Annotated in this window: 51 protein-coding genes, 1 tRNA gene and 1 pseudogene (2 of these 53 running past the window's edge); 30 read left to right on the top strand and 23 right to left on the bottom strand. The window is 67.6% G+C overall.

What is annotated here, in order from left to right:
• On the top strand, positions 1–15 hold the 3' portion of the coding sequence (locus ACTICP_RS01335; protein ID WP_441888744.1) for an MFS transporter. Its footprint begins 1170 nt before the window's first position; the window shows 15 of its 1185 coding nt (coding positions 1171–1185); the start codon falls outside the window, past its left edge; its stop codon occupies positions 13–15.
• A 146-nt stretch (positions 16–161) separates the two neighbouring features.
• Here ACTICP_RS01335 and ACTICP_RS01330 read toward each other — a convergent pair whose 3' ends face one another.
• The 5 genes from ACTICP_RS01330 to ACTICP_RS01310 form a co-directional block, all read right to left on the bottom strand.
• Positions 162–965, bottom strand: a complete 804-nt coding sequence (locus tag ACTICP_RS01330) for an SDR family oxidoreductase (protein ID WP_441888742.1) — start codon at positions 963–965, stop codon at positions 162–164.
• Positions 962–1813: a xanthine dehydrogenase accessory protein XdhC gene (gene xdhC, locus ACTICP_RS01325; protein ID WP_441888740.1), complete on the bottom strand. Its 852-nt coding sequence runs from the start codon at positions 1811–1813 to the stop codon at positions 962–964. The genes ACTICP_RS01330 and xdhC overlap by 4 nt, the downstream gene beginning before the upstream one ends.
• Positions 1814–1815: 2 nt before the next feature.
• Positions 1816–4197: a xanthine dehydrogenase molybdopterin binding subunit gene (gene xdhB, locus ACTICP_RS01320; RefSeq protein WP_441888738.1), complete on the bottom strand. Its 2382-nt coding sequence runs from the start codon at positions 4195–4197 to the stop codon at positions 1816–1818.
• Positions 4194–5720 carry a xanthine dehydrogenase small subunit gene (locus ACTICP_RS01315; RefSeq protein ID WP_441888737.1) on the bottom strand — a complete coding sequence of 509 codons (1527 nt, stop codon included), beginning with the start codon at positions 5718–5720 and terminating at the stop codon, positions 4194–4196. The genes xdhB and ACTICP_RS01315 overlap by 4 nt, the downstream gene beginning before the upstream one ends.
• 193 nt (positions 5721–5913) lie before the next feature.
• Positions 5914–6666, bottom strand: coding sequence for an IclR family transcriptional regulator (locus tag ACTICP_RS01310; protein ID WP_441888735.1), 753 nt, complete (start codon positions 6664–6666; stop codon positions 5914–5916).
• 165 nt (positions 6667–6831) lie between these two features.
• Between ACTICP_RS01310 and ACTICP_RS01305 the strand changes: the two genes are divergently transcribed.
• From ACTICP_RS01305 to ACTICP_RS01290, 4 genes are all read left to right on the top strand, one after another.
• A complete protein-coding gene (locus ACTICP_RS01305; protein ID WP_441888733.1) occupies positions 6832–8073 on the top strand; it encodes an amidohydrolase family protein in 1242 nt (413 codons plus the stop codon).
• Between the two features lie 120 nt (positions 8074–8193).
• Positions 8194–9837, top strand: a complete 1644-nt coding sequence (aceB, locus tag ACTICP_RS01300) for a malate synthase A (protein WP_441888731.1) — start codon at positions 8194–8196, stop codon at positions 9835–9837.
• The gene (locus ACTICP_RS01295; protein ID WP_441888729.1) at positions 9834–11084 is read left to right on the top strand and encodes a DUF6986 family protein; all 1251 of its coding nucleotides are present in this window, start codon (positions 9834–9836) and stop codon (positions 11082–11084) included. The genes aceB and ACTICP_RS01295 overlap by 4 nt, the downstream gene beginning before the upstream one ends.
• A 19-nt stretch (positions 11085–11103) precedes the next feature.
• Complete coding sequence (locus tag ACTICP_RS01290; protein ID WP_441888724.1) at positions 11104–11916, top strand: bifunctional allantoicase/(S)-ureidoglycine aminohydrolase; 813 nt, start codon at positions 11104–11106, stop codon at positions 11914–11916.
• A gap of 178 nt (positions 11917–12094) precedes the next feature.
• On the opposite strand, the gene ACTICP_RS01285 is transcribed toward ACTICP_RS01290, so the two are convergent.
• Positions 12095–13012, bottom strand: a complete 918-nt coding sequence (locus ACTICP_RS01285; protein ID WP_441888722.1) for an endonuclease domain-containing protein — start codon at positions 13010–13012, stop codon at positions 12095–12097.
• A 345-nt stretch (positions 13013–13357) separates the two neighbouring features.
• Between ACTICP_RS01285 and ACTICP_RS01280 the strand changes: the two genes are divergently transcribed.
• The 9 genes and pseudogenes from ACTICP_RS01280 to pucL all read left to right on the top strand — a co-directional run bounded on the left by ACTICP_RS01280 (position 13358) and on the right by pucL (position 21695).
• Entirely contained in the window at positions 13358–14155 is a 798-nt protein-coding gene (locus tag ACTICP_RS01280; protein ID WP_441888720.1) for a hydroxypyruvate isomerase family protein, read from the top strand.
• A gap of 36 nt (positions 14156–14191) precedes the next feature.
• Positions 14192–15070, top strand: coding sequence for a 2-hydroxy-3-oxopropionate reductase (locus ACTICP_RS01275; protein WP_441888718.1), 879 nt, complete (start codon positions 14192–14194; stop codon positions 15068–15070).
• Between the two features lie 25 nt (positions 15071–15095).
• Positions 15096–16877, top strand: a complete 1782-nt coding sequence (gcl, locus tag ACTICP_RS01270; protein ID WP_441888716.1) for a glyoxylate carboligase — start codon at positions 15096–15098, stop codon at positions 16875–16877.
• 1 nt (position 16878) lies between these two features.
• Positions 16879–17988 (top strand): annotated as a pseudogene (locus ACTICP_RS01265) (glycerate kinase); the annotation flags it as partial.
• A 36-nt stretch (positions 17989–18024) separates the two neighbouring features.
• The gene (gene allB, locus ACTICP_RS01260; RefSeq protein ID WP_441888854.1) at positions 18025–19395 is read left to right on the top strand and encodes an allantoinase AllB; all 1371 of its coding nucleotides are present in this window, start codon (positions 18025–18027) and stop codon (positions 19393–19395) included.
• Complete coding sequence (bcp, locus tag ACTICP_RS01255; RefSeq protein WP_441888714.1) at positions 19392–19868, top strand: thioredoxin-dependent thiol peroxidase; 477 nt, start codon at positions 19392–19394, stop codon at positions 19866–19868. The genes allB and bcp overlap by 4 nt, the downstream gene beginning before the upstream one ends.
• Before the next feature lie 31 nt (positions 19869–19899).
• The gene (uraD, locus tag ACTICP_RS01250; RefSeq protein WP_441888712.1) at positions 19900–20397 is read left to right on the top strand and encodes a 2-oxo-4-hydroxy-4-carboxy-5-ureidoimidazoline decarboxylase; all 498 of its coding nucleotides are present in this window, start codon (positions 19900–19902) and stop codon (positions 20395–20397) included.
• Positions 20394–20735 (top strand): hydroxyisourate hydrolase, encoded by a 342-nt coding sequence (uraH, locus tag ACTICP_RS01245; protein WP_441888710.1) that lies wholly within the window; start codon positions 20394–20396, stop codon positions 20733–20735. Before uraD ends, uraH begins: the two co-directional genes overlap by 4 nt.
• A gap of 9 nt (positions 20736–20744) precedes the next feature.
• Positions 20745–21695, top strand: a complete 951-nt coding sequence (gene pucL, locus ACTICP_RS01240; RefSeq protein ID WP_441888708.1) for a factor-independent urate hydroxylase — start codon at positions 20745–20747, stop codon at positions 21693–21695.
• A gap of 81 nt (positions 21696–21776) precedes the next feature.
• Here the strand turns inward: pucL and pknB are convergent, their stop codons facing one another.
• From pknB to ACTICP_RS01205, 7 genes are read right to left on the bottom strand one after another with little or no spacing between them, the layout of a single operon-like run.
• Complete coding sequence (gene pknB / locus ACTICP_RS01235) at positions 21777–23483, bottom strand: Stk1 family PASTA domain-containing Ser/Thr kinase (protein WP_441888706.1); 1707 nt, start codon at positions 23481–23483, stop codon at positions 21777–21779.
• A gap of 49 nt (positions 23484–23532) precedes the next feature.
• Positions 23533–25284 carry a protein kinase domain-containing protein gene (locus ACTICP_RS01230; protein ID WP_441888704.1) on the bottom strand — a complete coding sequence of 584 codons (1752 nt, stop codon included), beginning with the start codon at positions 25282–25284 and terminating at the stop codon, positions 23533–23535.
• Complete coding sequence (locus ACTICP_RS01225; RefSeq protein ID WP_441888702.1) at positions 25281–26735, bottom strand: peptidoglycan D,D-transpeptidase FtsI family protein; 1455 nt, start codon at positions 26733–26735, stop codon at positions 25281–25283. The genes ACTICP_RS01230 and ACTICP_RS01225 overlap by 4 nt, the downstream gene beginning before the upstream one ends.
• Positions 26732–28117 carry an FtsW/RodA/SpoVE family cell cycle protein gene (locus ACTICP_RS01220; RefSeq protein ID WP_441888700.1) on the bottom strand — a complete coding sequence of 462 codons (1386 nt, stop codon included), beginning with the start codon at positions 28115–28117 and terminating at the stop codon, positions 26732–26734. The genes ACTICP_RS01225 and ACTICP_RS01220 overlap by 4 nt, the downstream gene beginning before the upstream one ends.
• Positions 28114–29475, bottom strand: a complete 1362-nt coding sequence (locus tag ACTICP_RS01215) for a PP2C family protein-serine/threonine phosphatase (protein ID WP_441888698.1) — start codon at positions 29473–29475, stop codon at positions 28114–28116. Before ACTICP_RS01215 ends, ACTICP_RS01220 begins: the two co-directional genes overlap by 4 nt.
• A 7-nt stretch (positions 29476–29482) precedes the next feature.
• Positions 29483–30001: an FHA domain-containing protein FhaB/FipA gene (locus tag ACTICP_RS01210; RefSeq protein ID WP_441888696.1), complete on the bottom strand. Its 519-nt coding sequence runs from the start codon at positions 29999–30001 to the stop codon at positions 29483–29485.
• Positions 29998–30681, bottom strand: a complete 684-nt coding sequence (locus ACTICP_RS01205) for an FhaA domain-containing protein (protein ID WP_441888694.1) — start codon at positions 30679–30681, stop codon at positions 29998–30000. The genes ACTICP_RS01210 and ACTICP_RS01205 overlap by 4 nt, the downstream gene beginning before the upstream one ends.
• A gap of 280 nt (positions 30682–30961) precedes the next feature.
• Here ACTICP_RS01205 and ACTICP_RS01200 point away from each other — a divergent pair.
• Positions 30962–31044, top strand: a tRNA-Leu gene (locus ACTICP_RS01200).
• A 79-nt stretch (positions 31045–31123) separates the two neighbouring features.
• Here the strand turns inward: ACTICP_RS01200 and ACTICP_RS01195 are convergent.
• Both ACTICP_RS01195 and ACTICP_RS01190 read right to left on the bottom strand, forming a co-directional pair.
• Positions 31124–32407: a tyrosine-type recombinase/integrase gene (locus ACTICP_RS01195; RefSeq protein WP_441888692.1), complete on the bottom strand. Its 1284-nt coding sequence runs from the start codon at positions 32405–32407 to the stop codon at positions 31124–31126.
• Between the two features lie 67 nt (positions 32408–32474).
• Positions 32475–33035 carry a helix-turn-helix domain-containing protein gene (locus ACTICP_RS01190; RefSeq protein ID WP_346057766.1) on the bottom strand — a complete coding sequence of 187 codons (561 nt, stop codon included), beginning with the start codon at positions 33033–33035 and terminating at the stop codon, positions 32475–32477.
• Positions 33036–33138: 103 nt separating this feature from the next.
• On the opposite strand from ACTICP_RS01190, the gene ACTICP_RS01185 reads away from it, so the two are divergent.
• The 4 genes from ACTICP_RS01185 to ACTICP_RS01170 all read left to right on the top strand — a co-directional run bounded on the left by ACTICP_RS01185 (position 33139) and on the right by ACTICP_RS01170 (position 34398).
• On the top strand, positions 33139–33348 hold the full coding sequence (locus tag ACTICP_RS01185) for a helix-turn-helix domain-containing protein (protein WP_346057765.1): 210 nt from the start codon (positions 33139–33141) through the stop codon (positions 33346–33348).
• Between the two features lie 94 nt (positions 33349–33442).
• Positions 33443–33676, top strand: a complete 234-nt coding sequence (locus tag ACTICP_RS01180) for a hypothetical protein (protein ID WP_208098290.1) — start codon at positions 33443–33445, stop codon at positions 33674–33676.
• Between the two features lie 5 nt (positions 33677–33681).
• The gene (locus ACTICP_RS01175; protein ID WP_208098291.1) at positions 33682–33951 is read left to right on the top strand and encodes a hypothetical protein; all 270 of its coding nucleotides are present in this window, start codon (positions 33682–33684) and stop codon (positions 33949–33951) included.
• Between the two features lie 9 nt (positions 33952–33960).
• Entirely contained in the window at positions 33961–34398 is a 438-nt protein-coding gene (locus tag ACTICP_RS01170; protein ID WP_341783080.1) for a protein-tyrosine phosphatase family protein, read from the top strand.
• Positions 34399–34414: 16 nt separating this feature from the next.
• Here the strand turns inward: ACTICP_RS01170 and mobF are convergent, their stop codons facing one another.
• A complete protein-coding gene (mobF, locus tag ACTICP_RS01165; RefSeq protein ID WP_441888852.1) occupies positions 34415–37864 on the bottom strand; it encodes a MobF family relaxase in 3450 nt (1149 codons plus the stop codon).
• 218 nt (positions 37865–38082) lie between these two features.
• Here mobF and chrA point away from each other — a divergent pair, with 218 nt between their 5' ends.
• From chrA to ACTICP_RS01150, 3 genes are all read left to right on the top strand, one after another.
• Positions 38083–39297, top strand: a complete 1215-nt coding sequence (gene chrA, locus ACTICP_RS01160) for a chromate efflux transporter (protein WP_441888688.1) — start codon at positions 38083–38085, stop codon at positions 39295–39297.
• A gap of 72 nt (positions 39298–39369) precedes the next feature.
• A complete protein-coding gene (locus tag ACTICP_RS01155; RefSeq protein WP_441888686.1) occupies positions 39370–41328 on the top strand; it encodes a heavy metal translocating P-type ATPase in 1959 nt (652 codons plus the stop codon).
• A gap of 5 nt (positions 41329–41333) precedes the next feature.
• Positions 41334–42062, top strand: a complete 729-nt coding sequence (locus tag ACTICP_RS01150) for a VIT1/CCC1 transporter family protein (RefSeq protein WP_054682433.1) — start codon at positions 41334–41336, stop codon at positions 42060–42062.
• Positions 42063–42379: 317 nt separating this feature from the next.
• On the opposite strand, the gene ACTICP_RS01145 is transcribed toward ACTICP_RS01150, so the two are convergent.
• Positions 42380–42934, bottom strand: coding sequence for a DJ-1/PfpI family protein (locus ACTICP_RS01145; protein ID WP_441888684.1), 555 nt, complete (start codon positions 42932–42934; stop codon positions 42380–42382).
• Positions 42935–43060: 126 nt separating this feature from the next.
• Here ACTICP_RS01145 and ACTICP_RS01140 point away from each other — a divergent pair, with 126 nt between their 5' ends.
• On the top strand, positions 43061–43834 hold the full coding sequence (locus ACTICP_RS01140) for an IclR family transcriptional regulator (RefSeq protein WP_441888682.1): 774 nt from the start codon (positions 43061–43063) through the stop codon (positions 43832–43834).
• Positions 43835–43878: 44 nt separating this feature from the next.
• Entirely contained in the window at positions 43879–44793 is a 915-nt protein-coding gene (gene rarD / locus ACTICP_RS01135; RefSeq protein ID WP_441888850.1) for an EamA family transporter RarD, read from the top strand.
• Positions 44794–44804: 11 nt separating this feature from the next.
• Here rarD and ACTICP_RS01130 read toward each other — a convergent pair whose 3' ends face one another.
• Entirely contained in the window at positions 44805–45407 is a 603-nt protein-coding gene (locus tag ACTICP_RS01130; RefSeq protein ID WP_441888680.1) for a response regulator, read from the bottom strand.
• Entirely contained in the window at positions 45404–46612 is a 1209-nt protein-coding gene (locus ACTICP_RS01125; RefSeq protein ID WP_441888678.1) for a sensor histidine kinase, read from the bottom strand. Before ACTICP_RS01125 ends, ACTICP_RS01130 begins: the two co-directional genes overlap by 4 nt.
• A 111-nt stretch (positions 46613–46723) precedes the next feature.
• Here ACTICP_RS01125 and ACTICP_RS01120 point away from each other — a divergent pair, with 111 nt between their 5' ends.
• Positions 46724–47278, top strand: coding sequence for a small multidrug efflux protein (locus ACTICP_RS01120; protein WP_441888676.1), 555 nt, complete (start codon positions 46724–46726; stop codon positions 47276–47278).
• Positions 47279–47417: 139 nt separating this feature from the next.
• Here the strand turns inward: ACTICP_RS01120 and ACTICP_RS01115 are convergent, their stop codons facing one another.
• Positions 47418–47591 (bottom strand): CsbD family protein, encoded by a 174-nt coding sequence (locus tag ACTICP_RS01115; RefSeq protein ID WP_441888674.1) that lies wholly within the window; start codon positions 47589–47591, stop codon positions 47418–47420.
• A 176-nt stretch (positions 47592–47767) separates the two neighbouring features.
• Here ACTICP_RS01115 and ACTICP_RS01110 point away from each other — a divergent pair, with 176 nt between their 5' ends.
• Entirely contained in the window at positions 47768–49837 is a 2070-nt protein-coding gene (locus ACTICP_RS01110; RefSeq protein WP_441888672.1) for an MMPL family transporter, read from the top strand.
• A gap of 234 nt (positions 49838–50071) precedes the next feature.
• On the top strand, positions 50072–50278 hold the full coding sequence (locus ACTICP_RS01105) for a cold-shock protein (protein WP_441888670.1): 207 nt from the start codon (positions 50072–50074) through the stop codon (positions 50276–50278).
• A gap of 37 nt (positions 50279–50315) precedes the next feature.
• Here the strand turns inward: ACTICP_RS01105 and ACTICP_RS01100 are convergent, their stop codons facing one another.
• Positions 50316–51038, bottom strand: coding sequence for an HAD hydrolase-like protein (locus tag ACTICP_RS01100; protein WP_441888668.1), 723 nt, complete (start codon positions 51036–51038; stop codon positions 50316–50318).
• A gap of 142 nt (positions 51039–51180) precedes the next feature.
• On the opposite strand from ACTICP_RS01100, the gene ACTICP_RS01095 reads away from it, so the two are divergent.
• Complete coding sequence (locus ACTICP_RS01095) at positions 51181–51558, top strand: response regulator (RefSeq protein ID WP_441888848.1); 378 nt, start codon at positions 51181–51183, stop codon at positions 51556–51558.
• Between the two features lie 22 nt (positions 51559–51580).
• Here the strand turns inward: ACTICP_RS01095 and nucS are convergent, their stop codons facing one another.
• Both nucS and ACTICP_RS01085 read right to left on the bottom strand, forming a co-directional pair.
• Positions 51581–52276, bottom strand: a complete 696-nt coding sequence (gene nucS, locus ACTICP_RS01090; RefSeq protein ID WP_441888666.1) for an endonuclease NucS — start codon at positions 52274–52276, stop codon at positions 51581–51583.
• Positions 52277–52285: 9 nt separating this feature from the next.
• Entirely contained in the window at positions 52286–53512 is a 1227-nt protein-coding gene (locus ACTICP_RS01085) for an MFS transporter (RefSeq protein ID WP_441888664.1), read from the bottom strand.
• A 58-nt stretch (positions 53513–53570) separates the two neighbouring features.
• Here ACTICP_RS01085 and ACTICP_RS01080 point away from each other — a divergent pair, with 58 nt between their 5' ends.
• Complete coding sequence (locus tag ACTICP_RS01080; protein ID WP_441888661.1) at positions 53571–54635, top strand: LacI family DNA-binding transcriptional regulator; 1065 nt, start codon at positions 53571–53573, stop codon at positions 54633–54635.
• A 96-nt stretch (positions 54636–54731) separates the two neighbouring features.
• Positions 54732–57119 carry the 5' portion of a Na+/H+ antiporter subunit A gene (locus tag ACTICP_RS01075; protein ID WP_441888659.1) on the top strand. The gene runs 558 nt beyond the window's last position, so the window shows 2388 of its 2946 coding nt (coding positions 1–2388); its start codon is at positions 54732–54734; its stop codon lies off the right edge, out of view.

Raw genomic sequence — 57119 nt, 5'->3', positions numbered from 1 at the left:
CCCATCGGGGCGTGACGCTTCGACTCGTCGCCTTCGACTCCTCGCTCAACGCGTTCCGTCTGCGCGGCCCGTGGCCGCTTCGCTCAACGACCCGCGGGGTGCGCTGGTCGTTGAGCGAAGGCGGCGGAGCCGTCGGAGACGAAATCTGGCAGGTGAATGCCTCAGCCGCGGCCGATGTACGGCATCCCGGCAGCCGTGACGGTGAGTTGGGGCACGCTCACCTCGACCGGGAGCTGCGCGAGACCGACGACGAGACCGGCGACGTGCGCGACGTCGAAGGCGGGCTCCGGTCGTCGCGTCCCGTCGGCCTGCAGCGCACCGTCGCCGACGAGCTTGTCGATGAGGTCGGTGCGGGCGTTGCCGATGTCGAGCTGCGTGGCCGTGATGCCGTGCGGGCGACCGTCGAGCTCGATCGACTTCGTGAGTCCCGCGATCGCGTGCTTCGTCGTCGTGTACGCGACCGACAGCGGCCGCGGCGTCTGCGCCGAGATCGATCCGTTGTTGATGATCCGCCCACCCTCCGGATGCTGCGCCCGCATCTGCCGGAACGCCGCACCCGCGCACAACACAGCGCCGGTGACGTTGACGGCCCAGGTGCCCTGCCAATCGTCCCGGCTGAGGTCGCCGACATTCGCCGACGGGCCGAACACTCCGGCGTTGTTGATCAGCACGTCGAGACGGCCGAACCGCTCGGCGTGCCGGGTGAACAGAGCCTCCACTTGCGCAGGGTCGGTCACGTCCGCAGGAACGATTAGTGCGCGGTCTGTGGTGGGTGTCAGTGACGCCGTCTCGTCGAGAGCAGACGCCCGCCGACCGGCGAGCGTCACGCCGAAACCTGCATCGAGCAGCGCCAGGGCGATCGCGCGGCCGATGCCGGAGCCCGCGCCGGTGACAAGGGCGTTGCGCGAGCGCCTCGAAATGGCGGGGGTCGTGCTCTGGTTTCGACTCGCCTGCGGCTCGCTCAACGCGTTTCGTCTCGCTTCGCTCGCTCAACGACCCGCCGCCGGTCCCCAGCGGCCGCCTCATCGATGAGCTGCAGGATGCGGGCCGCCACGCTGACGGCGATCACGGCGGGCTGCTTACCGCCGACCTCGGGGACGCCGATGGGCGTGATGACCCTGGCGAGAGCATCCTCGTCCTGACCGAGGTCCGCGAGCTTCTTCCGGAAACGGGACCACTTCGCCGCAGACCCGATGAGACCGATCGATCCGATGCCGTCGGCGCGCAGCGCCTGGTCGACGATCGCGAGGTCCTCGACGTGGTCATGGGTCATCACCAGCACGTGCGCGCCTTCGGGCAGGTCGGCCAGCGCCGCCTCGGGCACGGGCGCATGCACAGTGTGCACTCGGGCGACGGCATCGTCGAGAGCGGCGGTGCGCGAAGAATCGAGCATCTCGGCACGCGAATCGACGAGGTACAGATCGATCTCATGGCGGGCGAGGATGCGCGCCAGTTCGATGCCGACGTGACCGATGCCGAACACCGCCACCGACGGCACGACCCTGACCGGTTCCAACAACATGGTGACCTCTCCTCCGCAGCACTGCACGCCGTACTCGACGGTTGCCTTGTCACTCAGCGTGAGGGTGAGCACCTCGGGCTCCTCGGCGCCCGAGGCGATGAGCTCGCGCGCCTTCTGCGTCGCCGTCGCTTCGAGATTCCCGCCGCCGACCGTGCCGAACGCGCTGTCGGCTGCGACGACCATCTTGGCTCCGCCGTTGCGCGGTGCGTGCCCGCGTACCGTGACCATCGTCACGAGCACGGCGGCCGTGCGCTCAGCACGAAGCCGCTGCAGGGCATCGAGCCAGTCCATGGCTACGGCGTCCTGGCGAGCTCGCGCTCCGGGGTGTCGACGGCCTCGATGGCGGATGCTGCGTCCTGCGCCGCCTGAACCGCCCAGAACACCGCCTCCGGCGTCGCGGGAGAGCCGAGTTCGACCATGTGACCGGCCGGGCCGAACTCGGCCACGGCCTCACGGATGGCTTCGCGCGCACTGAACGCCAGCATGAACGGCGGCTCGCCGACGGCCTTCGAACCGTAGACCGCGCCGTCCTCACGGGCGTTCTCGTACAGGCGCACGGTGAATTCCTCGGGCATCTCCGAGAAGCTCGGCAGCTTGTAGGTCGAGGCCGACTGGGTCTGCAGGCGTCCGCGGTTCGGGCCGTCAGAGGTGTCCCAGCGCAGCTCTTCGAGCGTCAGCCAGCCGACCCCCTGCACATATGCGCCCTCGATCTGGCCGATGTCGAGCATGGGCGAGAGCGAGTCGCCGACATCGTGGATGATGTCGACGCGACGAACGCGGTACGCGCCGGTGAACTCGTCGACCTCGACCTCGCTGGCCGCGCACCCGTAGGCGAAGTACTTGAAGGGCGAGCCCTGCATGATCTCGGGGTTCCAGTGCAGGCCCTCGGTGCGATAGTAGCCGGCGGCGAACAGCTGCACGCGCTGCAGGTAGGCGGCCTCGGCCACCTCGGCGAAGGTCAGTGTCTTCGTCGTGTTTCCCAGAGCCGTGATGAGGCCCCCCGAGAAGCGCACGTCGCGCTCATCGGCGTTCAGCAGGCGCCCGGCGACGGCGGCCATCCGTTCGCGGATCTGCTCGCAGGCGTTCTTGACCGCACCGCCGTTGAGGTCGGCGCCGGACGATGCCGCGGTGGCAGACGTATTCGGCACCTTGTCGGTGCGGGTGGGAGCCAGACGCACCTGGTGCAGCTCGAGCCCGAGCGCGGTCGCAGCCACCTGCAGCATCTTCGTGTGCAGGCCCTGCCCCATCTCGGTGCCGCCGTGGTTGATGAGCACCGAGCCGTCCTTGTAGACGTGCACGAGGGCACCGGCCTGGTTGAAGGCGGCGAAATTGAACGAGATGCCGAACTTGACCGGCGTCATCGCGAGTGCGCGCTTGACGTGCGGGCTGGTCTGGTTGAACGCCGCGATCTCGGCGCGACGGGCGTCGAAGTCCGACTCGTCGCGCAGCTGATTCCAGATGGCGCTCACGCGATCGGCATCCTTGACCGGCTGACCGTACGGCGTCGACTGACCCGGCTGGTAGAAGTTCTTCTCCCGCAGCTCCATCGGGTCGATCCCGAGCGCCGGGGCGACCCGGCCGAGGATGTCCTCGATGAGGAAGACGCCCTGCGGGCCTCCGAATCCGCGGAATGCGGTGTTCGATGCCTTGTTCGTCTTCGCGATCCGGCCGTGCGCGTGCACGTTGGGGATCCAGTACGCGTTGTCGAGGTGGCAGAGCGCGCGACCGAGCACCGGCTCGGAGAGGTCGAGGCTCCAGCCGCCATCGCAGGTGAGCACGGCATCCAGCGCCTGCAGGCGGCCGTCGTCGTCGAGGCCGACCTTCCAAGAGATATGGAACGGATGCCGCTTACCGGTCATCGTGATGTCCTGCGTGCGGTTCAGGCGCAGCCGCACGGGGCGACCGGTGAGCTTGGCGCCGAGCGCCGCGATGGCCGCGAACCCGTGCGACTGCATCTCCTTGCCGCCGAAGCCGCCGCCCATCCGCAGCGACTGCACGGTCACCTCGTTGGAGGGGATGTTCAGCACGTGCGCGACGATCTCCTGCGCCTCAGACGGATGCTGCGTCGAGCACTGCACGAAGTACTGGCCCTCCGAGTCGCGCAGGGCGAGCGATGCCTGCGTCTCGAGGTAGAAGTGCTCCTGCCCGCCGAACTCCGTCACGCCCTCGAAGACGTGCGCCGCCGACGAGAGGGCGGATGCCGCATCGCCGCGCTCAACGGTGCGGGCGATGCCCTGGAAGGAGCCCGCGTCGACAGCATCCTGCACCGTGATCAGCGAGGGGAGCGGGTCGTACTCGACCGTGACGGCGGCTGCTCCCAGGCGTGCGGCCTCTTGCGTCTCGCCGAGCACCCAGACGAGCGCGTGCCCGTAGAACATCGCCTCATCGGGGAACAGCGGCTCGTCGTGCTTGATGCCGGCGTCGTTGACTCCGGGCACGTCGTCGGCTGTGAGCACACGCACGACACCGGGCACGTCGTAGGCGGCACTCACATCGATCGTGACGCGCGCGTGGGCGTTGCTCGACTGCACGGGCCACGCCGTGAGGATGCCCATGGTGCTGCCTGCGAGGTCGTCGGTGTACATCGCGGCGCCGGTGACGTGGAGCGCTGCGCTCTCGTGCGCGGCGCGCGTGCCGACGACGGGGTTCTGCGGACGGTCGGCGAGTGCGCTCATGCCGACACCTCCTTGGACTCGACACTCTCGTTGTGAGGGCGTGGGGTGGAACTGTAGAGCTTCAGCAGCGAGGTGCCGAGCATGTGCGAGCGGTAATCCGAGCTCGCGCGGTGGTCCGACATCGGCGTGCCTTCGGCGCGCAGGATCTCGGATGCCCGCTTGATGGTCGGGATGCTCCAGGGCTCACCGACCAGTGCCCGCTCGGTGTCGTAGGCGCGCAGCGGTGTCGCTGCGACGCCGCCGAGGCCGATGCGGGCCGCGGTGACCGTCCCACCCTCGATGTCGAGGGCGAACCCGATCGCGACGCTGGAAATGTCGTCGAAGCGGCGCTTGGCGATCTTGTGGAACGCCGTCGTCTTCGCCAGCGGTAGAGGGATGCGGATGGCGCGGATCAGCTCGCCCGGCTCGCGGACGGTCTGCCGATAGCCGGTGAAGTACTCCGACAGCTCGACTTCGCGCTCGCCGCGGGTGGATGCCAGGACCAGCCGCGCTCCGAGCGCGAGGAGCGCTGGCGGGGCGTCGCCGATCGGCGATCCGGTACCGAGGTTGCCGCCGAGGGTGCCGCGGTTGCGGATCAGTCGAGAGGCGAACTGCGGGAAGAGCTGGGCCAGCAGCGGCACGCGTCCGTCCAGGCGGCGCTCGATCTCGGTGAGAGGAAGAGCGGCGCCGATCTCGATAACGTCGTCGCCGACGGTCAGGGTGCGCAGCTCGTCGAGCTGCTCGATCGCGACGACGAACGGTGCGCGCGAGCCGCGGATGTTGACCTCGACGCCCCAGTCTGTGGAGCCGGCGACGAGCAGCGCCTCGGGCTCGTCCTGCAGCAGCCGCAGAGTATCGGCGAGGTTCTGCGGGCGCACGAAGCGGGCGCCGTCGACGGTCGTGTCGGTGGATGCCGCGGTGGGGGCCGGTTGGTCCATGCGCTGGCGCATCGGGTCATCGGCGGCGGGGGAGCCGAGCGTGTAGGCGGCATCCCGAATCGGGCGATAGCCGGTGCAGCGGCAGAGGTTGCCGCTGAGCGCGTGCAGGTCGAAGCCGTTCGGCCCGTGTTCCGCGTCGTGGGCGGGGCATTCCGTCTCGTGCTTGGAGGTGGCGCCGTGCTCGGAGGTGGCGCCGTGCTCGGCGGCATCCTGCTCTGTCGTCCGCTCGGCACGGTAGTACTCGCCGGCCATGCTGCAGGCGAAGCCGGGCGTGCAGTATCCGCACTGCGAGCCGCCTGCTTCAGCCAGCTTCTCCTGCACGGGGTGCAGGTCGTCGGGGGAGCCCAGACCCTCAGCCGTGACGATCTCCTGACCGTCGAGGGCGTAGACGGGGACGAGGCACGCGTTCACGGGCGTCCAGGTCGTGCCGCCGTCGGTGTCGGGGGTGGCGATGAGCATCGCGCAGGCGCCGCACTCGCCTTCGGCGCAGCCTTCCTTGCTGCCGGGAAGGCCGGTCTGGCGCAGCCAGTCGAGGGCAGTGCTGTGCGTGGCGGTACCGGCGAGCGGGCGGCGCTCGCCGTTGACGGTGACGGCGATGTCATTCATTGGTAGATCTCCTCAGATCCGGCGGTGCTGCAGGGAGCGGGCGCCGATCCGGATCCAATGATGCGAGTCTAGGCGCCCGACGATGCCGGGTGGGGGCCAAACAGATTGTCCCATTTCCGATATACGGAAACACTATTCTGTTCCATGGAAATGGTAGGCCGGACTGGGCGCCGCGTCAAGGTGCCGCTCGATGTCACTGGTTCGTCGTCACCGCGATCTCTGCGACGATCTCCTCCAGCACGGGCAGCGCGCGCTCGGCGAAGTCGCCGGACACGCGGGCGACGGGTCCCGACACCGAGACAGCGGTGGGTACGGCCATGTCGGGCACGGCGACGGCGAAGCAGCGGACGCCGATCTCCTGCTCGTTGTCGTCGACCGCGTAACCGCGCTTGCGGGTCTTCGCGAGGTCGGCCAGCAGCGACTCGACGTCGGTGATGGTGTGCTCGGTGTTGGCTGGCATCCCGGTGCGGGCGACGATCTCGCGCACCTGCTCGTCGGTCATTCCGGCGAGGATCGCCTTGCCCACGCTCGTGGAGTGCAGGTAGGAGCGCCGACCTACCTCGGTGAACATGCGCATGGCGTGCGGCGAGGGCGCCTGCGAAACGTAGATGACCCGGTCGCCGTCGAGGGTCGCGAGGTTCGCGGTCTCGCCGAGCTGCTCGACGACCTGCTTGAGCTGCGGCATCGCCATCTGCCCGAACTTGCGGTTGGCCACTTCGCCGAGCCGCACGAGCCGCGGCCCGAGCGCGTAGCGCCGGTTCTGCAATTGACGCGCGTACCCGCGGGAGACGAGGGTGCGCAGCAGGCGGTGGATGGTCGGCAGCGGCAGCTCGGCGGCCGCGGATAGCTCGCTGAGGGTGACATCGCCGCCCGCATCCGCTATCAGTTCGAGCAGATCGAAGACGCGCGTGACGGACTTCACTCCGTCTGTGGAACCCGTAGCCATTGACTGTACCTCTCACCGCGGTTCGAACATCGTTATCCGCATCGCGGAAATCTTTCTCCGTCAGGCTAGCCCATCGGTGTCGTCCGCGGCTTCAGGGATGGGCGCGCAGGCGAAGTTGCCCTAGGTTGGGGGGCACATCACGACTCGGGGGGAATACAGCCAATCATGACGACGACAATCCTTCACAACGCTCAACTCATCGATGGCACCGGGGGCGACCCCGTCGCCGATGCTGTCGTCGTGATCGATGACGGCAAGATCACGTGGGCTGGGGCTGCGACCGACGCGCCGCCGGTCGATGACTCCCAGAATCCCGTCAAAGTCGACCTCGGCGGGAACACGATCACGCCCGGTTTCTTCGACGTGCACGTGCACCTCTCACTCCCCGGCCCCAGCGGTGGCTCGCCCATGCGGGAGGCGATGGTTCCGCCGTCGTTCCGGTACTTCGAGCTGATCGGTCGGCTGAAGAAGACTCTCGCCGCCGGTGTCACGACCGTCCGCGATCTCATGGGCGTCGACGTCGGGGTACGCAATGCCGTCGAGTACGGCATGATCGAGGGCCCGCGCCTGCTCGTGGCAGACCGGATGCTGAGCCAGACCGGTGGGCATGCCGACTGGCACCTGGCGTCGAACATCGACGGCACGGCGCTGGTAGGCGGCGACTTGGTCGACTCGGTCGACGAAGCACGCAGAGCCGCACGCGTGCTGTTGCGCGAGCATGTCGATGTCATCAAGATCGCATCCAGCGGTGGGGTCACCTCGATGAGCGATGAACCGGGCTGGCTGGGCTTCCGCACCGAAATGGTCGCGGCCGTCGTCGAAGAGGGCAAGAACTACGGCGGCGTTCCGGTCGCCGCGCACGCGATCGGCTACGCAGGCATCCGCGCCGCAGTCGAGGGTGGAGTGCACAGCGTCGAGCACGGTTACGAGATCGACGACGAGCTGCGAGCGCAGATGGTCAAGAACGGCCAGTTCCTGGTCCCCACTCTGCTCGAGACGATTCACCCCGACACGGCGACCCCGCAGGCGGCGGCAAAGAGCGCGAAGTGGCACGCGATGGCGCATGAGTCGATCGCCAAGTCGGTCGCGGCGGGCATCAAGATCGCGGTCGGCACCGACGCGGGCCTTGTTCCCGATCACGGCGCGAACCTCGGTGAGATCCCCCTTCTGGTGCAGTACGGCGGAATGACTCCGATGCAGGCGATCGTTGCCGGCACGAAGACATCGGCCGAGTGCTGCGGTGTGGACGACAAGCTCGGCACGATCGAAGCCGGCAAGATCGCCGACATCGTCGTCGTCGCCGGTGACCCGCTCACGGACATCTCCGCCGTCGCCGACAACGAGAAGATCCTGCTCGTGATGAAGCAGGGCCACGCGGCGGTCAACCGCGGCGCCTTCTCCATCTGAGCAATTTCACGAGGGTGCCTCTCTGCGGAGGGGCACCCTCGTGTTTTGCCGCGGATGCGCGATCCTCTGACTTTCCGTATAGTGGAGAATCAACTCCAGGATGCGAGAGGATCCAATTCAATGACGAACCAGGCTTCAGACGACTCGATCCGGATCACCCGTGCTCCCCGCATCGACGGCTCCGACGACATCCTCAGCACGGAGGCGCTCGCCTTCGTCGCAGGACTCCACCGCCGCTTCGATGAGCGCCGCCGCGAGCTGCTGACCGCTCGCGCCGAACGGCGGGACAAGATCGCCGCCGGTGGCGCCCTCGACTTCCTCCCCGAGACCGCTGAGATCCGCGCCGCCGACTGGCACGTCGCGCCGGCACCCGCCGCGCTGCAGGACCGCCGTGTCGAGATCACCGGCCCCGCTGCCCCGCCGAAGATGGCCATCAACGCCCTGAACTCGCAGGCGAAGGTGTGGCTCGCCGACCTCGAGGATGCCGCCGGCCCCACCTGGGAGAACGTCATCGCCGGCATCCAGAACCTGCGCGACGCCGCCCGCGGGATGCTGTCGTACACCTCGCCCGCCGGCAAGGCCTACGCCCTCCGCACCGACGTGCAGCGCCCGACCGTCGTCACCCGTCCCCGTGGGCTGCATCTGCCCGAGCGGCACGTCATCGTCGACGGCCGCGAGGCATCCGCTGCTCTCGTCGACTTCGGCCTGCACTTCTTCCACACCGCCCGCCAGCTCATCGCCAACGGACACGGGCCGTACTATTACCTGCCCAAGCTCGAGAGCCACCTCGAGGCGCGGCTCTGGAACGACATCTTCGTCCACGCGCAGGATGCCCTCGGCATCCCCCAGGGAACGATCCGTGCGACAGTCCTCATCGAGACGATCCCCGCCGCCTTCGAGATGGACGAGATCCTCTACGAGCTGCGCGATCACGCCTCGGGCCTGAACGCCGGCCGGTGGGACTACCTGTTCAGCCTGATCAAGGTGTTCCGCGACCGCGGCGCCGAGTTCGTGATTCCCGACCGCGCCGACGTCGCGATGACCGCACCGTTCATGCGTGCGTACACCGAGCTGCTCGTGCAGACCTGCCACCACCGCGGCGCCTTCGCGATCGGCGGCATGGCCGCGTTCGTCCCGAACCGCAACGACCCCGAGGCCACGGCCGCCGCCTTCGACAAGGTGCGCGCCGACAAGAGCCGCGAGGCATCCGATGGGTTCGACGGCTCGTGGGTAGCCCACCCTGATCTCGTACCGGTCTGCCGCGAGGTGTTCGACGCCGTGCTCTGCGACCGTCCGAACCAGCTCGACCGGCAGCGGCCCGAGGTGTCGGTTGCGGCCGCGGACCTGCTGGATGTCGCATCCGCTCCTGGCCGCGTCACCGAGACCGGCCTGCACAACAACCTCGCCGTTGCCGTGCAGTACACGGCGGTGTGGCTGTCGGGCAACGGCGCCGTCGCCATCAACAACCTCATGGAAGATGCTGCGACCGCCGAGATCTCGCGCTCGCAGGTGTGGCAGCAGCTGCGAAACGAGGTCGTCCTCGCCGACACCGGTAATACGGTCACCGCCGATTTGGTCGAGCGCCTGCTCGCCGACGAGGTCGCCGCGCTGCGCGCGAGCGTGGATGCCTCGATCTTCTCCTCTTACTACGAGCCGGCCGCTGAGCTCGTCGCACGTATCTGCCTCGATGAGGACTACGTCGACTTCCTGACGCTGCCCGCATACGATCTGATCGTGGAACCGGATGCCGAGGTCGCTGCATGAGCGCGGCAATCACCGACGCCGATCGCGCGCGGATCGCCGCCCGTCTCGCTGACACCGACGAGCTGCTCGAGCGGGCATATCCCGGCGATGATGGGTCGCGCCAGCCCGTGCACACCGTGTACGTGCCCGCCGATCGGTTCACGCCAGACCTTGCGGCCGAGTGGGGGCAAGCGGCGCTCGCCGCGGCATCCGATGCGGGAGGGCTCGAGGCACTCGCCGCCCGGGTCGGGATCCGCGCCGACGTCATCCCTTCGGTCGTGACGCGCGTCGTCGCGAAGCTGGAGACCGAGCCGATCGAAGATCTGCGCCTCGACTTCGAGGACGGGTACGGCGATCGGGGTTCGGCGGAGGATCAGGATGCCGTGACCGCAGCCACGCGTGTTCACGAGGCGGTCTCGGCGGGGAGCGCTCCGCCGTTCATCGGCATCCGATTCAAATGCTTCGAGAAGCCGACGCGCGAGCGCGGCCTGCGCACGCTGGATCTGTTCCTCGGCACGCTGATCGATCGCGACGGCCTGCCGGACGGACTCGTGCTCACCCTGCCGAAGGTGTCGACGGTGGCTCAGGTCGAGGCGATGGTCGAGGTCGCCGAGCTGCTCGAGCGCGCGCACGGGCTGGATGCTGGACGCATCCGCTTCGAGGTGCAGGTCGAGACGCCGCAGCTCGTGCTCGGCGCCGAGGGTTCTTCGCCACTCGCGCAGCTGCCGCTCGCCGGCGCTGGGCGCATCACGAGCCTGCACTACGGCACGTACGACTACAGCGCCTCGCTCGGCATCGCTGCCGCGTACCAATCGATGGAGCATCCGGCCGCCGATCTCGCCAAGCAGCTGATGCAGCTCGCCGTAGCGGGTACCGGCATTCGTCTGTCGGATGGTTCGACGAACATTCTGCCCATCGGCGACCGCGCCGAAGAGGCCTGGGCACTGCACGCACGGCTCGTGCGTCGGTCGCTCGAGCGGGGGTTCTTTCAGGGGTGGGACATGCACGCGCACCATCTGCCGACCCGGTTCCTGGCCACGTACGCGTTCTACCGCGAGGGGTTCGATCCCGCCGCCGCGCGCCTGCGCGCATATCTTTCGAAGGATGCGGGTGCCGTGCTCGACGAGCCGGCGACCGCTCGCGCGCTGGCGTGGTTCGTGCTGCGCGGAGTGCAGTGCGGCGCGATCGGCGTCGACGAGATCCGCGCGAGCATCGGCATCGACGTTCCGGAGCTGACCGCTCTCGCGCACCCGCGACTCGCCGCCTGACCTATTCATTGGAGAATCGATGACTTACTACACACCCACCGGTGGCCTACCCGGCCAGCGTGAACTGCTGACCGACCGCGCCATCGTCAAAGAGGCGTACACGGTGATCCCGAAGGGCGTGCTGCGCGACATCGTCACGAGCAACCTGCCGGGGTTCACCGGCACCCGCTCGTGGATCATCGCGCGCCCGATCGCCGGTTTCGCCACGACCTTCTCGCAGTTGATCGTCGAGATCGCGCCGGGCGGCGGATCGTCGCGCCCGGAACCGGAAGCCGGTGTCGAGGGCGTGATCTTCGTCACCGCCGGTGAGCTCACGCTGACCCTCGCCGGAACCCGGCACGTCCTCTCGGCGGGCGGATACGCGTTCCTCGCCCCCGGGGAATCCTGGTCATTGCGGAATGACGGTTCGGAGCCGGTCGGATTCCAGTGGGTGCGCAAGGCGTATGAGAAGGCCGAGGGGATCGATGTCCCTTCTTCGTTCGTCACCAGCGATCAGGAAGTCGCGCCGCGCCCGATGCCCGACACCGGCGACGCGTGGGCGACGACCCGGTTCGTCGACCCGGACGACCTCGCGCACGACATGCACGTGAACATCGTGACCTTCCAGCCCGGTGGGTCGATCCCGTTCGCGGAGACGCACGTCATGGAGCACGGCCTCTTCGTGCTCGAGGGCAAGGCCGTCTACCGTCTCAACGACGACTGGGTCGAGGTCGAGGCCGGTGACTTCATGTGGCTGCGCGCCTTCTGCCCGCAGGCCTGTTACGCCGGCGGCCCCGGCCCGTTCCGCTACCTGCTGTACAAGGATGTCAACCGGCAGATCCGCCTGACCTGAGCGCGCGGCCGGCGCTTGGCGGCTCGGTTCCGCTCGGCACCCCGGGGCCCCTGGGCCTCGCCGGCCCCGCCGGATGCGAGAAGGTTTTCCTCGCTTCGCCGGCCCGTGAACCCGCGAAAGTCTTCTCGCATCGCGGCCGCGCGGAGCCGCCGGGCGAGCAGCCGCGCGCGGTGGGTCATCAACGCGCGGCGATCGCTTCGTGGATGCTGGCGAGCAGCAGTTTCGGCTCTTTGAGATCGGCCTGAGTCAGGCGGATGACGATCCATCCCTCGCCTTCGAGCTGACGCTGACGCTGGATGTCTTTGCGCCACTGGTCCTTGTCGGTGCGGTGGCCGTCGCCCTCGTACTCGATCGCGATCTTCCACTCCGGATAGGCGAGGTCGGTGCGGCCGAGCAGCTCTCCGCCGGCCCATACCTCGTACTGAATGACCGGTTCGGGCAGCCCGTTGTCGAGGAGGAGCAGCCGCGTCTCAGTCTCCTTCGGTGACTCCACCCGTTCGCGGGCACGGGGCAGCGCCGCGCGGATCGTGCCGCTGCCGGGGAACCGTCCCCATTCCGCAAGCCGACGAGAGATCTCCTCGTGGGAGGCCAGTGGTCTGCCGGGCCCCAGGTCCGGATAGTTGGATGCTGTTGTCAGCAGCGCATCGATCATGACGATCGCCTGCGACGTCGTCAGTATGTCGGCGCACGTGAACAGCGCGGCCACCGGGTCAATGACGGGTCGCCCCCTCAGGGTGCGGGTCTCCGCGCGACCGTCGCGCAGGCGGCGTCCCCGCACTCCCGAGGTCTTCGGGGCGGCTCCCGACGGTGGAACGACGATGTCGAGCGGCTCGGACGCCTTCCATTCGAACGGGATCGGAAGCCCCCAGTCCCGAGCCGCCGTAACACCGCCGAATCGCTGCCCCGGCTTGAGGCGGGGCAGGTAGCACCGGACGAAATCGTCGAAGGTCGCAGGCGTTTCGAGTGATCGGACGCCGCGGAACGGCCGGTGCAGATCGGGGGTGCTGCACCGGCCGGGGCGGATGCCGGCGGCTTCCGCGCTGCGCACCGAGAACCTGTCGCCGAGCCGGCGAGGGAGCGGGACGCGGTGTCGCATCCCTCGATATTCGCGCAGCCGCGCCTCCCAGCATCCCCCCAGACCCACACCCCGTGCATAACTCGCCCCATCCCCACTCCGTGCAGTACAAGTCCCCCACTCCCGCCCCCCGCGCCCCCGCCCGCCCCGCCCCCGCCCCGCCCCCCCCAACCGCTCAGGCGGGAAGCATTTCGCGGCTTCCGCGCCGCGGGAACCCGCGAAATCCTTCCCGCATCCCCGCGGAGAAAGCGACCATGCCGCCGACCCGTTGACACTCCCGCAATCCTCTCCTACACTTTCATCTAGTAGAAACTTGCTTCCGCAATACGGAAGTTAGCAATGAAGCACCAGACGAAGGAGTCGTCGATGACCTACACCGTGAACTGCTCGATCCTCCTGACCGAGCTGCCGCTGCTCGAGCGGCCCGCCGCAGCCAAGGCGGCCGGATTCGACGCCGTCGAGTTCTGGTGGCCCTTCTCGACCTCCGTGCCGCTGGACTCCGAGGTCGACGCGTTCATCGCTGCGATCCGCAACGCGGGCGTGCAGCTGAGCGGCCTGAACTTCAACGCCGGCGACATGCCCGGCGGCGACCGTGGCCTGGTCTCCTGGCCCGCCCGCGGCAAGGAGTTCCGTGACAACCTCGCCGTCGTCGCCGCGATCGGCGAGGCGCTCGGCACCAAGGGGTTCAATGCCCTCTACGGCAACCGCATCGAGGGCATCGACCCGCAGGCGCAGGATGCCGTCGCCATCGAGAACCTCGCCGCCGCCGCCGCAGCGGTCTCACCGATCGGCGGCACCGTGCTCGTTGAGCCGGTCAGCGGCGCCGACCGCTACCCACTGCGCACCGCCGCGCAGGCTGTCGACGTGATCGAGCACGTGCGCAGCTGCACCGGCGACAGCAACCTCGCGCTGCTCGCAGACTTCTACCACCTCGCCGTCAACGGTGACGACGTCGCCGCGGTCATCGAGAAGCACGCCGGCGAATTCGGACACATCCAGATCGCCGACAACCCCGGCCGCGGCGCCCCCGGCAGCGGCGAACTGCCGCTGGACGCGTGGATCGCCCGCAGCCGCGAGCTCGGCTACACCGGCTACATCGGCCTGGAGTACAAGGCGCCGATCGAGACGGCATTCGACACGATCCTCGCCGCGCAAACGCGCTGAGCGCGAAGAACGACAACCCGAAACCCAAGGAGCATCATGACCAGCATCGCCGTCATCGGCCTCGGCATCATGGGCCTGCCCATGGCCAAGAACCTCATCACCGCCGGACACGACGTCACCGGCTACAACCTCACGCAGGACCGCATCGACGACCTCGTCGCCGCGGGCGGCCACGGCGCCACCAGCATCCCGGATGCTGTGAAGGAAGCCGACGTCATCATCACGATGGTTCCGGACTCCCCGGATGTCGCAGCCGCCCTGCGCGGCGACGACGGCATCCTCGCCGGCGCGAAGCAGGGGGCGCTGTGGATCGACGCCTCCAGCATCCGTCCCGATGTCGCGAAGGAACTCGCCGAAGAGGCGCAGGCCGCTGGCCTCCGCGCCGTCGACGCCCCCGTCTCGGGTGGTGAGCAGGGTGCAGTAGACGCTGTTCTCTCGATCATGGTCGGCGGCTCCGATGAAGACTTCGCCGCCGCGCTCCCGTTCCTCGAGAAGGTCGGCAAGACGATCGTGCACGTCGGCCCGTCCGGCGCCGGGCAGACCGTCAAGGCGGCCAACCAGCTCATCGTGGCCGTCAACATCCAGGCGCTCGCCGAGGCGATCATCTTCCTCGAGGCGTACGGCGTCGACACCGATGCGGCGCTCAAGGTGCTCGGCGGAGGCCTTGCCGGCTCCAAGGTCCTCGACCAGAAGGGCCAGAAGATGCTCGACCGCGACTTCGGCCCCGGCTTCCGCCTGGCCCTGCACAACAAGGACATGGGCATCATCACCGCCGCCGCCCGCCAGGCCGGGATCACCATCCCGCTCGGTGCGCACGTGGCGCAGCTCGTCGGCTCTGCTGTGCAGCAGGGCGACGCCGGCCTCGACCACTCGGGCCTGTTCAAGCTGACCGCATCCTTCGCCGGCCGTCAGTGACCGCCGGAAACCTCAGGAGACGACTATGACTCGCATGCGTGCGGTGGACGCCGCCGTGGCCATCCTGGAGAAGGAGGGCGCCACTGAGGCGTTCGGCCTGCCAGGAGCAGCCATCAACCCCTTCTATTCCGCGATGCGCGCCCACGGCGGCATCCGGCACACCCTCGCCCGCCACGTCGAGGGCGCATCCCACATGGCCGACGGGTTCACCCGTGCGGCCGACGGCAACATCGGCATCTGCATCGGCACCTCCGGCCCTGCCGGAACCGACATGATCACAGGGCTCTACGCCGCGTGGGCGGACTCGCTGCCGATCCTCTGCATCACCGGCCAGGCGCCGGTCGCGAAGCTGCACAAAGAGGACTTCCAGGCCGTCGACATCGAGACGATCGCGAAGCCGGTCACCAAGATGGCGACAACGGTGATGGAGGCGGGTCAGGTGCCCGGCGCCTTCCAGAAGGCATTCCAGGTGATGCGCGAAGGGCGTCCGGGCCCGGTGCTCATCGACCTTCCGATCGACGTGCAGATGACCGAGATCGAGTTCGACATTGACACCTACGAGCCGCTGCCGGTAGCGAAGCCTCGCGCGAGCAGAGTGCAGGCCGAGAAGGCGATCGACATGCTCACAGCACACGCGCACCCTGTGCTGATCGCGGGCGGCGGCATCATCAACGCCGGTGCCTCCGAGCGCCTCGTCGAACTGGCCGAGACTCTCGGCGTTCCGGTCATCCCGACCCTGATGGGTTGGGGCGCGATCAGCGACGACCACGAGCTGAACGCCGGCATGGTGGGGCTGCAGACCGCGCACCGCTACGGCAACCAGACACTGCTGGCGAGCGACTTCGTGCTCGGCATCGGCAATCGCTGGGCCAACCGGCACACCGGCAGCATCGATAAGTACACCGAGAACCGCACGTTCGTGCACGTCGACATCGAGCCGACGCAGATCGGTCGCGTGTTCGCGCCCGACCTGGGCATCGTCTCGGATGCGGGTGCCGCCATCGACGCGTTCCTCGAGGTCGCCCGTGAGCGCCGTGCCGCCGGCACGCTGCCGGACTACTCCGCGTGGACCGCGCAGTGTCAGGAGCGCAAGGGCACCCTGCTGCGCAAGACGCACTTCGACCAGGTGCCGATCAAGCCGCAGCGCGTGTACGAGGAGATGAATCGCGCCTTCGGCGAGGACGTCACCTACGTCACCACGATCGGCCTGTCGCAGATCGCCGGTGCTCAGCTGCTGCACGTGTTCGGTCCGCGCAAGTGGATCAACGCCGCCCAGGCCGGCCCGCTCGGCTGGACGGGACCGGCAGCGCTCGGCGTCGTCCGCGGCAAGCCCGGAGAGCTCGTCGTGGCTCTGTCGGGTGACTACGATTTCCAGTTCATGATCGAAGAGCTCGCCGTCGGCGCGCAGCACCGCCTGCCTTATGTGCACGTCGTCGTCAACAACAGCTACCTGGGGCTAATCCGTCAGTCGCAGCGCGGGTTCGAGATGGACTTCGAGGTCTCGCTGGCGTTCGAGAACATCAACTCGCCCGAGACCCAGGGATATGGTGTTGACCATGTCAAAGTTGCCGAGGGACTGGGCTGTAAGGCGATCCGCGTGGAGCGCCCTGAGGACATGGGCGCGGCGTTCGCCGAGGCGCAGTCGCTGATGGACGAGCACCAGGTTCCCGTCGTCGTCGAGGTGATTCTCGAGCGAGTCACGAACATCTCGATGGGCACGGAGCTCGACAACGTCAACGAGTTCGAAGACCTCGCGGTCACGCCCGATGACGCCCCCACCTCGATCCGATCGCTCGTAAAGGTCTGATATGCGCATCGTCGTCGCCTCTGACAAGTTCAAAGGGTCGCTGACCGCGCCCGAGGTCGCCTCACGGGTGGCCGCGGGTGCGCGTCAGGTCGACCCCGAGATCGAGATTCTCGAGATCCCCGTCGCCGATGGCGGCGAGGGGACCGTGGATGCTGCGATCGCGGCGGGCTTCGACGAGCGACGTGCGCAGGTCACCGGCCCGACCGGCGACGAGGTCACTGCTGGCTATGCGGTGCGCGGCGCCGAGGCGGTCATCGAGATGGCGCAGGCTTCCGGCCTGGATCTGCTGCCGGGCGGCCGCAAGGACGCCCGCGGCGCCACCAGTCTCGGCACGGGTGAGCTCATCCGCGCCGCGCTGGATGCTGGCAGTCGGCGCATCATCCTCGGCGTCGGCGGCAGCGCCTCGACTGACGGCGGCGCCGGGCTCCTGCAAGGCCTCGGTGCGCGGCTGCTCGACGTCGCCGGCGCGGAGCTGCCGCTGGGCGGCGCTGCTCTCGCCGACCTCGCCGAGGCTGACCTGTCGGGTCTTGATCCTCGCCTTGCCGAGGCGGAGCTCGTGCTCGCCAGCGACGTCGACAACCCGCTGCTCGGAGCGACGGGTGCTGCGGCGGTGTTCGGGCCGCAGAAGGGTGCGAGCCCCGAAGATGTCACCGCTCTGGATGCCGCGCTCGCGAACTTTGTCGAGGTGCTCAGCCGCGGGCGCGCTCTGCCGGTGCCGGCCGCCGAGGCGGCTCAGAGTCCCGGGGCCGGAGCCGCAGGCGGCGTCGGTTTCGCGGCGCTCGCCCTGGGCGCCGAGCGCCGCGCGGGCATCGATGTCGTGCTCGAGTTCACTCGCCTCGCCGAGCGGCTCGAGGGCATCGATCTCGTCATCACCGGCGAGGGCAGCCTCGACGAGCAGAGCCTGATGGGAAAGACCCCGATCGGTGTCGGGCGGGCCGCGCAGGCCGCCGGCATCCCGGTGCACGTCGTCTGCGGACGATCCCTGCTGGATGCTGCACAGATCGAAGCCGCCGGCTTCGCCGCCGTGCACGCCCTCGCCGACCTCGAACCAGACCCCGAGCGCAGCATGGCCCACGCCGGTGCCCTGCTCGAACAGATCGCCGCACGCCTGGTGGGCGGCGCAGCGATCTCCGGTGCGCTCGACGGCATGCGCGGCGATCTCGACCTCGTCATCCGCGGCCGTGCGCTGGTGGGCGGTGAGTTCTTCGATGCGCAGATCGGCGTGCGCGACGGGCGAATCGCTCGCATCACGCGGGCGAATGAAGAGCTGGATGCTGCGCAGATCGTCGAGCTCGCGCCCGACGAGGTGCTGCTGCCCGGCCTCGTCGACACGCACGTGCACGTCAACGAACCCGGTCGCACGGAGTGGGAGGGCTTCGAGTCCGCCACCCGGGCCGCAGCCGCCGGCGGCGTCACGACGATCGTGGACATGCCGCTCAACAGCATCCCGCCGACCGTGACGGTCGACGCCCTGAACATCAAGCGCGACGCCGCGCAGGACCGCGTCTTCGTCGACGTCGGCTTCTGGGGCGGGGTCATCCCCGGCAACCTCGATGACCTGCCGGCGCTCGATGCGGACGGCGTCTTCGGGTTCAAATGCTTCCTGCTGCCGTCGGGCGTTGACGAGTTCCCCGAGGTCTCGGTCTACGAGATGCGCCGTGCGATGGCAGTGCTCGCCGAGCTCGGCTCGCTGCTGGTCGTGCACGCCGAGGACGCGCACATCATCGAGGAATCGGTGCAGCCCGGCGGGCGCGAGTACAGCGACTTCCTCGCGTCGCGGCCGCGGTCGGCCGAGGATGCGGCGATCTCCGAGGTCATCCGCGGAGCGATCGACACCGGTGCCAGGGCCCACATCCTGCACCTGTCGAACGGCGACTCGATCGGGCGGCTTGCCGCGGCCAAGGGCGAGGGCGTCGACATCACCGTCGAGACCTGCCCGCACTACCTGACCCTCGCAGCCGAGGACATTCCGGCCGGCGCCACGGCGTTCAAGTGCTGCCCGCCGATTCGCGAGGACGACAACCGCGACGAACTGTGGCAGGGTCTCGCCGACGGCACGATCGACTACGTCGTCTCAGACCACTCGCCCGCAACGCCCGAGCTGAAGTACGCCGGCGACGGTGACTTCCAGGTCGCGTGGGGAGGCATCGCCTCACTGCAGCTCGGACTACCGCTGATGTGGACCGAGGGGAGCCGCCGCGGCATCCCGCTCGAACGAATCGTCGAGCTGATGTCGTCGGCACCCGCCGACCGGGTCGGCATCGCCGGCAAGGGGCGGATCGCCGTGGGTGCGGCGGCCGACTTCGCCGTCTTCGCCCCCGAGCAGACCTTCGTCGTGGATGCCAGGGCTCTCGCCCACCGGCATCCCGTCACCCCCTATGACGGTCGCGAGCTGACCGGGGTGGTGCGCGCCACGTACCTCGCCGGTCATCTCATCGACCAGGACAACCCCCGCGGCCAGCTGCTGCGCCGCCCGAGGATCGAGATCCCGCGAACCGAAATCGGAGTACCCGCATGATCAACACGTCAGAAGAACTCGAGGTCGGCCGGCTCGCCCCCGACTTCACCCTGTCGGATGCCGCCGGAGACGCCGTGCGTCTCTCGGAGCTGCGCGGCTCGCCCGTCATCGTCTACTTCTACCCCGCCGCGTTCACCCCCGGGTGCACCACTGAGGCATGCGACTTCCGCGACAACCTGGCATCCTTGCAGGGCGCCGGGTATGCCGTTCTCGGCATATCTCCGGATCCGGTCGAGAAGCTCGCGCAGTTCGCCGACGCCGAGCAGCTGGCGTTCCCGCTGCTGTCCGACGAGGACGCCGAGGTCGCCAAGGCCTGGGGCGCGTGGGGGCAGAAAACCGTCAACGGACGCACCTTCGATGGACTCATCCGCTCGACGGTCGTCGTCGATGCCGAGGGTCGCGTCAGCGCGGTCGAGTACAGCGTCGATCCGAACGGGCACGTCGCGCGGCTGCGTGGGGCCCTGGGCATCTGACGGCGCGAGGGAGCAGAGAGGGAGGCGAGCGATGGAGCTTGCAGAGTTCAACCACGCGGATCGCGCCGACGCCATCGCGGCGCTCCGTCCCTGCGTCGATGTGACGCGTTGGTGCGAGGCGGTCGCCGACGCGCGGCCGTACGCATCGGTCGAGGCGCTCGTGGCCACCGCGACCGCAGTGGCTGCGCCGTTCACCGGCGACGAGATCGAAGCGGCGCTGGTCCACCACCCCCGCATCGGCGAGCGGGCTGACGGCGATACCAGCGAGGCCACCATGTCGCGCTCGGAGCAGGCCGGCGTCGACCCAGCGGATGCTGACGTTCAGGACGCGCTCCGCGCAGGAAACCGTGCGTACGAGGAGCGGTTCGGCCGCGTCTTCCTCATTCGCGCCGCCGGGCGCCGCGTCGACGAGATCCTCGCCTCGCTGCAGACCCGCCTCACGCACACCGACGAAGAGGAAGCCCACGTCGTCGCCCGGCAGCTGCGCGAGATCGCACTGCTGCGACTGAAAGGAGTCATCACCGCATGACCGTCTCTCACATCACGACCCATGTGCTCGATACGGTGCAGGGCGTTCCTGCACCGGGCATCGCGGTGCAGCTGCTCGCCCAGGACGGCGACGGCTGGCAGCTCGTCGCCGAGGCGGTGACGGATGCCGACGGACGGGCGAAGCAGCTCGGCCCTGAGCGGCTCAGCTCTGGCGCCTACCGCCTCCGTTTCGACACCGGCGCGTACTTCGCCGCCAGTGAATCCGCGACCTTTTTCCCTGAGGCTCTGCTCACGTTCCTCGTCGACGAGGAACGGCCGCACTACCACGTGCCGCTCCTGCTGAGCCCGTTCGCCTATTCCACTTACCGAGGAAGCTGAGTAACCGATATGACTGACACACTGATCGCCCCAGAGGACACCCAGACCGGCACCACGGCATCGGGTCGCATCGTGCTGGGCCCGAACCAGTACGGCAAGGCCGAGGTCCGGCTCGTCAAGATCACCCGCGACAATCCACGGCACGAGATCGAGGATCTCAACGTCACCTCTCAGCTGCGCGGCGACTTCGCGGCTATGCACCTCGAGGGCGACAACGGTCACTGCGTCGCCACGGACACGCAGAAGAACACCGTGTATGCGTTCGCTCGTGAGGGAGTCGGGTCGCCGGAGGCATTCCTCCTGCGCCTGTCCGACCACTTCATCGGCTCGTTCGACTGGATCGGCGGTGGGCGGTGGTCGGCCGAGAGCTACGCGTGGAACCGCATAGAGGTCGACGGCGAAGGCCATGACCACTCCTTCGTGCGCAGCAACCAGGAGGTGCGCACCGCACTCGTCGTCGGCGACGGCGAGAAGCGCCACATCGTCTCGGGGCTGAAGGACCTCACCGTGCTCAAGAGCACCGAGTCCGGGTTCGAGGGCTACCCGAAGGACCGCTACACGACACTTCCCGAGACGACGGACCGCATCATGTCGACCGACATCGCGGCCCGGTGGCGCTTCGCCGAGGGCGCTCGCGACGTCGACTTCAACGCCGTGTACGACGACGTCAAGCGCATCCTGCTCGCTGAGTTCGCCTCGCGCTACTCCGCAGCGCTTCAGGCGACACTCTTCGACATGGGGCGCGCGGTGCTCGAGGCACACCCCGAGATCGCCGAGATCCGGATGTCGATGCCCAACAAGCACCACTTCGTCGTCGACCTCTCGGCCTTCGACCTCGACAACCCGAACGAGGTGTTCTTCGCCGCCGACCGCCCCTACGGGCTCATCGAGGCATCGGTCACCCGCGACGGTGAGGCACCCGCCGAGAACGTCTGGGAGGCCGTCTCCCCGCTCTGCTGACCTCCCGAGAGCGAAGGATGGGGGCGGTGCCATTGCGGCACCGCCCCCATCCTTTCTGTACGCGTCCGGTCTGTACGGCCGCTACTCGCCGCTGCAGTACCGAAGCTCGACCTCGGAGTGCACGTTGATGTCACCCGGTGCGGCCGACATCGACGTCACCGTCGGCGGCGTGGTGGCCGGGCAGTCTGCAGATTCGGTCTGAATCGGCGTCAGCCCGAGCTCCTCGAGACGTGAGGTTGCGGCATCCAGCGTCCAGCCGGTGACGTCGGGCAGCGTCACCCGACCGCTGGCGATGACAACGTTGACGACGGTGTTCGGTGCGACCTCGTCGCCCTCGCTGACGTTCGACACGTCCAGCACGGTGTCGGCGCTGCTGTTCGGATCATTGCGCTGGATCACGCTGCCGAGCTCCAGGCCGGCATCGCTCAGCGCCTTCTTGGCGGCATCCTGCGTGAGGCCGATGAGTTCCGGCACGGCGACCGTCTCGGCACCCGTCGACACGTAGAGCGTCACGGTCTGTCCGACCTCGACGGACTGACCGGCCTCCGGGTCGGTGCGGATGACGTTGTCCTCGGCGATGTCGGCGCTGGACTCGTACACGACGGTCGACTGCAGATCCATTTCAAGCAGGTCGGCCTGTGCGCGCTCGTACGAGACCGCGACGAGATCGGGAACCTCGCGCGCCGACGCGGGGGTCTGCTCGGCGCGCGGCATGAGGATCACCCACAGCAGCACCGAGATGACCAGCACCGCCAGCAGCGCCACGCCCGCCCAGATCCAGGCGACGGGAGGCCCCGCCTGCGTACGGGTCATCGTGGTGTCGCTGCTCAGCTGACGCAGCGACCGTGCGGTCTCCTGCGCCTGACGGGGGCTCGAACCATAGAGCTCGCTGGTGAGCGCGCCGAGCTCCTTCTTGGTCGGGGCCGCACCCGACATGGCGCTGTCGAGCGACAGGCGGAAGCTCGCAGCATCCGGGTATCGCTGATAGGGATCCTTGGCCAGTGCGCGCAGGACGATCGGGTCGAGGGCGCCGGGGGCATCCTCATTGACCTCCGTGGGGGCGACTGGGGCTTCGCTGACGTGCTGGTAGGCGACCGCCACCGGCGACTCGCCGCGGAACGGCTGGCGGCCGGTGAGCAGTTCGTAGAGCACGACGCCCGTCGAGTACAGATCTGCCCGCGCATCCACCGGCTCGCCCTTGGCCTGTTCCGGCGAGAAGTACGCGGCGGTTCCGAGGATCTGCGTCGTCTCGGCAACCGTCGAAGACGAGTCCGACACCGCGCGGGCGATGCCGAAGTCCATGACCTTGACCTGACCCCTGTCGGTGATCATGACGTTGCCCGGCTTGATGTCGCGGTGCACGACGCCCGCGCGGTGCGAGTAGTCGAGCGCCTCCAGGATGCCGTCGATGTAGCGGATCGCGTCATCGACGGGCACGGGGCCCGCGGCGATGATGTCCTTCAGCAGACGTCCGCTGACGAGCTCCATGACGATGTACGGCTCGCGCCCGCCATCGGATCCGGAGCCTGCGGCCTCTGCGGAGGACGGATCGCCGGCGTCGAACACGCGCACGATCGACGGATGCGACATGCGTGACGCGGCCTGCGCCTCGAGACGGAACCGCGTACGGAACGCCGTGTCGCGGGCGAGCTCAGGGTCGAGGATCTTGATGGCGACATCGCGGCCCAGGGTGAGATCGTAGCCTCGATAGACCTTGGCCATCCCGCCGTGACCGATGAGGTCGTCCACGCGGTATCGCTCGGCGATGATGCGCGGCTCAGATGACACTTCTTATTCCCCCCGAATTGGCGACGATGCGGCTGTGATCAAGGCTACTTCAGCCTTCCGGGAGTTCGCCCTCATCTTCCGGCGGCTCGGTGGCTTCGGGCGTGATGGCGACGGACATCTGCGGCGAGGGACCAGACTCGCGCTGGCCGCCGTCGCCCGAGCAGGTGGCCGTGTAGGTGGCCGTCGCCTGCAGCCCGCCTTCCCCCAGCGTGATATCCGCCGTGCGGGTTCCGGGATCGAAGGCTCGCGCGGTGCTGCCGTCGGCGAACGTCGCGTTGGTGATCGTGACGTTGTAGCCGCTGAGGGTTCCCGTGCCGCTCGGGCACGTGAAGTTCGTCCAGTTCAGCGTCACCGTACCGCCCGCAACCGGGTCGCCGGAGATCGTCGGTGCGCTCTGCGGATCACCGATCTGCACGCGGTCGCCGAACAGGGTGAGGGTGATCGCGGCACCCTGCTCGAGCTCGCCGCGCGGGTTGACCGACTCGACGGTTCCTACCTGTTCGTCGGAGGAGGCCGCAGTCGACCCGGTCTCGCACACCGGAGCGAGGCCGGCCTCGCTCGCCCGCGCCGACGCCTCGTCGCAGCTCAGACCCACGAGCCCGAGGCTGTCCACGTTGATGCGGGTCGGCTCGGGAACCGGTTCGCTCGTGGTCGGCTTCGGCGACTTCGTCGCGGTGGGCGATGAGTTGGTCGGGTCGGGTTCCGGCGATCCCTGATTCAGCAGCGCGAACACGGTGCCGCCGAGCACGATGACCAGCAGGGCGATCAGCGCGATGAGCGGCCAGGTCCACGGGCTGCGCTTCTTCTTTTTCTTCTCGTCGCCTTCACCGTCGCCTTCACCCTCGTCGTCGGTGGACACCTGGGCGGTGGTCGGCAGGATGCGGGTGGTGCCATCATCCCCGGTGGTGAGGAGGCGGGTGGCGTCGTCGCCCGCGATGCCACCGGTCGCGATCGCCGGCACCGCGATCGCCGCGGAGTTCAGGTCGCCGCGGCGCAGAGCCTGCGCGGCACGCGCGACGGTCGCCGAGGACGACGGGCGGTCGCTCGGCTTCTTGGCGATCATCGCCATGACGAGGTTCTGCACCGGGATCGGCACCGTCGGCGGCAGCGGCGGGGCCTGCTCGTTGATCTGCGCCATCGCGATCGCGACCTGCGACTCGCCCGTGAACGGGCGCTTGCCTGCGAGGCACTCGTAAGCGACGATGCCCAGCGAGTACGTGTCGGTCGCCGGGGATGCCGGGTGGCCGGAGGCCTGCTCGGGCGAGAGGTACTGCACGGTTCCCATGACCTGGCCGGTGGCGGTCAGCGGCACCTGGTCGGCGATGCGGGCGATGCCGAAGTCGGTGATCTTGACCCGGCCGTCCGGGGTGATCAGCAGGTTTCCGGGCTTGATGTCGCGGTGCACGAGGCCGGCGGCGTGCGCGGCCTGCAGAGCCGAAGCCGTCTGGGCGACGATGTCGAGGGTTTTGTCGGAGCTCAACGACCCTTCGCGCTCGATGATCGTGGAGAGCGCCTCACCGGGCACGAGCTCCATGACGAGGAAAGCACTGCCGTTCTCCTCGCCGTAGTCGAAGACGCTGGCGATGCCTTCATGATTGACCAGTGCGGCATGCCGGGCCTCGGCGCGGAAGCGCTCGAGGAATCCCGGATCCCCCATGTACTCGTCCTTGAGGATCTTGATGGCGACGGTTCGTCCGATGACGTGGTCCGTGGCCTCCCAGACCTCGCCCATGCCACCGATCGCGATACGCGACTGAAGCTCGTATCGCCCACCGAACGACACACCCTGCGTCGGCCTCATCTGTTAAGCACCGCCTCAATGATCCTCTTCGCGATCGGGGCGGCGAGCGTATCACCGGATCCCGACTGTCCCATACCGCCGCCGTTGTCGACGACGACCGCCACTGCGACCTGTGGATCGTCCGCCGGCGCGAAGCCGGTGAACCACAGTGTGTACGGTTCGTCGCCGTCGTTCTCTGCCGTTCCCGTCTTACCGGCAACGTCGATCCCGTCTATTCTTGCACCCTGAGCCGCGCCGTTTGCGACGCTCGCCACCATGGCCGCGGTCACGTCGTCCGCATCGTCCGCCTCCACGGCACGGCCGAACTCCTCGTCCGCGTACTCGCGGACGGTGGAGAGGTCGTTGCCGATCACAGCATCCACGAGGCGCGGCTTCATGACCATGCCGTCATTGGCGAGTCCGGCCGAGATCATCGCCACCTGTGTGGCGGTCGCGGTGACCTGGCCCTGGCCGAAGCCGGTCAGCGCCGTCTGGGCGTCATCGAGAGAGCGCGGGTAGCTCGACGCAGACACCGTCAGGGGCGTCGTGTGCTCCTGATTGAAGCCGAACTTCTCGGCCATCTCGAAGATCGTCTCGCTGCCGAGCTCCACAGCGAGCTCGGCCATCGGAATGTTGCAGCTGAGCTTGATCGCCTCGGCGATCGTGACGGTGCTGCCGGAGCCGCAGGTGCCGCCCCAGGCGTTGGAGACCTGCGACGACGATCCGGGCAGCGTGTAGCGGGCGGGGTTGGGCAGGGTCGAGTCGGGATTCCAGTCGCCGGTGGCGTACGCCGCGGCGGCCACGAGGATCTTGAAGGTCGACCCCGGCGGGTTCACCTCGTTCGTCGCCGCGTTGACCAGCGGGTTCGGCTTGAGGGCGTCCAGGGCGTTGTAGGCCTCCTCGGCCTGCGAGGCGCTGTGGACGGCGAGCTCGTTGGCGTCGTAGCCGGGGGTGGAGAGCATCGCGAGAACGCGTCCGGTGGACGGCTCGATCGCGACCGCGGCGCCCTCCATATCGCCGAACGCCTCGTACGCCGCCTGCTGGGCGGCCGGGTCGAGGGTCAGCTCAGCGCTGAAGCCGCGCTGCGGCTGACCCGAGACGATGCGCTCGATCTCGGAGAGGAAGGCGCTGGCACCCGTGCCGGACAGGTCGGCGTTCAGAGCGTTCTCGATGCCGGTCGACGATTGCAGCGCCGGATTGAAGAAGCCGGTGACCGAGGACCACATCGGCGAATCGGAGTACACCCGCTGGTACTGGTACTCGTCGTCGGCGGGCACCGAGGTGACGATGGGCGAGCCGCCCGCGATGATCGACCCGCGCTGGATCTCGTAACTGTCCATCAGCGAGCGCGTGTTGTGGTCGGTCTGGGCGAGCGTGTCGGCCTGGACGACCTGGATCCAGCTGGTCGCCACGAACAGCGACAGGAACATGAACAGCAGCACGACGCTGAGACGGCGGATCTCTTTCGTCATCCGATCACCACCCTCGGCTGACGGCGCACGCCGTCTGAGATGCGCAGCAGCAGTGCCACGATGAGCCAGTTCGCGACCAGCGATGAGCCGCCGGCGGCGAGGAAGGGGGTGGTGAGCCCGGTCAGCGGGATCACCCGCGTCACGCCCCCGACCATGATGAACACCTGCAGGGCGATCGTGAACGACAGGCCGGTCGCGAGCAGCTTGCCGAAGTCGTCCTGGCCGGCGATGCCGATCCGGATGCCGCGGCTGGCGAACACCATGTACAGGCACAGGATCGCGAACAGGCCGATGAGGCCGAGCTCCTCACCGAGGCTGGGGATGATGTAGTCGCTCTCGGCGAGCGGGGTGACCTGGGGACGACCCTGGCCGAGGCCCGTGCCGATGAGGCCGCCGTGGGCGAGTCCGAAGATGCCCTGCACGAGCTGGAAGCCGGATCCGCTGGGGTCGACGACGTCGAAGTCGAAGGCGTACAGCCAGTTCGTGAAGCGCCCGTGCACGTAGGGGAGGATCTGGGTCGCGGCGGCGACGCCCGCAGCAACCATCGCGAGGCCGATGAGCACCCAGCTCGTCTTGCCGGTGGCGACGTACAGCATCGCGATGAACAGGCCGAAGATGAGCATGCCGGTGCCGAGGTCGCGCTGGATGACGATGATCCCCAGAGAGATCAGCCACACGACGATGACGGGCCCGAGCTCGCGCATGCGCGGCCAGGTGATGCCGAGGACCTTCTTGCCGACCGAGGTGAGGCTCTCGCGAGTGCGGACGAGATAACCGGCGAAGAAGATCGCCAGGCAGATCTTGGCGATCTCGCCGGGCTGGAAGGAGAAGATCCCGCCGATCGAGACCCACACGTCGGCGTTCGCCTCGCTGACGCCGAGGCCGGGGATGAATGGCAGGAGCAGGAGCAGGATGCCGGCGAGCCCGAACAGGTACGTGTATCGGAACAGGATCCGGTAGTTGCGCAGCAGGATGACGGTGGCGATGGCCCCGGCGAGGGAGATCGCCGTCCACACCAGCTGCCTGGTCGACGCTGCCGTCCAGCCGGTGAAGCCCTCGGCGATGTCGATGCGGTAGATCATCGCGATGCCCAGGCCCGTGAGGAGCGTCGCGATCGGCACGACGAACGGGTCGGCATCGGAGGCCACGACCCGCAGCACGAAGTGCAGGGCGAAGGCCAACACGGCCATGCCGCCGCCGATGAAGAGGATGAACGGATCGATGAACCCGAGTGCGCCCAGCTGCACCAGGGCGAGCGCGGCACCGCTGATGGCGCAGGCGAACAGCAAGAGCCAGAACTCGCGGTTGCGCTGCGTCTGCGGCAGCCGCATGCGCTTGAGAGCCTTGATGACCGCGGTGTCTGCGGCGACGTCGGTGGTCATCCGATCACCTCCCCGACAGGGTCGGCGGGCGCGTCGGCCGGGGCGCCGACGGGGGTGGAGGTCGGCGCGGGTGTCGGAGTCGATGTCGGCTTCGGCGTGGGTGACGGCGTGGACATGTCGTCGGTCACCGCCTCTTCACCGGCGCGCAGACGCTCGACGATCGCCATGGCGTCGGCAAGCGAGCGGGCGTTGATGGTGCGCTCCACGGATGAGCGCTGGTACGGCGGCAGGTTCGCCAGCAGGATGCCGGTGTCCTCGATCTCGGTGGACAGCGTGATCGGGCCGATGCTCTGCTGCACGCCCTGGAAGATCACGACGCTGTCCTCGTCGGCGCCGACGAAGTAACGCGTCTGGGTCCAGCTGTAGGCGAGGATCCCAGCGCCGGTGAGGGCGAGGACGACGACCACGAGCGCGGCGACCCATCCGATCCGGCGCCTTCGGGCGCGGCGGCGGTCCTCTTCGATGAGCTCTTCGAGATAGTCGGCTGCCGGTTCGAAATGCGACGGCTCGTTCGCGGCTTGGCGCACCGGATGCAGCCAGCTCGGGCGGCTCGCGCGCGCTGCGGGGATGAGCACGCCCGAGGGAGCGGATGCCGCCCCGACGATGGTGGCAGTGCCGGAGGAGAGCGGGTGTTGCCCGCCGACGTCCACGAGCACGACGGTGACGTTGTCGGGGGCGCCGCCGTCAAGGGCCTGCTTGAGCAGGTTGTCTGCCGTGCGGCCGGGGGTGAGATCGAGACGCATCGCCTTGAGGATGTGTGCGTCGTCGACGACGCCGGAGAGTCCGTCGGAGCAGAGCAGCCAGCGGTCGCCGGGGAGCGTCGGCATCACGAAGAGGTCGAGCTCAGGGTCGTTGTCCATGTCGCTGAGCACGCGCATGAGCACCGAGCGGCGGGGGTGGAAGCGCGCCTCTTCCGGGGTGATGCGCCCGGAATCGACGAGACGCTGCACGAAGGTGTGGTCGGCGGTGATCTGCGTCAGCTCGTCGTCGCGGTAGAGGTAGATGCGCGAATCGCCGATGTGACCGATGACGGCGTGGTCATCGACCATGACGATCGCGCTGACGGTGGTGCCGAGCCCGGCGAGCTCGGGGCGATCCTTGGCGGCGCGGATGAGGTCGCCCGCGGCGGTTGTCGCGGCGGCCTGGAGGGACGCCTGCGCGTCATCCGTGGACGCGAAGGCCTGGTCGAGCCGCTCGAGCTGCTGGATGGCGATGGTGGATGCCACGTCGCCGCCGGCGTGACCGCCCATGCCGTCGGCGACGGCGAACAGGTTCGCGCCGGCGTAGCCGGAGTCCTGGTTGTTGGACCGGACCTTCCCGGTGTGGGAGATCGCGGAGCTTGATCCTTCGAACACCATGCCGGTTTCAGGCTCGCAGCTCGAAGGTCGTGGCGCCGACCTTTACCGTGTCGCCGATGTTGATGGATGCCGGAGCGCTGCCCAGCCGCTTGCCGGAGAGGAATGTGCCGTTGGTGGAGTCGAGGTCCTGGATCGCCCAGGTGTCGCCGCGCAGCAGGAGCCGTGCGTGGTGGCTGGAGGTGTAGTCGTCGCGGATGACGAGCCCGGATTCGCTGGAGCGGCCGATCGTCATGGCGTCGGCGCCGAGAGGCAGTTCGAGCCCCGCCTTCGGGCCCGATGTGATGACGAGGTTCGAGACGCTGCTCGTGGTGGCGGGGGAGCCGGCTTTTCCGCCGCGGGAGGCGGGCTTGGGCTTTGCCACCGGTGCGGGTGCGGCGACGGGGGCGCCGCTGGCGGCCTCTGCGGGCAGCTTTCGCACCTTGACGCCGAACAGGTCTGCGCGCAGCGAGTAGACGACACCGAACACGAAGAACCACAGCAGCACCAGAAAGCCGATGCGCAGCAGCAGGAGGACCAGTTCGCTCATCGATCGACTCCTTCTGCGGCGACGGCGACGACACGGAAGACGAGGTCGGTGCGCCCGATCGTGATCGTGGTGTCGCTGGGCATCGGCGCTTCGCGCACCTTCTGACCGTTGACCTTGGTGCCGTTGGTGGAGCCCAGGTCGTGCATCATGGCGCGCTCGCCGTCCCAGAGGATCTCGACGTGCTTGCGGCTGGATCCGGCATCCGTGATCGTGATGTCGGCGTCGCTGCCGCGGCCGATGACCGTGCGCGCACGCGCGAGGGAATGGCGCTGTCCATCGACGTCGATGACGGCCTGCCACGTCACGCGTCCCTCGACGGTGCCCGAGTTCACGCGCACCGTGCCGGTGGAGACCTTCTCGTCGGATTCGATGGCGATCGTCAGGGGGCCGGCAAAGCTGTATCCCTGTGCCTTCGCATGCTGCGTGAGCAGGGCGTGCAGTTCATCGGTGAGCGCTCCGCCGAGTGCGTGCATGCGCTCGTAGTCGTCTGCGCTCAGGCGCACGACGTAGCTGTTGGGCGTGATGATGCGGTCGCGGCTGACGACTGCGGCCTTGATATCGGCCTCGCGGCGGATCGCCGATGCGATCTCTACCGGTTGGATGCCGCTGCGGAAGGTCTTGGCGAAAGCGCCGTTAACGGCGCGCTCAAGACCCTTCTCAAAGCTGTCAAGTAGTCCCACTGGGCTCCTCTGGCATGGCGGCGGTAGACATATCGTAGCCAGGTGACCTGGATATGTGCCCGTCGGGCAGCCTAATGCCCGTCGGCAAAGGTCCCTCCGCGGGTCGTTGAGTGAGCGGATACAGGAACTCTCCGCGGGTCGTTGAGCGAGCCGAAGGCGAGACGAAACGGGCTGAGCGAGCCGAAGGCGAGACGAAGCCTCCGCCCTCCCCACCCGATGCAAACCCACCCCCACCCCCGTGATATCCTCGTGAAGTTGAGTTCTTAGGAACGAGACGCTCGCGCGAGTGGCGGAATGGTAGACGCGCTGGCTTCAGGTGCCAGTGTCCTTATGGACGTGGGGGTTCAAGTCCCCCCTCGCGCACGAATGGAAAATGGCCTCTGACCTGGGGTTTAGATCACCAGGTTGGGGGTCATTTTCGTGCCATGTGCTGAGATATGTGCTAAGCGTTCCCGAGATGGGCCGCGAAGCGGTCTGCTGCGGCTTTCTGCATCGTCGGGGTGACATGGCTGTAGATGTTCATCGTGGTGGTGATGGTGGAGTGCCCGAGGCGCTCTTGCACCACCTTGGGATGCTCGCCCAACTCCAACAGGAGTGTGGCGTGCGTGCGGCGCAGCCCCTTGATCGTGACCCTGGGGAGCGTCTTGTGTACCGTGGCGGTCCACTTCATGCGGCGATCCCACCGGCTCGTCATGGCGTCGGGCGAGCGGAGCTTGCCCTCGTCGTCACCGAAGACGTAGGCGTCGGCTTTGGCGAGGTCGAACGACACTTCGGCACGTGCGACCTTGTAGGAGGCGAGCACTTTGAGGGTCGCGGCGTCCACGTCGATCACGCGGGCGTTGCCCGTCTTCGTGGTCTTGGTGGTCGTCCAGTCCTCCGTGTTCACCGCCCGCCGGATGCTCACCCGCCCGGTTCTGGCGTTCACGTCGTTCCACTTCAACGCCAGCGCCTCGCTGCGCCGCATCCCCGTGTAGGCGATGAGTCGCCACAGCGGGAACAGCTCGTCTTTCAACTCGTCACGGTTCCAAGCGAGGAACGTGGCGAGCTGGTCGCCCGTCCACGTCACGATTTCCGGTTTCTGTGCGCGTACCTGCGAGGACTTGGGCGCGTTCACCGTGCGCTTCTTCTTCGCCGGGTTCACACTCAGCAGTCCGTCGTCTATCGCTGCGTCGAGCATCGCTCCGAGGACAACATGCACCTTGTGGATGCTGTTGGCCGACAACGGTTGCCCCTTGCCGTATTCGTCCTTGCGACCTGATTGTTCCAACTGGCGGTAGTGCGCGCCGATGCGGGTGGCGGTGAGCTTGTCGATCCTGATCTTCCCGAGGTCGGGCGTGATGTGGTTGCGGATGATCTTCCGGTACCCCTTGATCGTGGAATCAGCCAACCGCAGCGACGACGCCCAATCCTCGGCATACACCGCGATGGTCGGGGTTTTGCCTTGGAACTTCTCGTTCCGTGCCCGCTTCTTGAGCGCTTCGGTGAGCGCGGCCTGTGCTTCTTCGAGGTCGGTGAACCCGCCACGGGTCAACCGCTTCTCGCCCAGCTCGGGCTTCTCGGGGTCGATGAGCACATAGATCTGGAACTTCCACCGCTTCCCCTTACGGGTCTGATAGTCGCCCAGCGAACCCGCGTGCCGCGACCTCGAACGCCGCTGCTGTCTCTGTGTCACCCCCTCAGCGGGGTCTGCCACCACACTCGGCGGCGGGTCGTTGACTTGTGCCATAGCCCGGCTCCTTTTTCTCCTTGGGTTCACCCGCACCCCTGCGACACGGGTAGCTCTGCGACCCGGCTTACTCGAATGTGAGGGAAGCGTTCGGGTCGATCTGCAACAGCCTGCCGGTGGCCTCGGCTTCGCGTGCGGTCTGCCGGTCGTAGCGCTGCTGGTACACCTCGCGCGGGGTGACACCAACCTGGCCACGGTCGTACTTGGCGAGCATTTCCTCAGCCCAGTGCCCGGAACTGATCGCCAGGAACCGCTGCTCTTTCCAGTAGCGCACGAGGTCGTCGGTGGTGAGCTTCACGCTGCCTGCGACCCAGGCCTGTATCTCTTCGGGAATGAACAACTCCGGCACCCCCGTGAGCGTCACGGCCTCTGCGGGCGGGGTGAGCAACGCGGCGGGGGTGGTGCGGAAGATATAGGCGAGGGCGGTGAGGTCATCCACGTCCACGCGCCGGTCGCCGTTCTCGATCTTGCTGATCCCCGACGGGGCGAGCTTCCGGCCCGCCTCGGTCATGAGGCGGGCGGCGGTGCGCACGTCCATGCCGATGGCCTGGCGCGCGGTGCGGATGTTCTGGGCGACGTGCTCGTGGGTGATGCCAGCGGGATTCCCCCGCACTCTCTCTGTTTCCATACTAGGAACGTATATGCCGACTCTTGACTCGTCAAGTTCCATGATGTACTTTATTGGGATCATATGAATCTTGTTTAGGAACGGCTGGTGTGTGATGAGATCGGTGACGGTGACCCTGGATGATCTGCGGGCCTCGCGCAGCGCGGTCGTAACACGCGCGGAGGCAGCAGCGGCACTCGGCGTTGATCCGCGCACGATCACCGCGAGCATCGAGAACGGGGCTATCCCCTCCGTGAGACTCGGCCGTCGGGTCGTGATCCCGCGCGAGAAGTTCCTGCGCCTCTTCGACGCCGACGACACCCCCACGACGTAAAACTCTGCGGCGGTGCCGAATCGGCACACCCGCGCTATCTGAGTATTCACCCCGCCCACTCGACAAGGTAACTTGCGGCAAGTAAACTTGTGACATGGAATCAGACCCGCTCATCCTTGACAGTGCCCACCGGCACGGCGTCACGGATGCGGCGATGCTCCATGCGCTCCGTTACCCAGTCCGGCACTTCGTGCAAGACGACGCGATGACCATGTTCATCGGCCCCGACGAGACCGGAACCCTGGTCGAAGTCGGAGTCATCGAATGGCACGGCATCATCGCTATCGCTCACGCGATGCGTCCGGCCCGATCCAAGTATTTGAGGTGAACATCATGGCTCCACGCTCTATCGAAGACATCAAGGCACGCGCCGACGAGTTCGCGGACGCGTTCGAGAACTACGACCCCAAGCCCGGCGACGCCGACGCTCCGCTGCCCCCAGTCATGGCGGTCAAGCTCGCCGCCTGGCGGCGCGACTCCGCAGAACGAGAACTCGCCGAAGCGGTACGCACCGCACGCGAACAGCGGCTCTCCTGGCGCGAGGTCGGTGAAGCGATCGGCACCAGCGGCGAAGCCGCCCGCCAACGCTACGCCAGCGCCTAAGCTCTGCTCGTGGGGCGATGGGAGCCGGGTGGCGGCATTGTCGAGTTACCCGATGGTCGCCGCGTTCGAGGTCGCGGGCTTCGCGCGGCGCGCCATGACACCCTCGATCCTGAGTTCGGGGTCTATCTGACGGGTCGCGCTCCCCGTGTCGGAGATTGGCCGCACCAATGGGTGCGATGGCGTGACTTCCGACGACCGGACGGGACCCCGGAGACAGTCGCGGCGCTTCGTGAAGCGTATGAGCGAGCCGCCACGGAGCGAGTCGAGATTGCCTGCGGTGGGGGTATCGGGCGCACGGGAACCGCATTAGCCGTGCTTGCGGTGATGAGCGGTGTTCCCGCGAGCGATGCCGTTGCCTGGGTGCGAGCGCACTACCACCCGCACGCGGTAGAGACTCGCGGGCAACGACGCTGGGTGAGCGAAGTCGCAGCCGCCCTCATCGACTGACGCGAACGGCGTCGGCTCACAGGCCGCGCGCCGGGCCGCTCTGCGGGGGCGTGTGGCGGTACCCGTAGTCGTAGCGGCTGGCGCGCTCCTGCGCCGCCCGTCGGGCTTCTTCGCGGGCGGCTTCGGCGGCTCGGGTCTGCCCGATCCGCGCGACCGCCTCGGCGGGCGTGAGCGAGCGCAGTAGCTCGGCCTCTGCGCGTGCGTACTTCGCCGTCTGAGCGGCGCTGGTGGCGCGCTGTGCGGGGTTGGTGCTCAGGTAGGCGTCGCGGTTGCGGAGGACGCGCTCTGCGCCGAAGACGCGACCGAACGCCGCCAAGCGTGCGGTCTGTGCCCGCTCGGGCCTGCTCAGGACTTCATCACGCGCCGCCCCGTGTGCTTGCTCTGCTTGGATCAGGCGCGGGTCGGTGTTGATCTTCGGGCGGGTGACTCGCTCTACCCAGGCATCGGGGCGTTCGTTCCACCTCGGCGGCTCGCCCCACTCGTTCGCCAACTGCTGGCGCACGTCATAGGTTCGCGCCTTGGCGCTATCCTGCTCGTCGCGGGCGCGCCGCCTACCGAACCACGACGCGGCCCGCATTTGCTCGCCTGCCATCTGCTCGGCGGCTTCGGCCTGCTGCCATTCGGCAAGTGCCGTCCTCGCCGCCGAGACGATGGGCGCAGTGACCTCGACGCGCACCTGCTCGGCGCGCGACCTCGCCTGCCGCTCAGTCTTGCTTGCCGCTTCGCGTATCGCTGTCTCGCGCTGGTTCAGGTCAGCAAGAGCAGCGCCGATCTGCTGCCAGCGTTCGGCCTGCGCCTCAGCAGTCACCGCCCGTTGCATGAGCGCGGCTATCTCGTCGCTCACGAACTGCGCCGGGCCGTGCTCGATGAGCCCGGCGACTTCCTCGGCCGCGCGACGGGTCGCGTCGGCAAGGCCACGGTCGGCCCGGTCGCGTTCCATCGCCGCCACGAACTGCACTCGCGCTTGATCCAAGTCCTCGGCCACGACATGCAACAGATTCGACTCGCGGCCTCTCGTCATGCCGACATAGACGCTCGCGGCGCTGGTCGAGCCCGTGAGGATCGTGTGCGAGGCGGGCACGGTCGCGCCCTGCACCCCGTAAGAAGTCGCCGCGTACGACAGATGGGCGTGCTCGGCCACATACTCGGCAGGCAGGCGCACGGTGCGCGGTCGCTTCCGCCCGCTCCCTGCTTCCCTTGCGGTGACGGTGCCGTCGTCTGCGACATGCTGCACGATCCACTGCTGCCGGTTCGCCACCCCCAAGCGGGTGTTGTTCTTGCGGGTTTGGATCAGGTCGCCCGCGCCGATGGGGAGGCCATCGTTCCCGTAAGCAGTGCTGCGGTCGTCGACCTCGCCGCGTGCCACGCGCTTGTCGCGAATACTCGAGTTCACGGCGCGCGCCTCGTCGTTCGAGGTCCCCGTCACAGCTTCGTCGTTCTGCCGCTCCTGGGCGATGTGCTCTCTCAACTCATCGCCGCCCGTATGGAGGCGCACAAGCCCAAGTTCTGCGAGCTGGTCGAAGACCGCGCCGGGATTCCTGCCGTCGCGCATCTGCAACGTGACCTCGGCATAGGCGGGATCGGCGAAACGGTGAACTTCGGCCATGTCGAACGTGCGCCCTCTGAGCTGCGCGGCCATGTCGAGCACCCCGCCGCGCCCGACGGCTGCGAGCTGCGCACGATCCCCAACCAGCGCGACCGTCGCACCTGCCTCGGCGCAGACGGTCAGCAGGGCGATTGCGGTGTCTTGGTCGAGCATCCCCGCCTCGTCAACGATGACCCGCTCGCCGTGTGCGAGCCGCGCGCTTTCGGATGGGCCGCGATAGGCGTTGCCGGTCTCGGGGTCAGTGTCGCCCGGCGCGAGGCGCGACCATACGCCGTCACGATTCCACCGCCACCCGTGCGCATGCACGAGCGCCGCAACGCTCGCAGTCGGCACCCCGAGTTCGTCGCGCGCCACCAGTGCGGCACGCTTCGTCGGCGCAACCACCCGCGACGGCCTACCCTGCTCGGCCGCGACTTCGATTACAACGCCGAGCATCGTTGTCTTCCCTGCGCCCGCTGCTCCCTCAACGATCACCAACGGGTCGGCGGATGCGACGGCAGCGGCGGCGCGCTCCTGCCCCGCATCAAGACCCCGCGCCTCGGCCGCTGCGCGCACGTCAGCGGGTTTCGGCTCGCGGTCTGGCACTCGTGCGGCGATCAGGTCGCGCAGTTCCGTCTCGGCCTGCACCACGCGCAGGCTCGTGAGGTGCGCCACATGCTCCGGCGTCGGCGCACCTGGCGCGAGTACCGAGAAGCAGTCTTCGAGCGCGAGGCGTGTTGCAGCGGTGATGAGGTCGCGCAACTCTTGGCTGGTTGCGCGCACCCCGGCCTCGGTGATGATCTGGGTTGCATGCTCCTGCACCGTATGGCGATTCCACGCCGATGCGCCAGCCGCGCAACGATCCAAGGCGCGCGAGGCGATCCGCTGCACCGATAGCTCGTCCGGCGACGCCGGCACAGGGCGTGCAGGCCGGCGCAGCGTTGCGGGGTCGTAGCCGGCTTCTCGGAGTTCGGTCAGCCAGGCTTCCTCTTCCCTGAGCGTGGTCGGCTTCTTCGCGGGCCGTTCGTGCGCCCATGCCTGCGCCGTGAGCCGCGATAATACGACCGGCCCCATCGTCTCACCAGGGTGCGCCGCGTTCCATTCGGCTTCGAGCCGGTTCAGGTTCCGATGCACCTGCTCACCCCGCTTGCTCATCAAGGCGTTGAACGGCTCCAACTCGACTACCTCGCCGGTAACGGGGTCGAGCGTGAGGCCGTGACGATCCAGCACCTCAGCAAGCTCCGGGTGCGCGGCGATGACCGCCGTGCCGAGAGCACGGATCGCGCCTTGCTGCTTGATGAGCGCCCCGGTATCGAGTGCGCGCCACTTCCCGACAGCCCACACCCTGGTGCCGATCTGCATGTGAATGTGCCGGTGCGGGTCACCAGCGCGCGACGTGCGGTGCGTAATCCCGACGACCTGCATGTACTCGACCGGCACGACCTCTTGCTTGCCGCGCCCGCCGACGCGAGTCACGGAGTGCTGGCCGAGCCACCGCTGAATCTCCGCCAGCGCGTCCTGCTGCGCACGATCCAACGCCTCAGACACGTCAGGGTGGAGGGCTGCTGCGATAGAGAGTGACTTCGGGCCGTTGATCGTCATTTCACCAAACCGCGCCGAACCCTGACGATCAGGGCCAGCCGCGCGGGGTCGCCCCATCCGCTCGCCCGTGTCGGGGTTGATCCAATCCACCCACCCGTTGTACTCCTCGCTACTCAGGTCACGGGCACTGACCGTCTCGCCTGTGGCGTCGAGCACCGCGTACTGGATGCCGCTGGTGCCGTCGCTGCGGTAGTAGTCGTCAGCACGCAGGCGGTCGGCCTCGACATAGCGCAGCGCATCAGCCCCGGTTCCCCGGAAGAAGACCACACCGCCATGCATCGCGCTCACCCTCCTTATGTTCCTAAACTAGCAACATATGTATCTACTAAAGTAGTGTACGTTCATTCAGAAGTCAGCAGAGCGATCTTAGAATCGCACTGTGCGACACGGAAGGTTCGCGTAAGTCGGTGACGGCTTCTGAGCCGCGAGTGAACACTGCGTGAATGCAGCGCGGCGAGTAGCGCCAGTCCCGGATGGTGCCCCATTCTGAGTAAGAAATGTTATCCGCAGAAGGTGGCCGTCGAACCGACTTTGGCGCGCCATTGCTGGTCCTTCTGGTGTTCTTGAGGTTAGGGTGCACGTCGTTCGGTGGCCCGGTCGCTCATCTTGGATATTTTCGAGCAGAGTTCGTCGAGCGACGCAGATGGCTGGGTGATCGCGCGTATGCGGATCTTGTCGCATTGTGCCAGTTTCTTCCCGGCCCGGCATCAAGCCAGGTCGGCATGGCGATCGGTTTGCAGAGAGCTGGAATACTCGGTCTTGTCGCGGCATGGCTCGGGTTCACACTGCCATCTGCGGTATTGCTGTTCGGGTTCGCGCTCGGCGTATCGACCCTTGGCGACGTATCGCAGGCTGGATGGGTGCTGGGCCTGAAGGCTGCGGCGGTCGCGGTCGTGGGTCATGCTGTGCTCGGGATGGCAAAGTCACTCACGCCTGATGCGCGACGAGCGACGATTGCTGTCGGGGTGCTCACTGTCGTGCTGCTCGTACCCGGCCCGCTGACGATGTTCGGCGCGATGGCCTTGGCCGGGATCGCGGGGTTCTTCGTCTGTCGATCCCCGAGCACGACCGAGAACGATGAACCGCGTTTCCGGGTGCGCCTGCGGCCCGCAGTCGGATGGTTGAGCCTGGCTGTGTTCGTCATGCTGCTCGCAGGGTTGCCGATTCTTGCTGTGTTCACCGGCAACGCCACGGTAGGCCTGATTGACACCTTCTATCGTGCGGGGTCGTTCGTGTTCGGCGGCGGGCATGTCGTGCTCCCGCTTTTGCAGGCTGAGACAGTGCAGACTGGACTGGTGGAGCCGGGTGCGTTCCTCGCGGGGTATGGTGCCGCGCAGGCGGTGCCAGGGCCGCTGTTCACCTTCGCCGCGTTTCTCGGAGCGGTCACCACGGGCGGCCCGAGTGGGCTGCTCGGCGCATCCATTGCGCTGCTCGCGATCTTTCTGCCGTCTGCGCTGCTCGTGATGGGGGTGCTGCCCTTCTGGGAGCGGTTGCGTCGTGCGCCGAGAGTGCAGCGTGTGCTGACGGGCGTGAACTCCGGAGTCGTCGGGCTGCTCGCCGCCGCGCTGTACGACCCCGTATTCACCGCGGGTGTCACGAACGCCGCATCACTCGTCGTCGCGGCACTCGCGTTTGTCGCACTCACGTCCTGGAAAACACCGGCATGGGCGGTAGTGCTCGGGGCCGCAGGAGCCGGGGCATTGCTGCTCTGAACGCGCTACGCGGATACTCAGGCGAGGCTGGCCTGCAATGCGAGAAGCGTGCCCGCCTGGGAGGATTGAAGCATGAGCCGTTTTTCATCTCTGGTCAGGGCATATCCACTCGTGATCGCAACACTGTTGGTGGCTATGATCGGGTTGGTTCTTTTAGCGACTCCGGCCATTGAGTCGGCCAGCTGGATTGTGGGTGCGTATGCGCTCGTGATTGCCGGGTGGGAGGCGGTCGGGATGATCCGGCAGCTCATCCGAGGGCACGCCGGGCTCGACATTCTTGCGGTGACGGCAATCACCGCTGCAGTGCTCGTTGGGGAGCCGTGGGCGGCGCTCGTGGTGGTGCTGATGCTCACCGGCGGGGCGGCCCTCGAAGATTACGCTGAGAACCGTTCGAAGCGGGAACTGACCGCGCTGCTGCGTAAGGCACCCCAGCAGGCCACGCGCATCCTCGCCCCAAGCGCACCCGGCGCGGACATGCACGGGCATACTGCCGAGGTCACGACCGAGGACATACCGGTCGAAGAAGTCGAGGTGGGTGATCTGTTGTTGGTGCGGCCGGGTGCACTCGTGCCTGTGGACTCGATCCTCGTCTCCGAGCACGCCGTGTTCGATGAGTCGTCATTGACCGGTGAAAGTCTGCCCGTTGAGCGTGACGCGGGAGAGAAAGTGTCGAGCGGTGCGGTGAATGGACAAGCCGCAGTCACCATGCGGGCTGCGGCTCCGGCCGCCGAGAGCGAGTATCAGCAGATTGTTCGGCTCGTCGAACAAGCCGCGGGGAGCAAAGCCAAAGTCGTGCGGCTCGCAGATCGGTACGCGGTGCCGTTCACAGTGCTCGCGCTCGTGATCGCCGGGATCGCGTGGGCGGTCAGTGGAGAGGCTGTCCGGTTTGCCGAGGTGCTGGTGGTGGCGACCCCATGCCCGCTGCTGATCGCCGCGCCGGTCGCGTTTCTCGGTGGCATGAGCCGTGCCGCGAGGTTCGGGCTGATCGTCAAGGGCGGCGGCACCCTCGAACAGCTTTCACGAGCCCGCTCGGCGGCATTCGATAAGACCGGCACCATCACTACCGGCAAGCCAGTGCTCGAACGCCTTCTGCCCGCCGACCGCGCCAGCGAAGACGAGCTGCTGCGTTTCGCAGCCTCAGCGGAGGTGTACTCCTCTCACGTGCTTGCGGACTCCGTCGTGCAGGCCGCGAAACAGCACGGCTTGTCGCTCGTCGAAGCCGAACATGCCGAGGAGATCGCGACAAACGGAGTCGCGGCTGTGTTCCGCACTCCTGACGCACCTGAGGCAGTGACGGTTCGTGTCGGCAAGCCCTCCTGGGTGCGCCACTCCGCGCCGGACCTCGTGCTGGCAGACCTTGCTCCAGGGGAACTCGCAATCTACGTCTCAGTCGATGGCCGTTTCGCCGGAGCCATCGTCATGCGCGACCAAGTGCGCGAAGAAGCAGCCCAGGCTCTCCGTCAGCTGAGCGCACTCGGTATCGAGCGTACGCTCATGGTCACCGGAGACGTTGCAGCCACCGCCGAACCCATCGCGCGGCGCCTTGGAATCAGCGAGGTGCACGCGGAGTGCCGCCCCGGCGACAAAGTTCGCATTGTCAGTAGCGTGCAGCCCCGCCCGCTCATCATGGTCGGTGACGGCCTCAACGATGCCCCGGTGCTCGCTGCTGCGGATATTGGCTTCGCAATGGGGGCGCGCGGTGCAACCGCAGCATCGGAGTCTGCGGACATCGTGAACCGCTACGACACGCTCTCGGCCCTGCCGCGCGCGGTGAGCATCGGCAAGGACACCGTGCGGATCGCACTGCAAAGCATCTGGCTCGGCATCATCATCAGCGTCGGCCTCATGCTCATCGCCGCCTTCGGGTTCCTCCCAGCACTCCTCGGCGCGTGGCTGCAAGAAGTCGTTGACCTGGTGGCCATCCTCGGCGCACTCCGTGCAGTCGGCCCACGATCTGAGCGAATCACACGATCATCACAAGTCGCATCGACGGAACAACTTCACTTCAGCACGACCCAAGACAGGAAATGAACAATATGGCATCCGACTCAAGCACCACGCCGCATCCCGGCGAAGCCCACCTGCAGAACGTGGGCCAACGTTTGAACTGGCTACGTGCAGGGGTGCTCGGCGCAAACGACGGCATCGTCTCTACCGCGGGTGTCGTCGTCGGTGTCGCTGCCGCTACACCAAACAACGTACTGGCAATCGCGACGGCCGGTATCGCCGCCGTAGTTGCCGGGGCGTTCTCAATGGCTGGCGGAGAGTATGTTTCGGTGAGCACCCAACGCGACACAGAGAAAGCGCTCATCGCAAAAGAACGGTGGGAGCTCGAAACCATGCCCGAGGAGGAGCTTGAAGAACTCACCGAGCTCTATCGACAGCGGGGCCTCTCAGATGACCTCGCACATCAGGTCGCGGTGCAGCTTACCGAGACGGACGCTCTCGCCGCTCACGCAGAGGTCGAACTCGGAATCGACCATGAAGAGTTCACAAGCCCGTGGGCAGCCGCCGTGTCATCGTTCATTGCGTTCGCCGTTGGAGCGCTGATCCCACTCATCATGATCTTGCTCCCCGTCGGCGGACACCGAGTTTGGATCGCAGCCATCGCAGTTGTGATCGGCCTCTTCCTCACCGGTTGGATCAGCGCTGCGCTCGGTGGCGCGCCGCGCGGTCGCGCAATTCTCCGGAACGTGGTCATGGGCTCAGCGACCATGATCGCCACATACGCCATTGGGGCACTCTTTGGCGTGGCCATCGGATAGGCCGCTTCTCGTGATCCGGCCCGCTTTCATGTGCTAACTCATGTGCTACCGACGCTGCTAGGTTGTGAATCGCGGTGCAGTTATCCACAGGTGGGCCTCGCAGAAACCGCGGAATCATGCGGCAGAACGCCGATTCACGATTTCGTGTGCGAGGGGGAACGGATCAGTTCAAGTCCCCCCTCGCGCACGCGAATGAAAGCAGCCCCTCACCAGGGATTTTAGATCCCCGGTGAGGGGCTGCTTTCATCTGGTTCCAACTCCACGATGACTGCGATCGACATCGGCGCTTACCGCCAGACGGCGAGCGAGCGCCGTGCTCAGGACGCCTGGAGCACCTCGAGGAACGCCTTCATCCAGGTGCCGTTGTCGGGCCAGGCGCGCGAGGTGACGAGGTTGCCGTCGACGACCGCCCCACCGTTCTCGAAGACGCCGCCGGCAGTAGTGACATCCACGGCGAGCTCCGGGTATGCAGAGGAGGTTCGACCGTCCAGAACACCGGATGCCGCCAGCAGCAGGGGACCGTGACAGGTGGCCGCCACCGGTGCGTTCTTCTCGAAGAAGTGCCGCACGATGCGCTGCGCGTCGATGTCGTTGCGAAGGTACTCGGGAGCACGCCCACCGGGAACGACGACGGCGATGTAGTCCTCCGGGTTCACATCACTGAGCGCGATGTCGGCATCGCAGGTGTGCCCGAGCTTCTCGGTGTAGGTGCTGAACCCGTCGACGAAGTCGTGCACGACGAACTGCAGCGTGCGCTTCTCCGGAGCGGCGATGTCCACCTCGTACCCGGCTTCCTGCAGACGGTGGTACGGGTAGTACACCTCGAGCGTTTCGGCGGCGTCGCCGGTGATGATCAGAATCCTGTCGGCCATGATGGCTCCTTTCGTCTTGCCCAGAGTCTGCGCTGCCGTGAGCTGAAGCGAGTCTCGTTCTCACCCTGCGCGAATCCGTCGCCGAGAAGCCGCATCTTCCTCGTCATCGCGTGCCTAGGATGAAGCATGGCCACCATCGGTGCGGAGGAGGCGGGCGGGATCCGGTCGGCCGACCGCGCGCTGCGACTGCTGGATGCCGTTGGCAACTCCCCGGGCGGACTCACGGCTGGCGAACTCGCCGAACGGCTGGGCCTATCGAAGGCGACGATCTATCGCCTGCTGAGCACCCTCGCTGAGCGCGACTATCTCGTGCGCACCGAGGCCGCTCGTTACATCCTGGGGCGCGCGGTCGACGATCTCGGTCGCGCGGTGCGCACCCAGCTGGTGGCGACGGCAGAGGTGCGGGGTATCCTCGCCGGAATGCATGACGCGGCCCATGCCCCGGCGTACCTGACGGTGTTCCGCGGCGACGACATCGCGGTGGCGCACGTCGCCGACTCTCCGCAGCACCCTCGCATCGGTCAGTTGCACGTGGGTTTCACTGAGGCCGCTCACGTCACTGCTTTCGGGAAGATCATGCTCACAGAGCGCGATGATGCCGAGCTGCGCAGGTACTTCGAGCGCCATGGGGCCCCGCGCATCGGGCCGAGGTCCGTCACGAGCGAGGCGGGGCTGCGCGCTCAGCTCGATGAGGTGCGCGCGCAGCAGCTGGCCGTCGAAGTCGATGAGTACATGCCGCACCTGGCGTGCATCGCCGCCCCGATTCGATCCCGGTCGGGTCGCACAGTCGGCGCGGTGTCGCTGTCGACTGCGACCGATGACTTCACCTCGCGCGCACACGAACTGGAGAAGATCGTGCGCCGCGGCGCATGGCACGTCTCCAGCAGCATGCCAGCATGACGACGGTGCGACCGCAGCCCCCGCACCCCGAATAGTCTGGTCTCATCACTCGTTCTGACTTCTCCTCGACCGCCGGGCGCGGTGTCGCGGCATCGGTTCTGGCATCCGTTCTGTTCGGCGCAATCAGCCTGCTCGGTGGGCATCTCGACGGATTCACCCCCGTGGAGACCACGGCATGGAGGGTGCTGTTCCTCCTGCTCGCCCTCGGCGCGGTGCACGCATCGACCAGTGCGCGACGGAGGCTGAAGACCATCACGAAGCGCATCGCGCGCAGCCCGAAACTGATCGTGATCGTGCTCCTCAACGCCGCCATCATGTGGGTGCAGCTGTGGGTGTTCATGTGGGGCCCCGCCAACGGGCACGCGCAGGACATCGCGTTCGGGTACTTCCTCCTGCCGCTGGTGATGGTCGTCGTGGGACGCATCTTCTTCCACGACCGCTTGCGCCCGCTGCAGTGGTGGGCGGTTGCCGCCGCCGTCGTGGGCGTCCTCGCGCAGGCGATCATCGCCGGGGGCGTGAACTGGCCGGTGCTGATCATCGCGGGGCTCTATCCGATCTATTTCGCCCTGCGTCGCTGGACCGGCATCGATTCGATGCAGGTGTTCTTCATCGAGATCATCCTGCTCGTGGTGCCCGCCGTCGTCGTGCTCGTCGTGCCCTACGTCGCCGATCCCGACCGAGGCATCCCGACGACCTGGCCAGCCGTTCTGCTCATGGCGATCCTGAGCGCGGTGGCGATGATCTGCTACATCCTCGCCTCCCGGCTCCTGCCGCTGTCGCTGTTCGGCCTGCTGTCGTACCTCGAGCCGGTGCTCGTGCTGGGAGCATCGCTGCTGCTGGGCGAGGTCCTCGGCGTCGCCGACGTGTTCGTGTACGTGCCGATCGTGATCGCGCTGGTGCTGCTGGGTCTCAGCGGGCGCCGACGCCGCCGCGACCACCTCGAAGAACCGCCGCTGTAGAGGAGCGCGGCTCAGATCCAGCCGCGCTCCTCGGCCACCAGCACCGCCTGCTGACGGGTGTCGACGTGCAGCTTCGCGAGCACGGCCGAGATGTGGTTGCGCACGGTTCCCGGTGCGAGTGAGAGGGTGCGCGCGATCTGTCCGGTCGTCTCGCCGCGCCGGCCTGCCCGCAGCACATCGAGCTCGCGATCGGTGAGCGGACTGCGCTCGTCGCTCAGCGCGTCCGCCGCGACCTCGGGGTCGACGTAGCGCGCGCCGGCCGCGACGCGGCGGATGACCTCGGCCACCTCATCGGCATCGCGCGATTTCGGCAGGAACCCGGAAACCCCGGATGCCAGCGCTCGCCGCAGTACGCCGGGCCGAGCATGCCGCGTCACGACGATGCACCGCGTCGCGATGGAACGACTCAAGCGTTCGGCGACCTCGACGCCGTCGAGACCGGGCATCTCCAGATCGAGCAGGCAGATGTCCGGCTCCAGCTTCTCGGCGAGCGCAACCGCCTGCAGCCCGTCGGCGCACTCGGCGACGACGTCGATGTCGTCCTCCAGTCGCAGCAGCGCCGCCAGCGCCGAACGGATCATCGCCTCGTCATCGGCGAGCAGCACACGGATCACCGCGAGACCTCCGCTTCGCTCGGGGCGTCTGGCACCGTGGCGACGAGGTGGAACTCTCCCTTGCCGTGCTCCAGCTGCACGTCGCCGCCGGCCTCGGTCACGCGGCGAGTGATCCCGTCGAGCCCGGATCCGGGGTCTTCGGCAGAGGCGTCGGATGCCGCATCGTTGGCGATCTCGTACCGCCACGACCCGTCGCCCCGCACCAGCGAGAGCCGGGCCCACCTGCCGCCCCCGTGCCGCAGCACATTGGTCGTCGTCTCGCGGATCACCGGTCCCAACACGGATGCCGGCGCCTGGGCCGCATCGGCCGACACCGTGGCATCCGCCGTCGTTCCCGCTGCCCGCAGCAGATCCACGGCGTTGGCGATCTCATCGGACAGCGGCACGCCGCGGAAGCGCATCGCGAGGTCTCGCGTGCCCTGCCGTGCCTCGGCCACGCTGGTCCGTGCCAGCCGGAGCTGCTCGAGCGCAGCATCCGGGTCCTTCTGCAGCAGTCGCTCGGCGAGTTCGAGCTGCAGGGCGATCACCTGCAGATGATGCCCCTGCAGATCGTGCACGTCCGTTGCGACCCGCAGGCGTTCCTGCGTCGCACCGAGACGCGCCTCCGACACCCGGGCGCGGTCGAGCGTGACCAACACGTCCCACCACCACAGCGACAGCACACTCATCACCGGCAGCGTGATGGCGAAGAAGCCGAACAGCCACCAGGCGTTCACGGCCTGGGCATCCATGTTCGTGAACCACGTTCGCCAGTCGATGAACCAGAGAGCGGCGATGATGACCATCGACAGCAGGACCAGCCGCAGGCGCACGCCGCGCGGCCAGTTCAGCAGCGTCAGCGACTGGAAGAGCGGCAGGGCGCCAATGAGCCAGAGTCCGCTGAGCATTCCGCTCAGCACCCCGAACACAACGGCGATGGCGATGGGGAGGACGAACCCGCGCCACCCGACGAACGGCCCGGCGGTGTCGTCACGGTGGCGGTACTGCATCAGCAGCGGCACGCTCGCCGCGCACCAGATGATTCCGCCGACCCCGATCACGGTGAGCGCGCCGAGATCGAGCCCCATGCTGCCGAAGATGGTCAGCCAGATGAACAGCACCATCGCCTGGAAGCCGATGACGCCCGAGGCCGTGTACCACCAGGTCGCCGCGATGCCGCGGTTCAGACGCCGCAACCCGATCGCGGCGGGCGGGACAGTGCTCATGCCCACAGCCTAGAGCCGTGACAGTTGTCACCCCTCTAACGTGCGTAGTGCTCCGAAGGAGGTGACAGGGCGGCACTTCCGGGATGCTGCGCCACGGGCTGGACTGTAATCATGAACCTCATCGAGACATTCCAGAACCTCGTCGCTCAGGTGCCAGAGCTCGTGCAGCCGCTCATCGTCGCGCTCGCCGGAGCCGTGCCCTTCATTGAAGGTGAAGGAGCCGCAGCTATCGGCATCCTCGGCGGCATCCCTCCGGTCATCGCCGCCATCGCCGCCATCATCGGTAACTTCGTCTGCGTTGCGTTGCTCGTGTTTGTGAGTTCCGGCGCGCGCGCTGCCGTCGTGAAACGGCGCCGCTCGACGGCGATGGTCGACGCCAACGGCACGGTCGCCTCGGGTACCGGTGCCGCCAGCATCCCCATGGATGACGGGAACGAGCGCAAGGCGGCTCGCAAGCAGAAGTTCCAGCGGGCCCTCGACCGCTACGGCGTTCCGGGTGTGAGTCTGCTCGGCCCCCTGCTTCTTCCCACCCAGTTCACCGCGACCATGCTGGCCGCGATCGGCGTCGGAAGAGCACGCATCCTCGTCTGGCAGGCCATCGCCATCGTCGGCTGGACGACGGTGCTCTCGCTGCTCGCCAGCGGCATCGTGCACTTCGCGGTCTGAGGTCGCGCTCTCGGACGAGGTCGCGCTCTCGGACGAGGTCGCGCTCTCGGGCGGAACTCACAGCGATGGGCGGAGAATCTTCATCAGATCCTCCGCCCATCGCAGAGTTCTCCGCCCGAAGGCGTGCGGGTTCAGAAAGTCACTTGTCGAAAGCGTCCTTGACGTCGTCTCCGGCCTTCTTGACGTTGGCCTTGGCCTGATCTGCCTTGCCCTCGCCTTCAAGCTTCTCGTTGTCGGTCAGCTTGCCGGCGGCCTCCTTCATGTGGCCGGCCATATCTTCAGCGGCGTGCTTCGCCTTGTCTCCGATGCCCATGATCCATTCCTTCCGGTCGGTGATCAAATGATCCATGAATAAGGTCGCACGACCCCCGAGAAGGTGCCAAGGGGTTGACGAAGGCGCGCGAGGACGTTAGACGGCGGCCTGTGCGATGCCGGAGTCTCCACCTTTTGAGCGATGTCGGATGCTGGGCGCCCTGGTGGGCTGGAATCATGACAGCAACGCGTGCGCGCTTTCCCGACCGACTGACCTCACGACGAGGCGCCTGGGTCTCTCTCGGCATCGTCCTGATCGCCTTCGTGGCCCTGTTCGGCCTGTTCAGCCGAATCGATGCGCCCTCGAGCAACGAGACCGCGCCTGCGGATTCGGAATCGAGCAGCGTCAGCGCCCTGCTCGACGAATTCCCCGATGCCGACGAGCAGTCGGTCATCGTCGTCGCCTCCCGGACGGATGCCGGTGAGCTGACAGCATCCGACATCGACGCTCTCGGCGAACTGGCCCCTGTTCTCGATGAGCACACCGGCTTGGAGTCGTCCTCTCCGAGCGTCAGTGATGACGGCGAGGCGGCGGTGATCGTCACCCCGATCACGGTCGGCGAAGACAACGCCGAGACGGCCGACATCGTCAAGGAGCTGCGCTCTGCGCTGCCGGCCGTCGACGGGCTGACGCTGCAGGTCACCGGCGGGCCTGCCTTCGGCGCCGACATCACCTCATCGTTCGACGGGGCTGACTTCACGCTGCTGATCGTGACGATCCTCATCGTCGCGCTGTTGCTGATCATCACGTACCGATCACCCATCCTCTGGCTGCTGCCGCTCGTCGTCGTCGCGTTCGCCGACCAGCTGGCTTCCAAGGTCACCGGTGCGGTGGGCTCGTGGCTCGACCTGCAGTTCGACGCCGGCATCATCAGCGTGCTCGTCTTCGGCGCCGGCACGAACTACGCGCTTCTTCTCATCTCGCGCTACCGCGAGGAGCTCGCGGTGAATGATGACCACCGTGCCGCGCTGAGCACCGCCTGGCGCAAGACGGTTCCGGCGATCGTGGCCTCCAACGTCACTGTCGTGCTCGCGCTGCTGACGCTCGCCCTCGCGGTGATCCCCGGCACTCGCGGGCTCGGGATCTCGTCTGCGGTGGGCCTGTTGATAGCGCTCGCTGCGGTGCTGCTCGCTCTGCCGCCGCTGCTCGCGGTGTGCGGACGCAAGGTGTTCTGGCCGTTCGTGCCGAAACCCGCCTCGGCAGCGGAGCCGGGTCGCCCGAAGCGTGATTCGGTATGGCACCGCATCGCTACGCGAGTGATGAAGCGCCCCGTGGTGAGTCTGGTGAGCGGCCTCGCATTGCTCGCTGTGATGGCCACCGGTCTCATCGGCACGACGGTCGGGCTCGATCAGGTCGAGAAGTTCCGCGTGCAATCGGAGTCGGCCGCCGGCCTCGAGGTGCTCGCCGAGCATTTCCCGCCCGGAGAGTCGCAGCCGATCTTCGTCGTCTCGAACTCCTCGCACGCCGACGAGGTGATCGACGCCGTCGACGACCTCGACGGCGTGGTGCGCGCACATCCGACCGGTGAGACCGACGACGGCGAGCTGACCCGGATCATGGTCACCGGAGAGTATGCGCCGGGCACCACCGAGAGCCTCGATCTTGTCACCGAACTGCGCGAAGTCGTGCACGACGTTCCCGGTGCCGACGCGCTGGTCGGCGGCGCGACCGCCACCGACCTCGACGCCCGTGCCGGCAACCAGCAGGACCTGCTGGTGATCGCCCCGCTCGTGCTCGCCGTCAGCTTCATCGTGCTGCTCGTGCTGCTGCGATCGATCGTCGCCCCGATCGTGCTGCTGCTGGTCAACGTGGCCAGCGCCGCCGCGGCGATCGGCGTCGGGTCCTGGCTGAGCCGGGTGCTGTTCGACCAGCCGGCCCTCGACCTGCAGGTGCCGCTGCTGGCGTTCCTCTTCCTCGTGGCACTGGGCATCGACTACACGATCTTCCTCGTGCATCGTGCCCGGGCCGAAGCCGAGGTGGTGGGCACGCGCGAGGGGATGGTACAGGCCGTGTCGCACACGGGTGCCGTGATCACCAGCGCCGGCATCGTGCTGGCCGCGGTGTTCGCAGCGCTGGGCGTGCTGCCGCTGGTGACCCTCGGCCAGCTCGGACTGATCGTCGGAGTCGGCGTCGTCGTTGACACCCTGGTGGTGCGGACGGTCATCGTGCCGGCACTGTTCGGCGTTCTCGGCGACCGGATCTGGTGGCCCCGGAAGGTCGCGCAGGCCGGCATTCGAGAATCCTGAGATTTGTCCCCCAAATGGGGGACAAGCAGGACCGACGTGAGTTAGTCTGTTTTTGACGCACCCTCCGGTCGTCTTTGGCCCTCATCGCTCCCCCCGCGATGAGGGCCGTCCTCTTTCCGAGGCTCGTGCAACATTTGGATTACCATCTGGTCACAGCTGTTCCGCTCCGGGCACGCCCAGATAATGTGGGCATCGTCGGGGGACCCCGGCGACATTCCAGCAGAACGGCAGTACATGAGCACCCAAGGCACGGTCAAGTGGTTCAACTCGGAGAAGGGCTTCGGCTTCATCTCCCCCGATGACGGCGGCGCTGACGTCTTCGCGCACTACTCCGCCATTGACGCAAGCGGCTACCGCTCACTCGACGAGAACCAGCGCGTCGAGTTCGATGTGGCGCAGGGCCCTAAGGGCCTGCAGGCCGAGAACATCCGCCCCGTTTAAGGGCTGATACCCACCGCACTCCCCGTCCGGGAGCACGTTACCCGCGTGCCTCGGCGGGGAGTGCTGTGGTTTCTGAGGGGTTCTCGGTGCCCGTTGGCAGGAGCAGTGCGCGCAGTGCGGTCGCATCGGCGGCGCGGAACGCCGCGGGTTCGCCCTCGGCATCCGCTCCGAAACCCCACTCCGAGAAGATGACCGGGATGCCGAACTCTGCCGCACCCTCGACGTCGTGGTGGCGGTCGCCGATGAGCACGGGGCGCGACGTGTCGGCGCCGGCGGCCTCGAGGCGTTCGAGTGCCCACCCGATCACATCGGCTTTGCCGTCGCTGCGCCCGACCTCACCACTGCGCGCGCCGGAGACTGCGGTGAACAGCTCGAGCAGATCGTTGTGTTCGAGGATCGCCCGCACCTGATTCTCGGGCTTCGTGCTCGCTGTCGCCTGGGGGATGCCGACCGCGGCCACCGCACGGATCACATCCGGGACCCCCGGGTAGATGTTGACGGACGCCGCGTACCCGTCGCGCGCAGCGAGCGTGCGGTACCGGGTCAGCGCCTCGGCGGCGTTCTCGGGGCTCAGGCCCGCAAGCGTCTGGAACGATTCGTACATCGGCGGCCCCACCCAGCGCGCCATGGATGCCGGATCCGGCGCGGGCAGGTCGAAGGACGCGAGAACCTCGAGCAGCCGCGGGAAGATACCGGGCGTCGCATCGGCGATGGTGCCATCGACATCCCAGAGCACGCAGGAATAAGGGGAATGGGGCATGGCTCCAGCCTATGCGGCACTTCTGCTGCATCGATTCGCCATCGTGACCGTCCCCCACAGAACGTGTCCTGGCCGTCGGCGTACTCGCACTTCGCGTGACAACGTGGAGATCTAGGACGACAATGACGATGTGTTCGTGTCGATGGATGTGGTGACGATGCTCGCGAGTCTCGCGACGATTCTTGTCGCGCTCTTCGCTGGGTTCGCATGGATGATGCGCCGAATGGACGCCGGCTTCGCCGCGCAGGAAACTCGAATGGACGCCGGCTTCGCCGCGCAGGAAACTCGAATGGACGCGCGCTTCGCATCGCAGGAAGCCCGGTTCGATGCGAGATTCGCTGATCAGGGTGCGCGGTTCGACGCGAGGTTCGCAGCTCAGGACGCGCGATTCGACGCCGTCGACGCGCGCTTCGATCGTGTCGATGGCCGTTTGGATCGCGTCGAGCAGGAGCTGACCGAGGTGAAGATCGCGATCGCCCGCCTGGAAGGACCGGCGACACGGCTCGTCATGAGACGTTGACCGGACCCGGTGTCGATCCGCGTCAGAACAGGCGAGGCACCCCGGACTCGATGCCCTTCATCTCGTCGTAATCGAGCACGAGGCAGCGGATGCCGCGATCCTCGGCGAGCACGCGGGCCTGCGGCTTGATCTCCTGTGCGGCGAAGACGCCCTGCACCGGAGCGAGGTGCGGATCGCGCCCGAGCAGCTCGAGGTACCGCGTGAGCTGTTCGACGCCGTCGATGTCGCCGCGGCGCTTGATCTCCACTGCGATGGCGGCGCCATCGGCATCCCGAACCAGAAGGTCGACCGGCCCGATCGCCGTCGGATACTCGCGCCGCACCAGCGTCGCGCCCTCGGAGACCAGCGAGACCTGCTCGGCGAGTAGCCGCTGCAGGTCGTCTTCGACGCCGTCCTTCTGCAGGCCGGGGTCGACGCCGAGCTCATGCGCAGAATCGTGCAGCACCTCATAGATCTGCACCCGCAGTGCATCGCCGGTCTTCTTATGCGTCACGCGCCACACATCGACGACGCCGGCGCTCGCCTCTTCTTCACCGGGCTCTTCGGTGACCAGGGTGCACGGCGGGCTCATCCAGTTCAGCGGTTTGTAACTGCCGCCGTCGGAGTGCACGAGCAGGCTGCCGTCGCCCTTGTGCACGAGCAGACGGGTGGCGAGGGGCAGGTGGGCGTTGAGCCGTCCGGAGTAGTCCACGGAGCAGCGGGCGATGACGAGGCGCACCTGACGAGCCTACTTCTTCGACGCTGCGGCGGTCGTATCCAACGGCTTGGCCGCCCCGGAGGCGAGGCCGGAGGCCGCGACCAGCGCGACGAGGATGAACAGCGTGTTCAGCAGTCCGATCTGCTCGCTGATCAGGCCGAGCACCGGCGGGCCGCCGAGGAAGGCGATGTACCCGATGGTCGCGGCGGCGCTCACTCGTGCCGCCGCCTTAGTCGGATCATCTGCCGCCGCAGACATGCCGAGCGGGAAGCCGAGCGAAGCCCCGATGCCCCAGAGTGCCGCGCCCACGAACACGAACGGCAGCGACGGGGCAAGGATGTACAGCAGGATGCCGCCTGCCGCAGCGACCGCGAGCACGCGCAGCACCGCCACCCGCCCGAACCGGTCGACGAGCGGGCCGCCGAAGATGCGCACCACGGTCATGCACACCGAGAAGACCGTCAGCGCCGCAGCCCCCATCGCGGTACCGCCGCCGTGATCCTCGGCCGTGCCGAGCGCCAGCCAGTCGTTGGCTCCGCCCTCGGCGAACGACATCCCGAGCATCACGACGCCGAGGGCGTACGTGCGCGGCTCGCGCCAGGCCGACAGGGCGACGTGCATCCGCTCGCGCCAGTGCGGCTTCTCGCCCTGCTCCTCGGGGTCGAGCACGGCCTCGCGACCCGGCACATTCGCGATGCACACGAACGCGGCGATGAGGATTGCGCCGGCGATGACCGAAGCGTGTGCGACGACGGCGATGTGAGCCTGCGCGGCAGCCCATCCGAGACCCGCGCCGATGACGGTGCCGAAGCTGAAGAACGCGTGGAACAGCGGCAGGATCGTCTTCCCGGCCTCCTGCTCGATGGCTGTCGCCTCGACGTTCATCATGACATCGAGCCCGCCGTTGCCGAGTCCGAACAGTGCGAGTCCGATGATCACGACGACGAAAGAGGCGAGCACCGTCGTCCCGATGCCGATGAGCGCGATGCCGATGGACACGGTGATCATCGTCATCAGCATGCCGCGGCGTGCACCCGTGCGCGCCATCACGGCGGGGCCGGTCGAGATGCCGATGATCGAGGCGACGCCCATGCCCAGCAGCAGGAGTCCGATCTGGGTGTTGTCGATGTCGAGCGCGCTCTTGATGTCGGGCACGCGTGACGCCCAGGTCGCGATCGACGCGCCGCTGGCGAGGAAGATCGCGAAGACGGCGTTGCGCCACCGGAGGTACTGGGAGCGCGTCAGCGTGGAGTCCATGCGCAGAGCCTATCGAATCGATTCGATGATCGAAACTCGATGCGGCTATCCTCGGATCATGACCACTCCATCCGCACCGCGCCGGGCGACGCTCTCCGACGTCGCGCACGAGGCCGGTGTGTCGACCTCGACGGCGTCGGTGGTGTTCAGCGGCAAGACGAAGGTCTCGGATGCCACGCGCGAGCGCGTGCTCGAAGCGGCCGCCGCGCTCGGGTACGCGGGCCCCGATCCGATGGCCGCGTCGCTGCGTCGCGGCCGGAGCGGCATCGTCGCCGTCGTACTGGAGGGCCAGCTGCGCGACGCCTTCCTCGATCCGGTGACGCTCCCGATGATGGACGGAATCACCGACGGGATGGCCTCACTAGGAGCAGGCCTCCTGCTCCTGCGTGACGAACCGGGCGACGACGGCGTCTCGACGCTCACGACGGCGCCGGTGGATGCCGCGGTCCTCATCGGATGCTCTGGTCGCACGCGCGCGTCGCTCGATGTGGTGCGGGGCCGAGGGCTGCCGGTCGTCGTGATCGAAGGTGACGCGGGAGAGGGCGTCCCGCGCATCACCCTGGACAACCGGGATGCCGCGGCCGAGGTCGCCCGGCACGTGCAGCAGCTCGGCCACACGCATGTCGTCGCGCTGACGCTGGCGACAGACAGTCGGCGTGAACGCGGCACGATCGATACCGAGCGGCTTGCGCGCGCGACCGTTGACGTCACGATCGACCGCCTTGCCGGCGTGCGCGACGTCTACCCCGGCGCGACCGCCGTCTCGGCGGCGACGAGCTCGATCGACGAGGGCGTGATTGCCGGTCGTGCGCTGCTCGCCGATCCTGCCACGCGCCCGACTGCCGTCCTCGCGCAGAGCGACCTGCTCGCGGCGGGCGTGATCCGCGCTGCGGAGGAGCTCGGCCTGAGCGTGCCCGAAGACCTCAGTGTCGCCGGGTTCGACGGCATCCGCGTCGACGGCATCGGCGAGCATGTGCTGACGACCATGGTTCAGCCCGCGGTCGAGAAGGGCAGAGCCGCCGGCGAACAGGTGACGCGGATGCTGCGTGGCGAACCGGCCGCCTCACTGCATTTCACGTGCCGATTCCGTGCGGGAACGACGACGGGCGCCCCCGCGGACTGAGCACTTCCGTTCCAGGTGGTTCCCTCCGGCGGGTAAACTAAGAGAAACCTGCCCGCCTGCGCCTCTCTAGGCCGACGAGCCATTGAGGAGCCGCCGATGATCGTGCTCCTTGCTGTGTTCCTCGTGGGAGCCCTCGTTCTCCCCGCGTTGGTGCGCTGGCTGGGAGCTCAGGCGTTCGCGATCGCCGCGCTCATTCCCGCAGCGGCATTCATCCACGCGCTGGTGATGACGCCGCAGGTCCTCGCAGGGGATCCGGCGCCGTTCGAGAGCGTCTCCTGGATCCCGCAGCTCGGTCTGAACCTCTCCATGCACATGGACGTGCTGGGCTGGGTGCTCACCCTCATCGTCACCGGCGTCGGCGCGCTGGTGCTGCTGTACTGCCGCTGGTACTTCTTCGACGACACCACCGAACTCGGCCAGTTCGCCGGCGTTCTGCTCGGTTTCGCCGGCGCGATGTACGGTCTGGTGCTCACCGACGACATCGTCATGCTCGTGATGTTCTGGGAAGTCACCAGCATCCTGTCCTACCTGCTCATCGGCCACTACCGGCGCCGCGCCGCCAGCCGCCGTGCAGCTCTGCAGGCGCTGCTGGTGACCACGCTGGGTGGTCTGGTGATGTTCGTCGGCGTCGTCCTGCTGGCGGTGGATGCCGGAACCACCAGCATCATCGACATCCTCGAGATCAGGCCGACCGGCCCGATGGTGGATGCCGCGATCGTGATGCTTCTGGTCGGGGCGCTGAGCAAATCGGCGATCTTCCCGTTCCATTTCTGGCTTCCGGGAGCCATGGCCGCTCCGACACCGGTGAGCGCGTACCTGCACGCCGCGGCCATGGTGAAGGCCGGCATCTACCTGATCGCCCGCTTCGCCCCGATCTTCGCGCTGTACGAACCCTGGCGCCCGATCGTCATTTCGCTCGGGGTGCTCACCATGCTGCTGGGCGGCATCCAGGCGCTGCGCGAGACAGACCTCAAACGCGTGCTCGCCTTCGGCACGGTGAGTCAGCTCGGCTTCTTCGTCGTCATGGTCGGCTACGGCACGCAGGCCGCAGCCCTCGCCGGTCTCGCGCTGGTCATCGGTCACGCGCTGTTCAAGTCGGCGCTCTTCCTCATCGTCGGCATCATCGACCGTCAGCTCTCCACTCGTGACATCAACGAACTGTCGGGAGTGGGGCGCCAGGCACCGGTGATGGCGACCGTGGCATTCATCTCGGTGGCATCGATGGCGGGCATCGCGCCCACCATCGGATTCGTGGCGAAAGAGTCTGCGCTCACCGCACTGCTCGACGACGCCATCGGGGGTTCCGTCTGGGGCCTGGTGGCGCTGATCGGCGTCATCCTCGGTTCCATGCTCACTGCGGCATATGGGGCGCGGTTCCTCTGGGGCGCGTTCTGGCGCAAGCGCGATGCGCAGGGCGAACGCGTGTCGGACACGGTGTGGCCCGACCCGCCGGTCGGGTTCCTCTCGGCACCGATCATCCTTGCGGGCGTCACACTCGCCGCGGGGCTCGGCGCCCCCGCTCTGGACATCGCCCTGCAGGGCTATGCGGTCACGGCGCTGCCAGGACTCGATGCCGCAGGTCTGCCGACCGAGGGGCCGGGGCACCTCGCGCTCTGGCACGGGTTCGAGCCAGCCCTGGGCATCTCGGTGCTGTCGATCCTGCTGGGGATCGCGCTGTTCGTGCTCAGCCGCCGCACCGGCTGGGACGCCAAACCGCGCCTGCTCCGATTCACCGCCGCCGACGTCTACGCGCTCGTCATGCGGGGCGTCGACCGGCTCTCGGTGATCACCACCACTCTGACCCAGCGCGGTTCGCTGCCCGTGTACGTCGGCACGATCTTCGTCGTGGTCGTCGCCGCCGAGGTCACCGCTTTGCTGGCCAGCGACGTCGATCGGATGAATCTGTCTGCGTGGCACACCCCCACGCAGATCGCCGTCGCTCCGATCATGGCGATCGCCGCGGTGTTCGCTGTCCAGGCCCGGAAGCGTTACACCGGAGTCGTGCTCGTGTCAGTCACCGGCCTCGGCATGGTCGCACTGTTCGCGACGAGTGGCGCCCCGGATCTCGCCCTGACACAGGTTCTCGTCGAGACGGTCACCATGGTGACCTTCGCGCTCGTGCTGCGGCGGCTGCCGTCGCGCATGGGCGAGCACAACGCCTCGGTCTCCCGCATCCCCCGTGCCCTCCTTGCGATCGGCTCCGGGCTGACGATGGCCTTCGTGGTGATCGTCGCGACGCAGTCCCGGGTCGCGGACCCCATCTCGATCGCGTTCCCCGACCTCGCCTACGAGATCGGGCACGGCCAGAACGTGGTCAACGTCGCCCTGGTCGACCTCCGCGGCTGGGACACCATGGGTGAGCTGTCCGTCCTCGTCCTCGCTGCGACCGGCGTGGCATCCCTTGTGTTCGTCACCCACCGTGCCGATATGCTCGCGGCCCGTCCGTCGCTGCCCAAGCGCGTCCGTCGCAGGGCGCGGATCATG

The sequence above is a fragment of the Microbacterium sp. genome (assembly GCF_052102115.1).
In the GTDB taxonomy this organism is placed as follows: Bacteria; Actinomycetota; Actinomycetes; order Actinomycetales; family Microbacteriaceae; genus Microbacterium.
Note: the sequence above shows the minus strand (reverse complement) of the source record. Positions and strands in the feature narration are given on the sequence as shown.

Coding starts and splice junctions, on each gene's coding strand:
- xdhC (WP_441888740.1), bottom strand. CDS start 1,813: ATGGACTGGCTCGATGCCCTGCAGCGGCTTCGTGCTGAGCGCACGGCC.
- xdhB (WP_441888738.1), bottom strand. CDS start 4,197: ATGAGCGCACTCGCCGACCGTCCGCAGAACCCCGTCGTCGGCACGCGC.
- ACTICP_RS01315 (WP_441888737.1), bottom strand. CDS start 5,720: ATGAATGACATCGCCGTCACCGTCAACGGCGAGCGCCGCCCGCTCGCC.
- ACTICP_RS01310 (WP_441888735.1), bottom strand. CDS start 6,666: ATGGCTACGGGTTCCACAGACGGAGTGAAGTCCGTCACGCGCGTCTTC.
- ACTICP_RS01305 (WP_441888733.1), top strand. CDS start 6,832: ATGACGACGACAATCCTTCACAACGCTCAACTCATCGATGGCACCGGG.
- aceB (WP_441888731.1), top strand. CDS start 8,194: ATGACGAACCAGGCTTCAGACGACTCGATCCGGATCACCCGTGCTCCC.
- ACTICP_RS01295 (WP_441888729.1), top strand. CDS start 9,834: ATGAGCGCGGCAATCACCGACGCCGATCGCGCGCGGATCGCCGCCCGT.
- ACTICP_RS01290 (WP_441888724.1), top strand. CDS start 11,104: ATGACTTACTACACACCCACCGGTGGCCTACCCGGCCAGCGTGAACTG.
- ACTICP_RS01285 (WP_441888722.1), bottom strand. CDS start 13,012: ATGCGACACCGCGTCCCGCTCCCTCGCCGGCTCGGCGACAGGTTCTCG.
- ACTICP_RS01280 (WP_441888720.1), top strand. CDS start 13,358: ATGACCTACACCGTGAACTGCTCGATCCTCCTGACCGAGCTGCCGCTG.
- ACTICP_RS01275 (WP_441888718.1), top strand. CDS start 14,192: ATGACCAGCATCGCCGTCATCGGCCTCGGCATCATGGGCCTGCCCATG.
- gcl (WP_441888716.1), top strand. CDS start 15,096: ATGACTCGCATGCGTGCGGTGGACGCCGCCGTGGCCATCCTGGAGAAG.
- allB (WP_441888854.1), top strand. CDS start 18,025: ATGCGCGGCGATCTCGACCTCGTCATCCGCGGCCGTGCGCTGGTGGGC.
- bcp (WP_441888714.1), top strand. CDS start 19,392: ATGATCAACACGTCAGAAGAACTCGAGGTCGGCCGGCTCGCCCCCGAC.
- uraD (WP_441888712.1), top strand. CDS start 19,900: ATGGAGCTTGCAGAGTTCAACCACGCGGATCGCGCCGACGCCATCGCG.
- uraH (WP_441888710.1), top strand. CDS start 20,394: ATGACCGTCTCTCACATCACGACCCATGTGCTCGATACGGTGCAGGGC.
- pucL (WP_441888708.1), top strand. CDS start 20,745: ATGACTGACACACTGATCGCCCCAGAGGACACCCAGACCGGCACCACG.
- ACTICP_RS01230 (WP_441888704.1), bottom strand. CDS start 25,284: ATGAGGCCGACGCAGGGTGTGTCGTTCGGTGGGCGATACGAGCTTCAG.
- ACTICP_RS01225 (WP_441888702.1), bottom strand. CDS start 26,735: ATGACGAAAGAGATCCGCCGTCTCAGCGTCGTGCTGCTGTTCATGTTC.
- ACTICP_RS01220 (WP_441888700.1), bottom strand. CDS start 28,117: ATGACCACCGACGTCGCCGCAGACACCGCGGTCATCAAGGCTCTCAAG.
- ACTICP_RS01215 (WP_441888698.1), bottom strand. CDS start 29,475: ATGGTGTTCGAAGGATCAAGCTCCGCGATCTCCCACACCGGGAAGGTC.
- ACTICP_RS01210 (WP_441888696.1), bottom strand. CDS start 30,001: ATGAGCGAACTGGTCCTCCTGCTGCTGCGCATCGGCTTTCTGGTGCTG.
- ACTICP_RS01195 (WP_441888692.1), bottom strand. CDS start 32,407: ATGGCACAAGTCAACGACCCGCCGCCGAGTGTGGTGGCAGACCCCGCT.
- ACTICP_RS01190 (WP_346057766.1), bottom strand. CDS start 33,035: ATGGAAACAGAGAGAGTGCGGGGGAATCCCGCTGGCATCACCCACGAG.
- ACTICP_RS01180 (WP_208098290.1), top strand. CDS start 33,443: ATGGAATCAGACCCGCTCATCCTTGACAGTGCCCACCGGCACGGCGTC.
- ACTICP_RS01175 (WP_208098291.1), top strand. CDS start 33,682: ATGGCTCCACGCTCTATCGAAGACATCAAGGCACGCGCCGACGAGTTC.
- mobF (WP_441888852.1), bottom strand. CDS start 37,864: ATGCATGGCGGTGTGGTCTTCTTCCGGGGAACCGGGGCTGATGCGCTG.
- chrA (WP_441888688.1), top strand. CDS start 38,083: ATGTTATCCGCAGAAGGTGGCCGTCGAACCGACTTTGGCGCGCCATTG.
- ACTICP_RS01155 (WP_441888686.1), top strand. CDS start 39,370: ATGAGCCGTTTTTCATCTCTGGTCAGGGCATATCCACTCGTGATCGCA.
- ACTICP_RS01150 (WP_054682433.1), top strand. CDS start 41,334: ATGGCATCCGACTCAAGCACCACGCCGCATCCCGGCGAAGCCCACCTG.
- ACTICP_RS01145 (WP_441888684.1), bottom strand. CDS start 42,934: ATGGCCGACAGGATTCTGATCATCACCGGCGACGCCGCCGAAACGCTC.
- ACTICP_RS01140 (WP_441888682.1), top strand. CDS start 43,061: ATGGCCACCATCGGTGCGGAGGAGGCGGGCGGGATCCGGTCGGCCGAC.
- ACTICP_RS01125 (WP_441888678.1), bottom strand. CDS start 46,612: ATGAGCACTGTCCCGCCCGCCGCGATCGGGTTGCGGCGTCTGAACCGC.
- ACTICP_RS01120 (WP_441888676.1), top strand. CDS start 46,724: ATGAACCTCATCGAGACATTCCAGAACCTCGTCGCTCAGGTGCCAGAG.
- ACTICP_RS01115 (WP_441888674.1), bottom strand. CDS start 47,591: ATGGGCATCGGAGACAAGGCGAAGCACGCCGCTGAAGATATGGCCGGC.
- ACTICP_RS01110 (WP_441888672.1), top strand. CDS start 47,768: ATGACAGCAACGCGTGCGCGCTTTCCCGACCGACTGACCTCACGACGA.
- ACTICP_RS01105 (WP_441888670.1), top strand. CDS start 50,072: ATGAGCACCCAAGGCACGGTCAAGTGGTTCAACTCGGAGAAGGGCTTC.
- ACTICP_RS01100 (WP_441888668.1), bottom strand. CDS start 51,038: ATGCCCCATTCCCCTTATTCCTGCGTGCTCTGGGATGTCGATGGCACC.
- ACTICP_RS01095 (WP_441888848.1), top strand. CDS start 51,181: ATGGATGTGGTGACGATGCTCGCGAGTCTCGCGACGATTCTTGTCGCG.
- ACTICP_RS01085 (WP_441888664.1), bottom strand. CDS start 53,512: ATGGACTCCACGCTGACGCGCTCCCAGTACCTCCGGTGGCGCAACGCC.
- ACTICP_RS01080 (WP_441888661.1), top strand. CDS start 53,571: ATGACCACTCCATCCGCACCGCGCCGGGCGACGCTCTCCGACGTCGCG.